The sequence below is a fragment of the Streptomyces sp. CBMA291 genome, from assembly GCF_014596525.1.
GTDB lineage: Bacteria > Actinomycetota > Actinomycetes > Streptomycetales > Streptomycetaceae > Streptomyces.
This window is the reverse complement of sequence record NZ_MSJP01000081.1, coordinates 1-57,049: the sequence shown is the minus strand read 5'-3', so window position 1 is coordinate 57,049 and position 57,049 is coordinate 1. Positions and strand designations below refer to the sequence as shown.

Sequence of the window (57,049 nt, the reverse complement as noted above, 5' to 3'; positions counted from 1 at the left end):
ACACACCGGACCGCGCCGCTTTCCCTGTGGAACCGCCTGTTCAGGCGATTCCGGCCTCCTTCATCTGGCGCAGTTCCTTCTTCAGCTCGCCCACCTCGTCACGGAGTCTGGCCGCCACCTCGAACTGGAGGTCCGCCGCCGCCGCGCGCATCCGCTCGGTCATCTCCTCGATGATGGAGGCCAGTTCCGTGGCGGGCCGGTCGCCGAGCTGAAGCGCCGAGTCCGAAGCGCCGCCCTTGCCCTTGCGCTTGACGCCGTGCGCGGCGAGCGCGGGGACGGGTGCCTTGGCGCCCTTGCCCTCCTTGACCTGGCGGTAGCCGGTGCCGAGCAGCTCCTCGGTGTCGACTTCCTCGCGCGCGATGGTGGCGACGATGTCGTTGATCTTCTTGCGGAGCGGTTGCGGGTCGATCCCCCGCTCCTTGTTGTACGCGACCTGCTTCTCGCGGCGCCGGTTGGTCTCGTCGATGGCCTGCTCCATCGCCGGGGTGATCCGGTCCGCGTACATGTGGACCTGGCCCGAGACGTTGCGCGCGGCACGGCCGATGGTCTGGATCAGGGAGGTCCCGGAGCGCAGGAAGCCCTGCTTGTCGGCGTCGAGGATGGCGACGAGGGAGACCTCCGGGAGGTCGAGGCCCTCGCGGAGGAGGTTGATGCCGACGAGCACGTCGTACTCTCCGGCGCGCAGCTCCCGCAGCAGTTCGATGCGGCGCAGGGTGTCGACGTCGCTGTGCAGATAGCGGACCTGGATGCCGAGCTCAAGGAAGTAGTCCGTGAGGTCCTCGGCCATCTTCTTGGTGAGGGTGGTGACGAGGACGCGCTCGTCCCGCTCGGTGCGCAGCCGGATCTCGTGGACCAGGTCGTCGATCTGGCCTTCGGTGGGCTTGACGACGACCTCGGGGTCGACGAGTCCGGTGGGGCGGATGATCTGTTCGACGAAGCCGTCGCCCCGGGAGAGTTCGTAGGCGCCGGGGGTGGCGGAGAGGTAGACGGTCTGGCCGATGCGCTCCTGGAACTCCTCCCACTTCAGCGGGCGGTTGTCGAGCGCGGACGGCAGCCGGAAGCCGTGGTCGACCAGGGTCCGCTTGCGGGAGGCGTCGCCCTCGTACATGGCACCGATCTGGGGCACGGTGACATGGGACTCGTCGATGACGAGGAGGAAGTCCTCGGGGAAGTAGTCGAGGAGGGTGTTGGGCGCGGAGCCGGGCTCGCGTCCGTCGAAGTGCATCGAGTAGTTCTCGATGCCGGAGCAGGAGCCGATCTGGCGCATCATCTCGATGTCGTACGTGGTCCGCATGCGCAGGCGCTGCGACTCCAGGTGCTTGCCCTGCTTGTCCAGCTCGGCGAGGCGGCCCTCCAGCTCGCGCTCGATGTCGTTGACCGCGCGCTCCATGCGCTCGGGACCCGCGACGTAGTGGCTGGCGGGGAAGATGTACAGCTCGCGGTCCTCGCTGATGACCTCGCCGGTGAGCGGGTGGAGGGTGGAGAGGGCCTCGATCTCGTCGCCGAACATCTCGATGCGGACGGCCAGCTCCTCGTAGACCGGGAAGATCTCGATGGTGTCGCCGCGGACGCGGAAGGTGCCCCGGGTGAACGCCAGGTCGTTGCGCGTGTACTGGATGTCGACGAAGCGGCGCAGGAGCTGGTCCCGGTCGATCTCCTCGCCGACCTTGAGCGGGACCATCCGGTCCACGTACTCCTGGGGGGTGCCGAGGCCGTAGATGCAGGAGACGGAGGCGACCACGACGACGTCCCTGCGGGTGAGCAGGGAGTTCGTCGCGGAGTGCCGGAGCCGCTCGACCTCCTCGTTGATGGAGGAGTCCTTCTCGATGTACGTGTCCGACTGGGGGACGTACGCCTCGGGCTGGTAGTAGTCGTAGTACGAGACGAAGTACTCCACCGCGTTGTTCGGCAGGAGCTCGCGGAACTCGTTCGCCAGCTGGGCGGCGAGCGTCTTGTTCGGCGCCATCACCAGGGTGGGGCGCTGGAGCTTCTCGATCATCCACGCGGTGGTCGCGGACTTTCCGGTGCCGGTGGCACCGAGGAGCACGACGTCCTTCTCGCCCGCGCGGACACGCCGCTCCAGGTCGGCGATGGCCGTGGGCTGGTCGCCGCTGGGCTGGTACTCGCTGACGACCTCGAAGGGCGCCACCGAACGTTCGATCTTGGAAACGGGCCGCATGCAACCACCGTACGACCCCGCACTGACAGCCGGGTGCTGATCACCAGTCCTGGGAGCGGTGGCCGCCCCGGGGAACGCTTCTGCGAAGGCCCCTGCCGCCGGGACGGGCCCACCGGCTCACGGGCGCGCCGTAGGAAGGGACGTGGCTGGGGGCGGGTACGCCCGGTCGGTGCACGGCCCTGGCTGCGGAGCGCTGCCACTGCGGGTCGCCCATGACCAGGAGCGGATCGAACATGACGACGACGGCGGCGAGGATGAGGAAGACCGCGGGACCGATCAGCATCGGCAGCAGCGAGGAGCCCAGGTCGTCGCCGTCGGGGGCGGGGGCGTGCAGTTCGACGCTGACGGCGGCCATGGCGGTGTAGTGCATACCACTGACGGCGACCCCCATGACCAGGCTGGCGCCGAGACTGGCCAGAAATCCATGTACGGAGACGGCCGCCCAGAGGGCCGTGGTGGCCGCCACCACGGCGATGACCACGGAGAGGGCGACGGTGAACGTGTCGTACTCGACGTGTCCGTGCAGTCGCATCCCGGCCATGCCGAGGTAGTGCATGGTGGCGATGCCGAGACCGGTGATGGTGCCGCCGGTGACGAGGCTGAGCACGGTGGCGCCCCGGTAGCCGACGATGAAGACGCCGATGCCGACCATCAGGACGGCCACGCCCAGGCTGGCGAAGGTGATGGGGCGGTTGTAGACGACGGGCGCCTGGCCGATGGAGAAGCCCATCATCGCGATGAAGTGCATGGTCCAGATGCCGGCGCCGATCGAGGTGGCGCCGAGGGTGAGCCAGCCCGCCTTGAAGCTGTCGCGGTGGCGGATCGACCGGGTGGTGCACCTCAGCCCGAGGGCGCCGCCGAGGCAGGCCATGAGAAAGGAGGCCACCGGCGTGACGAGCCCGTAGCTGAATCCGTCGACCGTGCCCTGCATGCGCGCGTGCCCTCCGGCCTGGTGCCACGTCGTCCGAAAACAGTCGGTACCGCTGGTGCTACGGGGCGAGATTATGGCGCGCCGGAGGTTCCACGACCATGTGACCGGGGATTTTTCGGTCGCGAGACCGGAGCGATACCTGTTCGTGATCTTGGCTGCGGTCGGCACCCGTCCGGACGGCCGGTCCACACACGGCCGGACCGTCGGGCTCGCCGGGCCGGACCGTCGGGCTCGCACGGCCGCACCGTCGGCCCGAGGGAGACCGGACTGTCAGTGGGGGGCCGTACGGTGGCGGCATGGAGATCGAGACGGCGACTGCGGACGGCGGGCGGCCGGTGCCGGTGGAGTGGACGGTCATGGCGAGCGACATCGGACCGCTCTTCCTCGCCGCCACCGGGCGGGGACTCGTGCGGGTCGAGTTCCATGCCGACGCGGAGCGGCGCGAGCGGATGCTCGCCCGGCTCGCGGGACAGCTCGGCGCGGAGCCGGTGGAGCGCGCCTCGGGGCTGCTTTCCGGTGCGATACGCCGGTTCGACCGGTACTTCGCGGGCGAGCCGGGCCCGATCGGCCTGCCCCTGGACTGGAGCCTGACCTCCGGCTTCCACCGGCAGGTACTGCGCGAGCTGGCCGAGAGCGTGCCCTACGGGACGGTCGTCGGGTACGGGGAGCTGGCGCGGCGGGTGGGGCAGCCGGGCGCGGCGCAGGCGGTGGGCGCGGCGATGGGCGCCAACCCGCTGCCGGTGGTCGTGCCGTGCCACCGGGTGGTGGAGAGCGACGGCGGTCTGGGCGGCTTCGGGGGCGGTCTGGAGACCAAGCGGCGCCTGCTGGCCCTGGAGGGCGTTCTTCCGGCGCCGCTGTTCTGAGGCCGGGCGGACCGGCCTGGCGGGGGCCGGACCTGCCGTGCAGGGGGCGGACCGGCCGTACGGGGCCCGGACCTGCCGTGTAGCGGGCGGACCCCGGCCGTGCGGGGCTCGGACCCAGCCGTGCAGCGGGCGGACCCCGGCTGTGCGGGGCTCGGAACGACCGTGCGCGGGGGCGCCGGGGCGCCTTCCGGCGCTACGGCCGAGGGCTGCTCGGCGGCCCCGGAAGCCGGGCCCGTCGTTTCCCATCCGAAGGCACCGGGTTCCCGCCCGCTCGCCCCGGCGAGGCACGTACATTCCCCTCACGTGGGACGGCTGGCACACTCACGTAAGTGACCAGTACCCCCGGCGCCCCTGACGCCACCCTCCCCGACCGTCCCCCCGTCCTCGTCGGCGCGGCCGAACTGCCGGCGCTGCGCCGACGCGTCCAGGCCGTGCTGATCACCACCCAGATACTCGGCGGGCTCGGCATAGCCATCGGCGTCGCGCTCGCCGCCGTGCTCGCCAGGGACGTCAGCGGCTCCGAGGCCCTGTCCGGCCTGGCGTCGACGGCGACGGTGGCCGGGCCCGCGCTGCTCGCGATGCCGCTCGCCTCCCTGATGGCCTCGCGGGGACGCCGGGCCGGACTCGTCCTCGCGTATCTGCTCGGGGCAGTGGGCGCCGGGGTCACCGTGCTCGGCGCCGTCGTCGACAGCTTCCCGCTGCTGCTCGCCGGGCTCGTCGGCTTCGGCGCCGGTTCCTCGGCGAACCTGGCCGCCCGGTTCGCCGCCGCCGACCTCGCCGAGCCGGACCGCAGGGCGCGGGCCATCTCCACCGTGGTGTGGGCGACCACGATCGGGGCGGTGCTCGGCCCCAACATCGCCGCGCCCGCCGGGCGGAGCGTCTCGGGCCTCGGCATCCCCGCCACGGCCGGCCCCTTCGTCTGGGCGGCCGGCGTCTTCGTGGTCTCGGCGGTCGTCGTGGCCGTCCTGCTGCGGCCGGACCCACTGCTCACCGCGCGGGCCCTCGCCGACACCGGGGCGCCGGGCGCGGCGGCGGAGGAACGCTCCCTGCGGGCCGGGATGCGGGCCGTGCGGGAGTCCCCCAGGGCCCGGCTCGCCCTGGTCACCGTCGCGGGCTCGCACACCGCCATGGTGTCGATCATGTCGATGACCCCGGTGGCGCTCACCCACCACGGTGCCGACATTCAGCTGATCGGACTGGTGATCAGCGGGCACATCGCCGGTATGTACGCCTTCTCGCCGCTGATGGGCTGGCTCTCCGACCGGCTGGGGCGGCTTTCCGTGATCGGTCTGGCGGTCGGCCTCATCGGCATGGCGGCGCTCCTCGCGGGCACGGCGGGCGCCAGTCACGGCAGGACCGCCCTGGGTCTCTTCGTCCTGGGGCTCGGCTGGTCGGCGGGGCTGGTGTCCGGCTCGGCGCTGCTCACGGACTCGGTGCCGGGGGCCGCGCGGGCGGCGGTGCAGGGGCTCTCCGACTTCGTCATGAACACCGCCGCCGGGGTCGGCGGCCTCGCGGCCGGTCTGATCGTCTCCCAGGTGGGGTACGGACCGCTGAACGCCATCGCCGCCTGTCTGCTGCTGCCGATGGCGGCGCTCGCGGTCCGCGGCTCGCTCCGCGAGGGCTGATCCGTTCAGGACTTGTCCGGCTCCGTCGCGATCGTCGGGGAGGAGGCCCCGTCGGCCAGCAGGCGCGGGGCTCCCGTGCCGTCGGCGGGCACGGACCAGACCCCTCCTCCGTAGCCGTACGCGAGGGTTCTCCCGTCCGTCCACAGGGCCTGGTCGTCGATGCCGTGCCGCTCGGCGACGGGGTGCTCGCGGCCGGTGGCGAGGTCGTACACGTAAAGCCGCCACGGCTCGCGTGGTCCGTCGGAGACCCGTTTCTTGAACGCGATCCGGGTGCCGTCCGGGGAGAGCGAGGGGCACTCGACGTTCTCGCGGAGGGCTCGGGCCGACCACGTCCCCAGGTTTCCCTCGACGAGATGGGTGCGGCCGCCCGTCGCGACGGTGGCGTAGAAACGATTGTCGTCCCGGGCGAAGGTGACGCCCCAGTAGTTGACGTCGGGGGCGTGGTAGCGGTGCCCGTCCAGGGTCAACGGGATCCCCTCGATGTTCTTCACCAGATAGCCGGTGCGCAGGTCGAGGATCGAGGTGCGGGTGGAGAAGGACGAGCGGGCGTAGGAATCGCCGGTGGCGAACATCGTCCAGGCCAGCAGGGACCCCGAGGCGGAGACCCGGGCCCGGCTGGGGATGCCCGGCAGGGCGATGCGGCGTACCTCGCGCAGCCTGCGGTCGAGCACGAGGACGTAGGAGCGGGCCGGTACGCCGGGGCGGCGCTGGAGGCACAGGGCGGTGCCCCCGGCCGCGTGGAAGCGGTCGCAGACCGGGCCGTCCGCCACTCGGCCGCCGGGCGCGGACGGGTCCACGCGCGCGACGCGCCCGGTCTCGGTGGACCGGACGTAGAGCGCCCCGGTGTGTCCGTCGAGGGTGAAGCCGGGGGCCGCGCTCTTGTCGGCCTGGCTCTCGCGGCCGGAGGCGGCCCGCAGGGTGTAGGCGGTGGCGCCGCCGCCGAGCAGCAGGAGCGCGAGGACGATGATCCACACGCGGGTACGGGAGGAGGCGCCGGTCAGGGCGGGCATGGGTCAGTCGGTCCTCTCGGAGGGCTCGGGGGCGGTGGGTCCCGAGGGGGTCGTGGTGCCCCGGGGGAGTAGTCGCGCGGAGCAGCCGACGGCGGCGGCGAGGGCGGCGAGAGCGGCGACGAGGGCGGTCTCCGGGCCGGTCGCGGTCCAGACGGCGCCGAACGCGACCGCCGCGCCGAGGCGGGCGAGGGCTTGGGCGGTCTGGACGAGGGCGAGGCCGGACGCCTGCCGCCCCTCGGTCAGGAAGGGGCCGATGAGGGCCATGAGGACGCCGTCGGTGGCGGCGTAGAACATCCCGAGCAGGGCGAGGACGCTCGGCAGGACCACCGGGCCGGGGAGCGGCGTCAGGAGCAGTCCGTAGGCGAGGAACAGGGCCCCGTGTCCGTACAGGAGGGGGCCGCGTCGGCCGAGGCGGTCGGCGAGCCTGCCGGCCGGGACGGCGAGCAGCAGGAAGACGGCGGCGGCGCCGAGCGGCAGGAAGGGGAACCAGGTGGCGTCGAAGTCGAGGCGGCGCTGGAGCAGCAGATAGACGAAGGAGTCGCCGATGGTGGCGGCTCCGAGGAGTCCTGCGCAGAGCACGATCCGCCGGTATCCGGGCGACCGCAGGGCGAGGAAGAGCCCGCCACGCGCGCGTGGCGCCGTCGAAGCGACCGGTCGGGTCCTGTCGGCGGGTGCGCGGGACGGTCGCGCGTGGTCGGCGAGCGCCCGGGGCGGTCGGGCCGTCGCGCGCTTCACGCGCGCGTGGCCGGGGACGAGCAGCAGCCAGAGCACGACGCCGAAGGTCCCGACGCAGAAGCTGACTGCGAAGACGGCGTCGTACGCGTCGGCCGTCGCCCAGAGCAGGGCGAAGGCGGCCAGGGGGCCGAGGAGGGCGCCGGTGGTGTCCATGGCGCGGTGGGTGCCGAAGGCGCGGCCCAGTTCCCCGGGAGGGCTGTGCAGGGTGATGAGGGCGTCGCGCGGGGCGGTGCGGACGCCTTTGCCGAGCCGGTCGGCGGCGATCGCTCCGGCGAGCCAGCCGGTGGAGCCGCCCGCGAGGAGGAGACCGAGCCGGGAGAGGGCGGAGAGGGCGTAGCCGGTTCCGCCGACCGTCTTGTGGCGTCCGCCCCTGTCGGCGGTGGCGCCGCCGAGGAGCCGTACGAGGGCGGTGGCGCCGTTCGAGAGGCCGTCGAGCAGGCCGAACTGGAGTGGGGAGAGGCCGAGTCCGAGGACCAGGTAGAGCGGCAGGACGGCGGTCACCATCTCCGAGGAGACGTCGGTGACCAGGCTGACCGTGCCGAGGACGAGGACGGTGCCGGGGACGCGCCGCCGAAGCCCCGAGGGGGCGGGCGGCGCGTCGGGGCGACCGGTGGTCGCGAGGTACATCAGTGGCAGGTGTAGGTCGGGGCGGAGTCCTTGATCTGGTCGTCGATGCCGACGTACTGCCAGGTGTAGCCGGTGTCGTCGAGGTCCAGTTTCAGGACGCCGTAGGTGCCGCTGATCCGCTTCTGGCTGTTGGGCTGGACGGTCTCGATGGCGTAGGGCGTGGCGCCGCCCATGCCGCCGACGATCTCGACCATGCCGTCGGCGGTGGCCTTCCCCGCGGGGTCCTGCGGGGCGAAGCGCTCGTAGTGGTGGTCGTGGCCGTTGAGCACGAGATCGGCCTTGGCCGCGTAGAGGATCTGCCAGACGGGCTTGGAGACGGGGTCGTTGCCGTGCTCGCCGGAGGAGTAGAGCGGGTGGTGGAAGTAGGCGGCGACGCAGCCCTTGGTGTTCCGCGCGAGGTCGTCCTTGAGCCACTGGATCTGCGCGGTGTCGTCGAAGGAGTTGGAGTCGAGGGCGACGAAGTGCCAGTTGCCCTGGTCGTAGCTGTAGTACGCCTTGCCTTGCGGGTAGGCGATCGCACCGAAGTACGCCTTGTAGCCGACGAGCGAGCCCGCCGGGTCGTAGGTCTCGTGGTTGCCGGGGATGGGCCGGGTCCTGTCCTTGAAGACGCCCCAGCTCTTGTCGTAGTAGGCGCGGAAATCGGAGAGCCGGGCGTCGTCGTACTGGTTGTCGCCCATCGTCAGATAGAAGGACGGCGCGATCCGCTGGGCGAGGGCCGCGGTCTTGGGGTGCGCGCAGGAACTGCTGGAGGCCGTGCACTGGGCGGCGATGTCACCTGCCGCGACGACCGTGAAGGCGCCGGTGGGCGGGGTGGTCGTGCCGGTGGTGCCGTAGACCTCCACCGCGTGGAGCGAGTAGCCGTACGAGGTGCCCCGGGCGGTTCCGTACACGCGCAGGTAGCGGCCCTGGCCGGTGAGTCCGGTCCAGTCGTCCGTGCCGCCGTTTCCCGCCGTCTCGGCGGCGAGACGGGTCCAGGTGGTGCCGTCGGCGGAGATCTCGACGCGGTACGCCTTGGCGTAGGCGGCCTCCCAGACGAGTCTGACGCGGGAGACGGTGGCCGAGGGGCCGAGGTCGACCCGGATCCACTGCGGGTCGACGCCTTCGACGCTGGCCCAGCGGGTGGTGGGGACCCCGTCGAAGGCCTTCTCCGGTCCGAGGGTGCCGTCCTCGGTGGAGGACGCGGTGGCCGGCCTGCCTTGGGAGATCAGCGAGTCGGCGGCGGCGCCCGCCCGCTCCGGAAGGACGAGGAGGAGCCCGCCCACGAGCAGCAGCGCGGCGGCGAGCACAAGGGTGAGGGTGAGGGGGGTCGTGGTGCGGCGAGGAGGGGTGGAGACGTTCAGGCGCATACCCGGGCTCCCTGGCCTGAGGGTGGCGAGAGCTGGACACCTTGACGGCGCACCACGGTCAGGGCCGTGCACGACGGCCCTGATCACCCGCGACCGGTGGGAGACGGCCGGGGCCGTCCGCGCCGTGCGGAACGGGCGCGGGCGACCGCCCGTGCGGAGGTGGGGGACGCGCCGCACGGCGGGGTGGTGCTCGGCGGCCGGGTCAGAGCTCTCACTGAGCGCGTCACGCCCGGAATTCGGGTCGCCGCGCCAAGCCGCCACGACGAGGCTATCGAATAGGAAGGTTTCCTACCAGACCCCGAACGAGCGATGAAACAGGGGGAGTTGGGCGGTTTGACGGAGCGGGGGCCGGGGCATCGCACGGCCCGGGAGGCGGGAGGGAGGGGGCGTTCCGGGCCCTCCTGCCCTGCCCGTGCTGCGGCCCCTTGCCCGGTCCCCGCTCCGGCCCCGCCCCGCCCCGCCCCGCCCCGGAATGCGTCCCGACCTCCACCCCGGCTCGCGCCCTGGCCTGCAAGCCGTCAGGGACTCGGAGACTTGGGAGATCTCAGAGCCTTCAGAGGCTGATGTGATACGCCTTGCGCAGGGTCTCGTGGACGGTCCACGTCGTCCGGTCGCCCTCGCGCAGCACACAGGCGTCACCCGGGCCGATCTCCAGGGTCTCGCCGCCCTCGACGGCGACGGTCGCCCGCCCGGAGACCACCACGAACAGTTCGTCGGCCTCGGTGTCGGTGACGACGCCGGGGGTGATCTGCCAGATGCCGCGCACCTGCCTGCCGTCGGCCGACTCCCACAGCACCTTGCCCGTCACCTCGGGGGCACCGGAGACGATCTGCGCGGGGTCGAGAGGCTCCGCCTCAAGCTCGGCGTCGGGGATGTGCACGGCGAAGGAAGGGTGCTCATGTGTCGTCATGGGCGGTGACTGTAGCGGGGGCCCGGAACCGCTCCGGGGCCGGGACCGGCTGGACGGAGTGATTCCGTTTCGCCTCCCACCAGGAGCGATACGCGAACGCGCCGGACACGACGAAATCCGCACCACCCCCGGGGCATTGCGCCCGGCGGGCCGGTCCGACCCCGGGGCGACGGGTCCGGGCGTCGCGGGACGGATTTCGCAGACCTACGTCGGGGCGGTCCGGATGGTTCCCGAGTGGCCAGGGGTCGCCAGGGAGGTTTGCGGGGTCGGTGGCCGCGCCAGAAATGGGACATGTCCACACAGGTGTCCGAAGAAGTGCGGGAAGCCCTTCACGAGGGGCGGCCCGTCGTCGCGCTGGAATCGACGATCATCGCCCATGGTCTGCCGCGCCCGCGCAATCTGGCCGTGGCCCTGGAGCTTGAGGAGTTGGTGCGGGCCGGGGGCGCCGTCCCCGCCACGATCGCCGTCGTCGACGGCACGGCCAGAATCGGACTGGACCGGGCCGCGCTGACCCGGATCGCCGAGGACCCGGCGGTGCGCAAGCTGGGCCATCGCGATCTCGCCCCGGCACTGGCCACGGGCGCGACCGGTGCCACGACCGTCTCGGCGACCGCGTGGCTCGCGGACGCCGCCGGCATACGGATGTTCGCGACCGGCGGTCTCGGCGGGGTGCACCGGGAGTGGACACGGACCCAGGACGAATCCGCCGATCTACGACTGCTCGCCCGGGTCGGGATCACCGTGGTGTGCGCCGGGGTGAAGTCGATCCTCGACGTGCCCGCGACGCTCCAGCGCCTGGAGACCCTGGGGGTGACGGTCGTCGGCTACGGCACCACGCACTTCCCCGGCTTCTACCTGGCGTCCTCGGGCGAGCCCGTCGACTGGACCCTGCGGAGCGCCGGGGAGGTGGCGGAGGTGATACGGGCACGGGACCGGCTGGCCGGACCTGCGGCGGCGCTGATCGTGGCCAACCCGGTCCCGGTAGAGGAACAGCTGGACCCCGCCCTGCACGACCGGGTGCTGGCCGGGGGCCTGACGGCGGCCCGGGAGAAGGGGATCACGGGCCAGTCGGTGACGCCTTTCCTGCTCGAATACCTGACGGTCCACACGGAAGGGGCGTCCCTGGAGGCCAACTTGGCGGCGGTACGGGGCAATGTCCGGCTCGCGGCGGACATCGCGGGGGCGTACGGGACGGAAGGGGCGAGAGGGCGGAGCGGGGCGGGCGCGGCAGACGGTTCGGGTCGGCGGTGAGCCGGGTGGCGGGTGCTCTGCTCGTCGTCGGGGACGTCGTCACCGATGTCGTCGCCCTGCACCGGAGGCCGCTCTCCCCCGCCACGGACACGGCGGCGGTGATCCGGACCCTGCCGGGCGGCGCCGGGGCCAACGTGGCGTGCTGGGCCGCGCGTCGCGGAGGCGGTGACGTACGGCTCCTGGCCCGGGTGGGCGCGGACCCGGACAGTAACGGCTGGCACGACCGGGCGTTGCGGCGCTCGGGCGTGCGCCCGCTGCTCGTCTCCGACCCGGAGGCGGCGACGGCCACCGTGATCGCGCTGGTGGACGCCTCGGCGGAGCGCACGTTCCTGACCGACAGCGGCGCCGCGCTGCGCCTCTCCCCCGGCGACTGGTCCGCCCGGCTCCTCGACGGTGTGGCCCGGCTGCACCTCTCCGGCTATCTGTACTTCTCCGCGCCGAGCCGCGCGACGGCCCGCCGGGCGCTGCGGGACGCCCTGGCGGCGGGCGTACCGGTGAGTGTGGACCCGGCTTCGGCGGGGTTCCTGGCCGAGGCGGGGCCCGATCGCTTCCTGGCGGCGGTGGACGGTGCCGAGGTCCTGCTCCCCAACGCGGACGAGGCCCGGCTGCTCACGGGCCGTGCCGAACCGGAGCGGGCGGCGGAGGAACTGAGCCGCCGTTTCCCCTGGGCGGTGGTCACGCTCGGGGCGACAGGCGCGCTGGTCGCCCGGGGCGGGGCGATCACCGCGCGTGTGGCGGCGCCCGGGGTGCGGCCGGTGGATTCGACGGGCGCGGGGGACGCCTTCACGGGGGCGTTCCTGGCGGCCAGGCTCATGGGCGCGGACCCGGCGGAGGCCGCCGAGGCCGGGTGCCGCGCGGGCGCGGAGGCGGTCACCGTGGTGGGCGGCAGACCTCCCCACCGAAGCGGGAAGGAGTACGCCGAGGACTGAGGAGGAACCGCCCTCGCCGTGTGGGGCCGCCCCACCCCACGGGATGAGCGCGTCCCCATGGGATGAGCGCGTCCCAGGGAGACGGGCCCACCCCCGCAGGCCGTGCCCCGGCACCGTCCACGCCGGCGCCCGGCCGACCCCGCCGCCGGGCCCCTCTGCCTCTCCTACCCGCCGAGCCCCGTCCACGCCGGGTGGCGTGGGTCGTCGGTGCGGACGACGGCGTCGGCGGCCGACGCGGGGTCGACCTCCGTCTCGTAGCGGGCGAAGGCGGGCAGGGTCCAGGCCTCCTCGGTGCGCCGGGCGAGGGCGGCGGGAGAGAGGCGCAGATGCACGCTGAGATCGAAGGGGAACCAGTGACCGAGCAGGAAGGGCCCGTGCAGGACGAGCACCCCGCCCGGGGGCAGCGTCACATACGGGCTGCGGGTCGCCCGGTCCCGGACCGGGTCCCACAGGTCGGGCAGCACCCGCCCGGAGCCGCCGGGTTCGAGCGGCCCGAAGACCTCGCGCCACAGCGCCCCGATGTCCGTCCATCCCTCGTAGTACGCGTCGGGGTCCCGCTTCCCGTGCTCGTACCGCAGGGAGGCGGGGCGCAGGAAACCCGTGGTCCCGACGACCTGGACGGAGCGCCCGCGTGCCCGCAGTTCCTCGGCGAGGAGTTCGGCCAGGGTCCCGCCGGGCGCGGCGGGCGGGCCGTCGACGCCCACGGTGAGCCGGGCGGCGTCCGGGGCCGACGCGGGGGCCGCGGCCGAGGCGTCCAGGTGCACGGCGAGCGCCCCTGCCAGTCGTTCCCAGGTGATCGCCTCGTACCGCGTCCCGCTCACTCCGCGTCCCGCCTTCCGCTGTCTCCGCCGCTCCGGCCGTCCCCTTCATCCTGCCCGGCCCGTGCGTCCCGGCTTGACCTTGTCACCGGCGTCACAGTTCGACCATCGGTTCCATGGACACCAAGAACGGAAACACCGCCTCGGCCTCCAGGGTCGTGGTCGTCACCGGGGCGGGCACCGGCATCGGCCGGGCGACCGCCCGCGCCTTCGCCCGGCAGGGGGCGGCCGTGGTCGCCGTCGGCCGGAGGGAAGCGCCGCTGCGGGAGACCGCCGAGGGCGCCCCCGGCATCCACCCGCTGGTCGCCGACATCACGACGGAAGGCGCGGCGGAGGAGATCGTCCGGGCCGCCGTGCGCGGACACGGGCGTCTCGACGTACTCGTCAACAACGCCGGAATCGCGACCGGCGGCCCGCTCGGCACCCTCGACCGGTCGGTGATCGGCCCGCTTCTGGAGACCAATATCGTCGCCCCGCTCCTGCTCACCCAGGCCGCCGTGCCCGCGCTCCGCGAGTCCCGGGGCACGGTGGTGAACGTGTCGACGACGATCGGACAGCGCGGCTGGCCGTCCAACTCCCTCTATCCGGCGACCAAGAGCGCCCTGGAGACCCTGACCCGCAGTTGGGCGCGGGAGCTGGCACCCGAAGGGGTCCGGGTGGTGGCGGTCGCGCCCGGGGCGATCGACACCCCGATCGGGGAGCACATGGGCCTCTCCCCCGAGCAGCGGGCGGAGGTCCGCGCGTGGCAGCTCGCGCACACCCCGCTGGGCCGGATCGGACGGCCCGAGGAGGTGGCCTGGGCCATCACCGGGCTCGCCGCTCCGGAGGCCGGTTTCCTGACCGGCACGGTCCTGCCCGTGGACGGGGGTGCGTTGGTCACCTGATAGGACTGGGTTGGGAGGTGGGCTCTTGCGTATCGGTGAACTGTCCCGGCGGACGGGGGCGTCGCCGCGCGCGCTGCGCCACTACGAGTCGAGCGGCCTGATCGCCTCGTCCCGCACGGCCAACGGGTACCGGGTGTACGGGGAAGGCGCGGTGGCGCGCGTGGCGAACATCCGGTACCTGCTCGACGCGGGCCTCACCCTGGAGGACGTGTCGGCATTCCGGGAGTGTCTCGACGGGGACGTCTCCTCGGCACCGCCGTCCGCGCGGGGCCTGGAGATCGCCCGCGAACGGCTCGCCGTCCTGGACGCCCGGATCGCCGCGCAGACCGAGGCCCGCGACCGCCTGTCCCGCGCCCTTTCCACCCACCCGGACCCGGCCTGACCTGCGGGAACCGAACAGACCGCGCATCCGGCCGCCCCGACCAGGCGACCCGGCCGCGTTCCGGTCGCCCCGACCAGGCGGCCCGACCGCGTTCCGGCGCCCTCCTGCCGCGAGGCTCACCGGCCACTACACCCCCGCAGTCCCCAGCACCCCGTCCAGCACCGCCCGTCCCGACGCGATCGCCTCGGCGAGGGTGAGTTCACCGGACGCGAGGGCCCGGCAGGTCACCGTGTCCGTCCGCAGCCGCGCGTCGGGCGAGGGCGCCGCGCCGTCGCCGTACGCCACGCCGCCGTCAGCTCCGACGCGTACGTGGAACTCGCCCTCGTCCAGGGTCACCTGGACCACCCCCGCGCCGAGCCCGGAGAGCGCGCCGAGGAGCGGGATCGCGTACCAGTGCGCGCGGACCGCGTCGGTGGGCCGGGGTTCGTCCAGGTCCGGCGCCCCCCAGGCGGCGAGGGCGCGCAGCACCGGCAGCAGTTCACGGCCGCGCGCGGTGAGTTCGTACACGAACGCCGGGGTGGGCGGGGGCAGTCGACGGCGGGTGACGAGGTCGGCGCCCTCCATGTCCTTGAGCCGGCCGGCCAGCATGTCCGTGCTGACGCCCGGGAGGTCGGCGTGGAGGTCGGTGTAGCGGCGCGGACCGGCGAGGAGTTCACGGACGACGAGCAGGGTCCAGCGGTCGCCGACGAGGTCGAGGGCGTGCGCTGCGGCGCAGTGCTGGTCGTAACTGCGGCGGCGTGGCTGACGTGGCATGCGACGCAGTCTAGACATGTTGTTGGACTTTCCAAGCTCGAACTTGGTAAAACCAAGCAACACCAAGAAACGCCGATCAACGCCGATCGACACCGAGCAACACCGATTCCGGGGACCAGGGGAGGTCGGACATGGAGTTCCGGCAGTCGAGCAAGCTGAGCGAGGTCTGTTACGAGATCCGCGGCCCGGTCATCGAGCACGCCAACGCCCTTGAGGAGGCGGGCCACAGCGTCCTGCGCCTCAACACGGGCAATCCCGCGCTCTTCGGCTTCGAGGCACCCGAGGAGATCGTCCAGGACATGATCCGGATGCTCCCCAAGGCCCATGGCTACACGGACTCGCGGGGCATCCTCTCCGCCCGCCGCGCCGTGGCCCAGCGCTACCAGGCCATGGGCCTGCCGGAGGTCGACGTCGACGACGTGTTCCTCGGCAACGGCGTGTCGGAGCTGGTCTCCATGGCCGTCCAGGCACTCCTCGAAGACGGCGACGAGGTCCTGATCCCGGCCCCCGACTTCCCGCTGTGGACGGCGGTCACCACCCTCGCGGGCGGCAAGGCCGTGCACTACCTGTGCGACGAGTCGGCCGACTGGTACCCGGACCTCGACGACATGGCGTCGAAGATCACCGACCGGACGCGTGCCGTCGTCATCATCAACCCCAACAACCCCACCGGCGCGGTCTATCCGAAGGAGATCGTCGAAGGCATCCTCGATCTCGCCCGCCGCCACGGTCTGATGGTCTTCGCCGACGAGATCTACGATCAGATCGTCTACGACGAGGCCGTGCACTACCCGGCCGCCTCCCTCGCCCCCGACCTGGTCGTCCTCACCTTCGGCGGCCTCTCGAAGACCTACCGGGTGGCGGGTTTCCGCTCGGGTTGGCTGGTCGTCACCGGGCCCAGGCAGCACGCCCGGAGCTATCTGGAGGGGCTCACCATGCTCGCCTCCATGCGGCTCTGCCCCAACGCCCCCGCCCAGTACGCCATCCAGGCAGCCCTCGGCGGCCGTCAGTCCATCCAGGAGCTGACCGCTCCCGGCGGACGGCTGTACGAACAGCGGGAACGGGCCTGGGAGAAGCTCAACGAGATCCCCGGCGTCTCCTGCGTGAAGCCGAAGGGCGCGCTCTACGCGTTCCCGCGCCTCGACCCCGCCGTGCACAGGATCCACGACGACGAGAAGTTCGTCCTCGACCTGCTGCTGCGCGAGAAGATCCAGGTCGTCCAGGGCACCGGCTTCAACTGGCCGCGCCCGGACCACTTCCGCATCCTGACCCTGCCGTACGCCGACGACCTCGACGCCGCGATCAGCCGGATCGGACGCTTCCTCAGCAGCTACCGGCAGTGACGTCCAGCCCTCGCTGCTGTCATGATCTGAGGGTCCGCGGGTCTACGGATCCACGGGTGTACGCGTGTACGGGTCTGCGGTCCGCAGGGGAACGGGAGGGCGGCCGGTCATGGGTGTGGCGTCGATCGCGAGGGCGGGAGCCCTGTGGGGTGTCGCCTTCACCCCTTGGTTCCAGGGCCGGGCCGCCGAACGCACGGCGGCCCTCGCCCGCGCCGAACAGCTCCCCCAGGAGCGGATCTCGGGCTACAACCCCTTCGCGGGCGCGGTCGTGGACTCCCGTCGCTCCGCCCTGGCGCAGCGGGTACCGGCCCCGTTCGTCCCCACCGCCGCTCCCGGCGCGCGCTGACAAGGGAGGTGCCCGTGGATCTCGTCGCTCCGGTCGTCGTCGAACCGCTCAAGCGCCGCCGCTGCTCGGAGTGCGGGCAGGGACCGCTGGAGCGGATGATCGTCGAGTTCAACGCGCCGGTCTGTCTCGACTGCGCCGACCTCGGGCATCTGGTCTTCCTGCGGCGGGGCGACACCGCCCTCACCCGCCGCGCGCGGGAGGGCAGCGAACTGTGGGCGGTGGTCGTACGGCACAACCGGCGCCGCACCCGGTACGAACGGCAGGGCCTGCTCGTCGAGGAGGCGGCGCTCGCCGAGGCGGAGCGCTCCTGCCTCGCGGACGCGGAGGCACGTGCCCGGCGCCGGGCCAGGGACGCGGTGCGCCGTGCCGCGCTCGACGCCGAGGTCACCGAGACCCTCCGGGCGGAGATCCTGCGGCTCTTCCCGTCCTGCCCGGCGGACCGGGCCACGGAGATCGCGGTGCACGCCTCGACGAAGGGCAGTGGGCGGGTGGGCCGCACCGCCGCGGGCCGATCGCTCGACCGGGGCGCGGTCACGGCCGCGGTGCGCGCCTCCGTACGTCATGTGGACACCCCGTACGACACCCTGCTGATGCGAGGAGTGCCCCGGCATCAGGCCCGGACGAGGGTCGCCTCCACCATCGACGCGGTGCTCGGCACCTGGCGTCACGGCGGGGTGGGCGCCCCCGGGCGGGGACCCGGCTGACGGCTCGGGCGTCAGCCGTGTCCCCGCCCGGGGCGCGTGGCCCGGGGCCTCAGGCCCCGGTTCCGGCGCGGCGCGCGCGACGGTAGAGCAGGGCTCCGCCCAGCAGCAGCGCGGCGCTTCCGGGCACGGCGTACCCGAGGGAGCCCGAGCCGGTGCTGGCGAGCACCGCGGTGCCGGAGTCGCCCTGCGGCGCGGGCACCGGAGCGGCCGGCTCGGTCTCCGCGGCCGGAGCCGGGACGTGCGGGGCGGGCGGCTGCTTGTGCGGCGGCTCGACCGGGGTCTCGCCCGGCGGCTCGGTCGGCAGCGTGGGCTCGCCCGAGACGTTGACCGAGGTGTTGCCGAAGGTCGGGTTGCCGATGCCGACCGCGTTGACCGAGTTCCCGCTGATGTTCGCGGGGAGGTCGACGGGCAGCTGGAGCCCGTTCCCCGAGAGGACGCCGGGGGAACCGGCGGCGATGCTCTCGGCCGTGGCGCCACCGCCGTTGGAGGAGCCACCACCCGTGTGACCGCCGTGCTCGTGGCCGCCGTGACGGCCGCCCGGCTTTCCGCCGTCGCGCGGGGTGGCCGGCTCGTCCTTGTGGGCCCGGCCGACGCCTTCCGAGCCGTAGCCGCCCTCGGACTCGTGCGGTGCGGAGACGTTGGCGCAGGTGTTGCCGAAGGCCGGGTTCAGCAGCCCGACGACATCGACCGTGTTCCCGCAGACGTTGACCGGCACATGGACCGGCAGCTGAACCGCGTTGCCGGATCCGACGCCCGGCGAACCGACCGCCGCGCCTTGCGCGCCGGAGTCGGCGTGCGCGACGCCCGCCGAGAGCGCGAGCGCCCCACCCGTGACCAACAGTGTGGCCAGACCACCTCGGCGAATCTGCCTCATGGCTTCCTGCCTTCCGGAGTTGTGCACGGGCAAGCGCCCGTACCGGAATCAACGCGGCAAACGCATGTGCCGGATCCGTCCCTTCGAGGGTTTCACTCCATCGAGTGGGAGGCCGTTCGAGTGGCCCGTCAGTGTCCCAGCAGGTCGGTGAGGGCTCCGACCGGATCGGGATCGGGGGCGCCGCGGGGCCACCAGTCCTCCCGGTCGGCGTCCGACTCGTAGCCGTACCAGAGTCCGTCCCGGCCCAGCCTGAGCTGGAGGGAGCGGGTGGAGAGCCGGTTGCGCCAAGGGCGGAAGGCCGGGAAGTCGGCGGCGAGCAGCGCTGGTCTGGCCCGGTCGAACGGGCCCGCCGGAGGGTCCCAGGGCTCCTCCAGGACGGCGAGGCCCTCGGCGCCGCCCTGCCGCCAGGCGGCGACGGCTCGGGCGAGGTCCGTCGGGGTGCGGTCGAGCGCGTGTGCCAACTCCCGGTAGAGCGCGCGGGTGGAGGCGGTGAGCCCGGAGCCGGGGTGCGCGGCGGCCAGCCGGACGGCGTCCTGCCAGGGGGTGAGGGCGGCGACCGGGTCCTGTCCGGTGGCCAGGAACGCGTGGGCGCGGGCAGCCGCCTCGGAGGCGAGGAGGTCCAGGGCGAGCGGGTCGGGGGCGGCGGGGTCGGGCGGGAACACGGCGGGGCGGCCTGGCCGGTCGGGGAGCGGCAGCGGAGGGGGCAACGGCAGCGCGGGCCCGGTGGCGGCGAGCACGGTGCGGGCGAGGACGGTGGGCATCGGGGGCGCGGTGGTGGTCTCGGCGGCGGATCTGGCCGCGTTGCGCCGGGTCAGTTCGGCGAGGATTTCCTGCTCGCCCCTGCCCCGCATCAGGAAGAGGACGAAGGGGTCCGCGTCGAGGAGCCGGGCTGCCTGGTAGCAGAGGGCGGCGGCGTGCTTGCAGGGGAAGCCGTCGTCCGGGCAGGAGCAGTCGGGGACGAGGTCGCCGGGGGCGGGCAGCAGTCCGGTGACCGCTTCCAGGGCGTGCGGCACGTCCTTGTCGAGCAGGGCGGCGATGTGGTCGGGGCGGGCGGTGGCCTCGTCGAGGAACCGCTCCCAGCCGTCGTCGCCGAGGGTCCGCATCCTGATCTCGGTGCGGTACGGGCGGGGCCTGCTGCCGTGGACGTAGGCGACGACCCGGCCGGGGGTGACGGTGATCGCGTCGACATGGCCCCGGCCCGCGTACGCCCTGCCCCGGGCGAGGCGGGCGGGGTCGAGGGCGGTGTCCTCCAGGGCGTCCACCCACGCGTTGCCCCACCAGGTGGCGGCGAACCGGCCGTCGGGGGCTTCGCGGGGGGCGACCTGCGGGAAGGAGCGGCGGCGGTCGTCGTGGCGGGGCAGGGCTCCGCGCGCGCTGTTCACGAGGACCTCCTCAGGGACACCAGGTCGGCCAGCTCCCGGTCGGTCAGTTCGGTGAGGGCCGCCTCGCCCGAGCCGAGGACGGCGTCGGCGAGTGCCCGCTTGGAGCGGAGCATGTCGGCGATCCGGTCCTCGACGGTGCCCTCGGCGACGAGCCGGTGCACCTGCACCGGCTGGGTCTGGCCGATGCGGTAGGCGCGGTCCGTGGCCTGTTCCTCCACGGCGGGGTTCCACCAGCGGTCGTAGTGGACGACATGCCCCGCCCTGGTGAGGTTGAGGCCGGTGCCGGCCGCCTTCAGGGAGAGCAGGAAGACGGGCACCTCGCCGTCCTGGAAGCGGTCGACCATCCTCTCCCGCTCGGGCACCGGGGTGCCGCCGTGCAGGAGTTGGGCGGTGATGCCACGCGCGGCCAGGTGGTCGGCGAGCAGCCGTGCCATCGACACGTACTGGGTGAAGACGAGTACCGAGCCGTCCTCCGCGAGGATCGTGTCGAGGAGTTCGTCGAGCAGGGCGAGCTTGCCCGAGCGGCCCGCGAGGCGGGCGGTTCCGGTGCCGCGCGGGGCCTCCTCCCTGAGGTACTGCGCCGGGTGGTTGCAGATCTGCTTGAGGGAGGTCAGCAGCTTCATGACGAGGCCGCGCCGGGCCATGCCCTCGGCTTCCTCGATCCGCCCCATGGTCTCCCGGACGACCGCCTCGTAGAGGGAGGCCTGCTCGCGGGTGAGGGAGACGGGGTGGTCGGACTCCGTCTTGGGCGGCAGTTCGGGGACGATGCCGGGGTCGGACTTGCGGCGGCGCAGCAGGAAGGGCCGGACGAGGCGGGCGAGCCGCTCGACGGCCTCGGCGTGCTCGATCTCCTCGTGGTTCTCCACGGCGCGGGCGTGCCGTGAGCGGAAGGCCTTGAGCGGGCCGAGGAGACCGGGAGTGGTCCAGTCGAGGAGCGCCCAGAGTTCGGAGAGGTTGTTCTCGACGGGGGTGCCGGTGAGGGCGATCCTGGCGGGTGCGGGGATCTCGCGCAGGGCTCGCGCGGTCGCGGAGAACGGGTTCTTGACATGCTGTGCCTCGTCGGCGACGACCATCCCCCATTCCCGCGCGGCGAGTTCGGCCGCGCTGGTGCGCAGGGTGCCGTAGGTGGTGAGGACGATGCCGCCGTCCATGTCCCCGAGGTCGCGATCGGCGCCGTGGAAGCGGCGTACGGGCACGCCGGGGGCGAACCTGCCCACCTCCCGCTGCCAGTTGCCCAGCAGGGAGGCCGGGCAGACGACGAGAGTGGGGGCGCGGCGGTCACGGCGCAGATGGAGGGCGATGAGGGTGACGGTCTTGCCGAGTCCCATGTCGTCGGCGAGGCAGCCGCCGAGGCCGAGTGAGGTCATCAGATCGAGCCAGGCGAGGCCGCGCAGCTGGTAGTCGCGGAGGGTGGCGGTGAGGCCGGGCGGGGCCTGCACCTCCTCGGGTCCCGCGAGGAGCCGGTCCCTGAGCCGTGCGAGGGCGCCGACGGGCACGGCGGGCACGGTCTCGCCGTCCACTTCGGCGCTTCCGGTAAGGGCGGCGGCGAGGGCGTCGACCGGTTCGAGCAGGCCCAGTTCCCGCTTGCGCGCCTTGCGGACGAGATCGGGGTCGACGACGACCCACTGGTCGCGGAGGCGTACGACGGGCCGGTGTGCCTCGGCGAGCAGGTCCATCTCACGCTCGGTGAGCGGATCGCCGTCGAGGGCGAGCTGCCAGTCGAACCTGAGCAGTTCCTCGCTGTCGAGGAAGGAGGTGCCGTCGGTCGCCGAGCCGGGTGCCGTGCGGGCGGGGCGGACGACGGCGGAGGCGCTGAGCGAGCGGGCCAGCTCCCGGGGCCAGTGGACGGCGACCCCGGCGTCGGCGAGGCGGGCGGCGGCGGGCCCGAGCAGTTCGTACAGCTCGTCCTCGGTGACGGCCAGGACGTCGGGCACGTCCTTTTCGAGGAGTCTGGCGAGCGGGGGCCAGACCCGGGCGGCCCGGCGCAGGGCGAGGACGGCGTCGATGCGGGCGCGGGGGCCGAAGTGCTCGCCGCCGCCGGCCCACAGGGTCTCGGCATCGATGACGAGGGTCGGGTCGGCGAGGCTGTGGATCTGGAGGAGCGCGGCCGCCGCGTGCCGCTCGCCGGGGGGCACGCCCGGTTCGCCGCCGTCGCCCGCGGCGGACACGTGCGCGTCGGCGTCGAAGAGTTCGGAAGCCGACAGGTCGAGTCGGAGCGAGACGCGGACGCCCGCGTCCATCCCGGCAGCGGCTTCGGCGGCCCAGGCCCGTGCGCGGGGCAGGTGCTGGGGCGCGCGGGCGGCGAACGGCGCCCCGACGGCGTGGGCGGCGGCCGGGGTGCGGGGCAGGGTGTCGGCGACCGCGTCGAGGAAGGCCCGCACCAGGGCCTCCGGGTCGGGCAGCCGCAGCGGTCCCTTCCCGGGGAGGGGCACGGCGTGTCCCTCGTACGGCAGGGCGGCGGCGACGGCCCTCAGATGGGCGATGTCGTCGGCGTCCAGGGGCCCGGCCCGCCAGGCGTCCAGGTCCTCGGCGGTCAGTCCGGGCAGCAGTCGGCCCCGGGCGGTCAGGTGCAGGGCGTGCAGCGCGGCGGCTCCCCAGCCCGCGGCGGCGGGGTGGGCGGCCGGATGGTGGCGGGCCGCCACCAGGTGGGGCAGTGCGGCCTCGACGGAGAGGGTGAGCGCGGGCACCGTACGGCTCCGGGCCCCGCTGCCGTGTCGTCGGGCGACGGTCAGCTCGACGCGCTCCGCGCCGCTGTCCGCAGGGTCGGGCAGGGGGCCGCCTTCGGGGGTCCAGAAGGCGACGCGGCCCTCGCGGGGCAGGGCGGCGGGCAGGAAGACGGCGGCGGGGCCGATCCAGGTGTCCGTCATGGCTCCGCTCCTTCCTCCGGTCAGGTACGACGGGCCTGCGGAAATCCTCCGGGCGGATTTCCGACTGGACCTACGACCTTACGGGTGGGGTCTGACAACGGCCCCGGGACCCGTTCGCCCGTGCGGCCCACCCCGGGTGACAGGGGGGTCGGGAGGGGTGAGGGTGACGGAGAGCGCAACGATCACGACAGAAGAGGTTCCGCCATGTCCGTTCGCCGGCGTCTCACGACCGCCACCGGGGCCGTGCTGCTCACCTTCGCCGTCGCAGGTTGTTCGGGCCTGGGCCGCACCGCCGTGGGCACGCTCCAGTACGAGACGCCCCGGGATGTGAAGTTGCAGGTCACGAGCCCTTTGGTGAGGGGCTGTCATCGGCTGGCGCCGAGCGGGGTGTGGCGGATCGAGAACAACACCCTGGTCGACATCGTGATCTACCCGACGCGGGACTGCCGGGGCGAGCAGTCCATCTACATCCCGACCAACAGCTCCGACCAGATCGCGCCGGGCGCGCTGCCGTGGCGCAGCTACCGGATCATCCACTGAGCCGACCTGGCCACCGAGCCCCGGGCCGGTCCGCACGCCCCTGCCGCCGGGTCCCCGCGCCGCCCGGACCCGGTCCCGGCCGCCGGTTTCCCTTCCCCTCGCCCCAGGTCCATCCTGGAAGGTGCCCCGGGGGAACCGACGGGAGACGGTGGCCGCCATGCGGACCGGAAACGAACCGGCGAACGCGCGCAGCGCCCTGCGTCTGCGGTTCTGGCTGAGCGTCTGGGGGCTGCTCTGGGCGGTCTTCGGCACCTGGGTGTTCGCACTGCTCGGCAGCCCCGGCTGGGCCGCGGCCTGCGGAGTGCTGTTCCTGGTGATCCTGGTCGATCTGACGATGGTGCTGCACCACATCCATCAGGGAGCGCACTGGCAGCCGGGCCGGAACGTTCCTCCGTACGAGCCAGATCACGGCCGCTCGGATCGCTGAGCGGCGACGCCCCTTTCCCAGGCGGCGCACTCCACGTATGTGGCGCCCTCTCCGGTGCGCGGCGTCCTCTCCGGTAGGCGGCGCCCTTCTCGTCCGCGGCGCCCCTCCCCCGTACGCCTCGGACGGCCCGTCGCGCCCCGTACGCTCCGGTGGTCCCCCGCTCGGTCCCCGCTCCCGCGGCTACCGTTCCGTGTCGAAACCAGCCGCCTGGAGGTACTCCGGCTTCGGGTCGAGCGCCGCCGCGAGGCGGAAGTGGCGGGTGGCCCGTTCGGTCAGACCGGAGCGCTCGAAGGTGCGGGCGAGGGCGAAGTGCGCGAACGCGTTGTCCGGCTCGCGCTCCAGGACCAGCTCGAACTCCAGTTGCGCGGGGCGCAGCTGGGCGGCGGCGAAGAACGCGCGGGCACGCAGGAGCCGTGCGGCCGTGTTCTCGGGATGGGCGGCGATCACCGAGTCCAGCAGCTTCACGGCACCCCGGGGGTCCCGTGCGGCCAGCAGGTGCTCCGCCGCGCGGAAGTCGATGACGTGGGTTTCCGGGTTTCTGTCGGCCACCATGGCATCCTTCCCCTCGATTCGGTGATTGAACACCGGACCCGGCCCGCGCATTCCGCGCCCGGGGCCGCACTGCGGCGGTTCCTCTCCGCGTCCGGCACCGCCGTGAGGTCCCTACGCGCCTTCCCGAGCCCGGCGGGCCAGCTCCTCCCAGACCTTTCGGACCTGCGGGGCGAGCGCGTCGAGCGGACCGTCGTTGTCGATCACCACGTCCGCCGCCGCCAGCCGCCGCGCGCGCGTGGCCTGGGCCGCCATCCTGGCGCGGGCCTCGGACTCGGCCATGCCCCGCAGCCTTACGAGCCGATCCAGCTGGGTCTCCGGGGTCGCGTCCACGACCACGACCAGGTCGTAGAGCGGGGCCAGGCCGTTCTCGACGAGCAGCGGCACGTCGTGGACGACGACGTCCCCGGCCCGCGCGTGGGCTTCGAGTTCGGCCGACCGGGCCCCGACCAGGGGGTGGACGATGGCGTTCAGCGTGGCCAGCCGCTCGGCGTCGGAGAACACGAGGGAGCCGAGTCTTGGCCGGTCGAGCGTGCCCTCCTCGGTGAGTACGTCCTCCCCGAAGGCCTCGACGACGGCGGCGAGCCCCGGGGTCCCGGGCTCGACGACCTCGCGGGCGATCCGGTCCGCGTCGATCAGTACGGCTCCGTACGAGACGAGCAGCCGTGACACTTCGCTCTTGCCGGCGCCGATCCCGCCGGTCAGGCCCACCTTCAGCATGAGCGGCAGCTTAGGGCCTGCCCTCGGCCGCTCAGGCGTCGCCCTCCCGCTCGGCGAGGAACCGTTCGAACTCGCGGCCCAGCTCGTCCGCCGACGGCAGGTCCACCGGCTCGGCGACCAGATTGCCCCGGGTCTCGGCGCCGGCCATCGCGTCGTACTGGTGCTCAAGACCCTGCACGAGCGCGACCAGCTCCTCGTCGCCCTCGCCGATCTGGCGGTCGATCTCGGTCTGGGTACGACGGGCCTCGGTCCGCAGCGAGTGGGCGACGCCCGGCAGGACCAGTCCGGTGGCGGCGGTGACGGCTTCGAGAGCGGTCAGGGCCGCGTCCGGGTACGGCGAGCGGGCCACGTAGTGCGGCACGTGCGCGGCGACGCCCAGCGTGTCGTGACCGGCCTCGGTCAGCCGGTACTCGACGAGAGCCTCGGCGCTGCCGGGTACCTGTGCCTCGTCGAAGGGGCTGCGGTGGCCGGGCACGAGGTCGGTGCGGCTGCCGTGCGGGGTCAGCCCGACGGGCCGGGTGTGCGGCACGCCCATGGGGATGCCGTGGAAGTTCACCGCGAGGCGCACGCCGAGCCGCTCGACGATCTGCCCGACGGCGGCGGCGAACCGCTCCCACTCCACGTCCGGCTCGGGGCCGGACAGGACGAGGAAGGGGGCGCCGGTGGCGTCCTGGACGAGACGGACCTCGATGGACGGCGTCTCGTACGCGCTCCAGCGGTCACGCCGGAAGGTGAGCAGGGGGCGGCGGGCCCGGTAGTCCACGAGCCGATCGTGGTCGAAGCGGGCCACCAGCTGGTGGGGCAGGGTGTCGAGCAGCTGCTCGACGATCTGCTCACCGGTCTCGCCCGCGTCGATGTAACCGTCGAAGTGGTACAGCATGACCAGCCCGGCCGACTCCTGCGCCAAGGCCAGGTCGACGACCGCCAGGCCCTTCGCGTCCCATGCGTACAAATCCTGGGGATCAAGCACGACTACCGCTCCTCCTCGTGTCTCTGTGGGAACGCTTCGTAGGGCGCGACCATTCCCGCGTCGCGCGATCTTCCGGAGGAGCCGTGCGAACCCCGACAGGAAGAAGCGCGCGAATGTTCGATGCTTGCCTCGATGGGAGGAACCGTTCGAACTCCGGCCGCCGGTCCGGTCCTTGACACCCTGGATACCGCTCCCTACCGTCTCGGGACGGCTTCGCGCCCGGCAACCCCGTCCCTCGTGCACCTACCGGAACACCTCCCGCCCCGCACGAAAGGCACCCCCTCATGCGCACCCGAAGGCTGCTCCTCCCCCTGCTTCCGGCCCTCCTCGCCGTGCCCCTGGTCACCGCCGCGCCCGCGTCCGCCACACCTGTCGAGGTGGCGACCGCCGCGCAGCTGAAGTCCGCGCTCGCCGCCGCGCGCCCCGGGGACACCATCCATCTCGCGGACGGCACGTACACGGGCAATTTCAAGGCCACGGTCCCGGGCACCGCCTCGTCCCGGATCACCCTGACCGGCTCCTCCCGCGCGGTACTGACCGCCGGTGGCGGTTACGGACTGCATCTGAACGGAGCCTCGTACTGGACCGTCCAGGGTGTCACGGTCACCGGCGGCCAGAAGGGGATCGTGACCGACACGGCGGAGAGCGTGGTGATCGACGGAGTGACCGTGCACGGTCTGGACATGGAGGGCGTCCACTTCCGCAACTCCAGCAGGAACGGGATCCTCCGGAACTCGCGGATCTACGACACGGGGAACGACGGACGGGGCATGGGCGAGGGCGTGTACGTCGGCACGGCCAACACCCTCGCCGACCGCAGCGACAACGCCCGGATCCTGGACAACGTCATCGGGCCGGACGTCGGCGGCGAGAGCGTCGACATCAAGGAGGGGACCACCGGGGCGTGGATCGTCGGCAACACCTTCGACGGACGCGGTCTCACCGGCGCCAACTACGACGATTCCTGGGTCGATGTAAAGGGCAACGACGTGCTCGTCCAGGACAACACCGGGGTGAACACGACGAACAACGGCTACGAGACCCACACCCAGCTGAGCGGTTGGGGCTGCGGGACCGTCTTCCGGGACAACCGCTCGGATCTGCGGGGCGCGACGGGCGCGCAGCGGCTCGCCGTCAACGTCACGAACCGGAGCGCTTCGTGCTCCACCACGGTGTACGCCTCGAACACGGTGACCGGCGGGAACGGCCTGACGAACATCCGTGTCACGCCCTGACCCACAGCCGTACGGGCATACAGGCATACAGGCATACAGATGTAGGTGCGTAGAGGCGTAGAGGCCATCTGCTCGTATCCGGTGGGAAAAACAGACCGAGGCCCGCTCCCCCGAAGGGAAGCGGGCCTCGATTCGCTAGCGGCTAGCGCTCAGCGGAGAGCCTGTTCAGCTCTGGCCGCCGGCCAGCTTCTCGCGCAGGGCGGCGAGCGCCTCGTCCGACGCCAGGGCGCCGGAGTTGTCGTCCGACTCCGAGGAGTACGAACCACCCGAGATGCCCGCACCGGCGTTGCCGGCGGCCGGGGCGGCAGCGCCCTCGGCAGCGGCGGCCTCGTCGGCCTCGCGGGACTTGATGACCTGAGCCTGGTGCTGCTCGAAGCGAGTCTGCGCCTCGGCGTACTGGGTCTCCCAGGCCTCGCGCTGGGTCTCGAAGCCCTCGAGCCAGTCGTTGGTCTCGGGGTCGAAGCCCTCGGGGTAGATGTAGTTGCCCTGGTCGTCGTAGGACGCGGCCATGCCGTACAGGGTCGGGTCGAACTCGACCGAGGCCGGGTCGGCACCGAAGGACTCGTTGGCCTGCTTCAGCGAGAGGCTGATGCGACGACGCTCGAGGTCGATGTCGATGACCTTGACGAAGATCTCGTCGTTGACCTGGACGACCTGCTCCGGGATCTCCACGTGGCGCTCGGCCAGCTCGGAGATGTGGACCAGACCCTCGATGCCCTCGTCCACGCGGACGAACGCACCGAACGGAACCAGCTTGGTGACCTTACCCGGGACGACCTGACCGATCTGGTGGGTCCGGGCGAACTGCTGCCACGGGTCCTCCTGCGTCGCCTTCAGCGACAGGGAGACACGCTCGCGGTCCATGTCCACGTCGAGAACCTCGACGGTGACTTCCTGGCCGACCTCGACAACCTCGGACGGGTGGTCGATGTGCTTCCAGGACAGCTCGGAGACGTGCACGAGACCGTCGACGCCACCCAGGTCCACGAAGGCACCGAAGTTGACGATCGAGGACACGACGCCGGAGCGGACCTGACCCTTCTGGAGGGTCGTGAGGAAGGTCTGGCGAACCTCGGACTGGGTCTGCTCCAGCCAGGCACGGCGGGACAGGACCACGTTGTTGCGGTTCTTGTCCAGCTCGATGATCTTCGCCTCGAGCTCCTTGCCCACGTAGGGCTGGAGGTCGCGGACGCGGCGCATCTCGACCAGGGAGGCCGGGAGGAAGCCGCGGAGGCCGATGTCGAGGATGAGACCACCCTTGACGACCTCGATGACGGTACCGGTGACGATGCCGTCTTCTTCCTTGATCTTCTCGATGGTGCCCCAGGCGCGCTCGTACTGGGCGCGCTTCTTCGAGAGGATCAGGCGGCCTTCCTTGTCCTCCTTCTGGAGAACCAGGGCCTCGATCTCGTCGCCGACCTTGACGACCTCGTTCGGGTCGACGTCGTGCTTGATCGAGAGCTCGCGGCTCGGGATGACACCTTCGGTCTTGTAACCGATGTCGAGCAGGACCTCGTCCCGGTCGACCTTCACGATGACGCCGTCGACGATGTCGCCGTCGTTGAAGTACTTGATCGTCTCGTCGATCGCGGCGAGGAAGGCTTCCTCGTTACCGATGTCGTTGACCGCAACCTGCGGGGTGGTGGCGGTGGTCTCGGTGCTGCTCGTCATGTGGGAAAGGGCTCCGGTTACGGACAGAAAGTCGTAGGTACTGCTACGCCGAGAGCCCGTATCGCACCAAGAAGCCGGACAGCCAATGAAGCACGCATCCCGCGAACGGGCGGTACCTCGAAAACCGAGGGGACATACAAAAGGTACGAGCGCGGCCTGCTCCGTCTGAGGCGCGCAGGCCCGCAGCGCAACCTTTAGCATACGGGGATGGCCGGACAGGGTCAATGCGCGAAGCGCGCACCCGGGGCAGATCGCCTCGACTCCGGCACCAACTTGTGTCCTTCCACGCCTCATCGGCGGGATCCGCGCGCATCGGCATTGAGCGCAAACTACATCGGCGGGCGAGATGAACCAAGAGTACGAGCACGATGTCCGCCCCGAAGCGGCCGAGGAGGACGCCGAGGCGACCCGGCGTGACGCGGGGGAAGCGGAGAGCAGCCGGGCGAGCCGCGGCTGGTGGGACAGGAACGCCGACGAGTACCAGAGCGATCACGGGGCGTTCCTCGGGGACGACCGTTTCGTCTGGGGTCCCGAGGGGCTCGACGAGGCGGATGCCGGGCTGCTCGGGCCCGCGTCCGGCCTGAAGGGGCTCGACGTCCTGGAGATCGGCGCGGGCGCCGCCCAGTGCTCGCGGTGGCTGGCGGCGCGGGGGGCCCGTCCGGTGGCCCTCGACCTCTCGCACCGGCAGCTCCAGCACGCGCTGCGGATCGGCGACGAGGTGCCGCTGGTGGAGGCCGACGCGGGGGCGCTGCCGTTCCGGGACGGCTCCTTCGACCTGGCGTGCTCGGCCTACGGGGCGGTGCCGTTCGTGGCCGATCCGGTGCGGGTCTTCCGCGAGGTCCGGCGGGTGCTGCGACCGGGCGGGCGATGGGTTTTCTCGGTGACGCACCCGATCCGCTGGGCGTTCCCCGACGAGCCCGGTCCCGAGGGCCTGTCGGTCGCCGCCTCCTACTTCGACCGCACCCCTTATGTCGAGCAGGACGAGCAGGGGCGAGCGGTGTACGTGGAGCACCACCGGACGCTCGGCGACCGGGTCCGGGACGTGGTGGCCGGCGGCTTCCGGCTGGTGGACCTGGTCGAGCCGGAGTGGCCCGCGTGGAACACGCAGGAGTGGGGCGGCTGGTCCCCGCTGCGGGGCAATCTCATCCCGGGCACCGCGATCTTCGTGTGCGAGCGGGCGGAGGAGAACGCCTGACGCACTTGGTGTGACGAGCGGCTTCTCGTACTTAAAGGTGGGTCCTGTGGATAACGGGACCCACCTTTTTCGCGTCCGTACGAGACTGAGTGCGTGATCCGAAACGACGCACTCGACCTTCTCCCCGTCCGCCATGCCGTCCCCGAGCTGCTGGAAGCGCTCGACCGGCGCGGTGCGGCCGTGCTGTCCGCGCCTCCCGGCACGGGCAAGACGACCCTGGTGCCGCTCGCTCTCGCGGGGCTCATAGGAGAGGGACCGAAGCGGCGGGTCCTGGTGGCCGAGCCGCGCCGGATGGCGGTGCGGGCGGCGGCCCGGCGGATGGCGTGGCTGCTCGGCGAGGAGGTCGGCGGCGCGGTGGGCTTCTCCGTGCGCGGAGAGCGCCGGGCCGGACCGGCGACCCGGGTCGAGGTGGTGACCACGGGCATCCTGCTCCAGCGGCTCCAGCGCGACCCCGAGCTGGCGGGCGTGGACGTGGTCCTGCTCGACGAGTGCCATGAGCGGCACCTCGACGCGGACACGGCGATGGCCTTCCTGGTGGATGTGCGGGCCGCTCTGCGGCCGGAGCTGAAGCTGATCGCCGCGTCGGCGACCAGCGACGCGACCGCGTGGGCGGAGCTGCTGACGGTCCTGGACGGCACGGGGCCCGCGCCGGTGGTGTGGAGCGAGGGCAAGGCGTACGGCTGCGCGGTCCGCTTCGCGGCGCCTCCCCCGGGCATCCGGCCCGCGCACGGCACCTGGGTGGACCCGGCGCTGCTGCGGCACGTGGCGGCGACGGTCCGGCTGGCCCTTGACCGGCACGAGGGGGACGTCCTCTGCTTCCTTCCCGGTACGGGGGAGATCGCGCGGACGGCCGGTCTGCTCGCCGATGTCGACGCGGAGGTCCTCCAGCTGCACGGGCGGGCTCCGGCCGCCGTGCAGGACGCGGTGCTGCGGGGCACGGAGCCCGGCGGGCGGCGCAGGGTGGTGCTCGCCACCTCGGTGGCGGAGTCCAGCCTGACCGTGCCGGGGGTGCGGGTGGTCGTGGACTCGGGTCTCGCGCGCGAGCCGCGCATGGACCACGCCAGAGGTCTTGGCTCGCTCGCGACGGTGACGGTCTCCGAGGCGACGGCGACCCAGCGGCTCGGCCGGGCGGGTCGCGAGGCCTTCGGCACCGTGTACCGCTGTTGGTCGGAGGCGAGCGACGGGGGAAGGCCGCGCTTCCCGTCCCCCGAGATCAAGGTCGCCGATCTGGCGGACTTCGCCCTGCGCGTGGCCTGCTGGGGCGATCCGACGGCGGCAGGGCTCGCCCTGCTCGACCCGCCGCCCGCCGGGCCGATGACGGCGGCCCGTTCGGTCCTCGAATCGGTCGGCGCCGTGGACGCGGCGGGCCGGGCGACGGAGCGAGGGGTACGGCTGTCCCGGCTCGGGCTCCACCCCCGGCTGGGGCGCGCTCTTCTGGACGGTGCGCCGCAGGTCGGGGCGCGGCGGGCGGCGGAGGTGGTGGCGCTGCTCGGCGAGGAGCCGCCGCGCGAGTACGGGGACGACCTGGTGGAGGCCTGGCGCACGGCTCGCCGGGGCACCGACGGGTACGGCGCCCGCTGGAGGACGGAGGTCCGCCGCCTGGAGCGCTCGGCGGGCGAGACGGGGGCTGCGGACCCGGGGGTGGCCGGTGGTTCCGGTCGTGGACGGGACGTCGAGGCGGCTGGGGAGGCCGGTGGGTCCGGGCGCGGGCGGACGACCGACGGGGCCGGTGGGTCCGGGCGCGGGCGGACGACCGACGGGGCAGGCGGTTCGGGTCGCGGGCAGGGGGGCGGTGCGGTCGGTGACGACGTGGCGGCCGGGCTGGTGACCGCGTTGGCCTTTCCCGAGCGGCTGGCGCGGGCCCGGGAGCAGGGCGGCTATCTGATGGTGTCGGGGAGCGGGGCACGGCTGGCCGAGGGCTCCCGGTTGCGGTCCGGGCCGTGGCTGGCCGTGGCGGTGGCGGACCGTACGGCGCGGGACGCCACGGCCCGGGTGCGTCTCGCGGCCGTGGTGGACGAGGACGTGGCGCGGCGGGCGGCGGGGCATCTGCGGTCGACCGGCGAGGAGGTCCGCTGGGAGGACGGGGACGTGGTCGCGCGCTCGGTGGACCGGCTGGGCGCGGTCGAGCTGACGGTACGGCCGCTCGGGGCTCGGGCCGAGCCGGAGCTGGTGCGGGCGGCGCTGCTCGACGGGCTGCGCCGGGAGGGGCTGGGGTTGCTGCGGTGGAGCCGGGAGGCCGGGGAGCTGCGTGAGCGGCTCGCCTTTCTGCACCGGGAGCTGGGCGAGCCCTGGCCGGACGTGGCGGAGGACGGGGCGCTCCTGGACCGGGCCGAGGAGTGGCTTGAGCCCGAGCTGTCCCGGGCCGGTCGCCGGGCCGACCTGGGGCGGATCGACGCGGGCCAGGCGCTGCGGAGACTGCTGCCGTGGGCGTCGGGCGAGGCGGGCCGGCTGGACGAGCTGGCGCCGGAGCGGATCGAGGTGCCGAGCGGATCGAGGATCCGGGTCGAGTACGGCGGTGGGCGGCCGGTGCTCTCCGTGAAGCTCCAAGAGATGTTCGGGCTGGCGCGGACCCCCAGGGTGGCGGGGGTCCCGGTCCTCGTGCACCTGCTCTCCCCCGCCGGGCGGCCGGCGGCGGTGACCGCCGATCTGGCGTCGTTCTGGCGGGACGGCTACCGGGCGGTGCGGGCGGAGCTGCGGGGGCGGTATCCGAAGCACCCGTGGCCGGAGGACCCGGCGGGGGCTCAGCCGACCCGGCATACGAGCGCGCGGCTCAGACGGGAGGGGTGACCGGAGCCAGGGCGGGGGCCGGGGCAGGGGCGGGTCCGTCCGCCGGGCGGCGGGACCGGGCCTCCAGCCAGAAGGAGAGGGAGAGGAGGAGCAGGGCGAGGAGGGCGAGGCTCCAGGGGAGGTAGGAGACGAGCATCAGCACCAGCAGGCGGTTGGAGGCGACGGTCTCGCCGATGCTGTCGAGGTAGTCCTCGCGGATCTTCACATGGCCTTCGAAGACCGTGAGGGTGTCCCGGCCCATCAGCGCCTTGGCGTTGCGGAGTTCCTCCTTGTGGATCTCCTCGCCGTTGACGGGGGCTCCGGTGAGGGGCTCGATCCAGAACATGCGCTTGGTCGTGTACCAGCGGGTGAGGCCCGAGTCGGCGATGATCTGCGGGGTGATGCCCTTGATCGGCATGGTCTTGGGCATGGGGACCTTGGTCCAGGGGACGGTCTGCTCGAAGTAGTAGACCTCCATGCCCCGGAAGGTGCGGGTGCCCGCGTAGTGGATGGGGGCCGAGGTGCGGGTCTGGGCGTCGAAGTACCGGTAGTCCCGTTTCTCGGTGAGGAAGGGGAACTTGAACTCGATGCCCTCGCGCCGGACGGGGTCGCCGTCGACGGATTCGCCGGTGGCGTGGACGGGTTCCTGGGTGTGGGCGTCGAAGATGTACCGCTCGGGTACCTGGGAGACCATCTTCCCGTCGGGGCCGGTGATGTAGGCGAGGGCGTCCCAGACGACGACGTCCTTTCCGGCGTCGCGTTCGACGCGGTGGGACTCCGCCACGTTGCCCTTGAGGGTCTGGAGGATCGTGATCTTGTCGACCTTCCGCGCCTGGAGGGTGGAGTAGTCGAGGAGGGTCGCGGGCTTCGCCTCCAGGACGGTCTCCTGGTACTGGTTCGGCGGGATCTTCGCCAGCCGGGGGAAGGCGTACCAGCGCAGGGTGGGGGCCAGCGCGGCACAGCAGACGGCGAGCGAGAGCAGGACGAGGGCGGCCGGGCGGCGCATGGCGGCCCCCTTACTTCTTGGGGCCGGGGTCGGCGGTCAGCAGGGGCTTGGGCGAGGTGGGGCCGTCGGGCGGCAGATCGACCGTGGAGAGGACGAGGACGATGAGGAGGACTGGGGCGAGTCCGATGGCGGCGGCGACGAGGGCACGCATGGTCGGCCTCCCGGGCGTGATCTGATGAGTCGTCAGGGAGGGGGCACCGTAGCAACGCGCCCGTGAGATGAGAACACGTCGTACCGCTGGGCCGTCTCCGGTGGCACGCGACGGCGGCACGGGAGTTGTCCGGAGGAGTCCGGCCGGTGCCAAGGCGGTCTCCGGCCGGCGTTCGGAGGAGTTCGGTGGCACTCGACGGTCTCCGGTCGGCGTTCGGCGGTGGCCGCCTGCGCCCGGCGGTGTTCGGCCGCACTCGGCGGCGGTGGCCTGAGGTGTCCTGCGGAGTCCGGCCGGGGGAGGTCCGGCGGCGCTCCGGGCGACGGCGCTCGACGACGATCCGGGTGGGAAAAGCGAAGCGCCGCCCCCTCGCCCGGGTGGGGCGGAGGAGCGGCGCGATGGACGCGGGTCGGTCAGGCCGACGGAGAGGGGGAAGCCGACGCGGAGGGGGAGGCGGAGGGTGTGGCCTCGGACGAGCCGCCGCCGGAGGGCGTCGGGTCCGGGGTGGGCGGCGCCGTGACCGTCAGCTTGACCTCGGTGCCGACACCGCCGGACGTGGTCAGCCGCAGCACGTACTCACCGGGCTTGTCGCCCGCGAAGAGTTCGGGGAGGGTGATCAGGCCGTTCTCGTCGGTGGTGACAGTCAGCGTCCGCAGCGGGGCGCCCGCTCCGTCCTTGAAGTACGGGGCGTCGGCACCGCTCCCGGTGGCGGCGATCTCGGCGGTGACGACGACACCGGGGGTGGCCTTGCCCTCGCCGGTGGCCTTCACCTGCACCCGCTGTTCGAAGGCGCTGCCGGAGGCGGCCGTCAGGAGGTCGCCGCCGACGCGGACGAGGGTGTCCGCGGAGCGCGCGGTGACGGTCGCGGAGAACTCGGCGGCGTCCAGGGTGCGGCCCACGACGGTGGCCTTGATCGTGAACGGCCCGGTCTTCTCGCCCGCCCGCAGCACGGGGGCGGCGGCGATGCCCGCCGGACCCGTGGTGACGGTGGCGGTGGTGGCGCCGCCGGTGAAGCGGGCGTCGGTGCCGTCGGCGATCTCGAAGCGGACGGAGACACCCGCGACCGGGCCGCCGGACGCGTCGAGCGCGGCGACGGCAGGGGACTTGGCGAAGGCACTGCCCGCGGACGCGGTGAGTTCGCCGGTCGCCACCTTCGAGAGCTTCGCGACCTTGGCGGTGGGCGGCATGGTCGGCTTCGTCGGCGGGGTCACCGGCGGCTTGACCGGAGGCTTCGGCGTGGTCGGCGGCGGGGTGGCCCCCGAGGAACCGCCGGGCTTCGGCGCGGGGGGTGTCGTGGGGGGCGTCGTGACCGGGGGCACCGGGAAGGTGGTGGCGGGGTGGTCGCCCTTGCCCCGGTTGTCGCTGCGGTCGACCGGCAACACGCCCGTGCCGTCCGGGACCTGGTGGGTGCCGCGCCGGTAGTACTCGAACCAGGAGAGGACCGTGTGCAGGTACTCGGTCGATTGGTTGTAGCTGAGGATCGCCTTGTCGAGATCGCTCTTGAGGGCGAGGTCGCGGTCGTTGGCGCAGAGGTAGAGTCCGGCCGCCTGCGCCGCGTCGTAGATGTTGTTCGGGTCCTTCTTCCCGTCGCCGTTGGCGTCCTGGCCCCAGGTGGCCCAGGTGGACGGGATGAACTGCATCGGGCCGACGGCGCGGTCGTGGACGGGGTCGCCGTCGTAGGCGCCGCCGTCGGTGTCGGAGATGTTGGCGAACCCGTTGCCGTTGAGCGCCGGTCCGAGGATCGGCTGGAAGGTGGTGCCGTTGGCGTCGACCTTGCCGCCGCCCGCCTGTCCCGACTCCACCTTGCCTATGCCCGCGAGCAGTTGCCAGGGCAGGTGGCAGGCCGGATCGGTCGCGCGTATCGCCTGCTCGGCGCGCTGATAGGCGGCGAGTACGGTCGCGGGTATGCCGGCCTCGGCGGGGCCGGTGATGACCGGCGGCGTGACGGCGGACGCCCCGGCCTTCGGGGAGTTCAGTGGCGGCAGGTCCAGGAAGTACGGCGAATCGCCGGTGGCCGAGCCCTCGTCGGCCGCGGGCAGGGTGTCCCCGGCGCCGACGGCGCGGTCGCCGCCCGCGTTGTCGGTGGGCGGGGCGACGGTCTCCGGAGCCTGTGAGGCGGCGAGCGCGGCGACCGCCGCGGCCACCACCGCACCGCTGGTGGCTCCCCTGCGCAGCCTGCGGCCCAAATGCGCTGACATGTCCGTGGTCCCTTCCCCCTCTATTTCGGCCACGCGCTCCCCGCGGGTGGCTCCTGGCGACCCTATGTCAACTCCGGCCCACCGGGCACCGGCCCATGACCCTGTTTCACGGTTTCGTCACCTCCCGGCCGCCTCCCGGGGCAGCCGGGGCGGGAACCGGGAGAACGGCCCCTGCCCTCTGGGACGATGGCCGTCCGCGTACGGTGGCCGTCACCACCGGACCCTGGGGGAGCCTCCGTTGCCGTTCACGCTCAGCCATGCCGCCGCCGTGCTGCCCGCACTGCGACGGGACGGGACCGCGCACGGCCCTCTGGTCGCCTGCGCGCTCGTCGCGGGTTCGTTCGCGCCCGACATGGCCTACTTCGCCGCGACGGCCTTCCCCGGGGCGATGGCCTTCGGCGATGTCACGCACTCCCCCGTCGGCATCGTCACGGCCGATGTGCTGATCACTGCGGTGCTCGTCGGACTCTGGCTGACGGTACGGGAGCCGCTGGCCGCGCTGCTGCCCGCCCGGTGGCGCGGGCGGGTGTACGGCCTCGTGCGGGGCCGCCCGTGGCGCGAGCGGCGGCCCGCCTCGCTCGCGGGCTGGTTCGGGCTCTCCGCCGTCCTCGGCTCGACCACCCATGTGGGGTGGGACTCCTTCACCCACGTCGACCGCTGGGGCACCCGCGCGATCCCCTTCCTCGGCGAGGCCGTGGCCGGGCTCCCCGTCTATCTGTACGCGCAGTACGGGAGTTCGGCGCTGGCCCTGGGGCTGCTCGGCTGGTGTCTCGCGCGGGCGGCGCGCACACCGGGGCCGGGCGTGGGGCTTCCGCCCGGGGTGCCGGTCCCGGGCCGCCGGGGGCGGTTCCTCGCCCTCGGGCTGATCGGCGGCTGCGCCCTCGCCGGGGTCGCCCACCGGGTGCTGCGCTGGGCCGCGTACTGGGGATGGGACCGGATCGAGACGCCCCGCGACATCATTCCGACGGCCTGCTTCGGGGCGGGCGCGGGGCTCGCCGTCGGACTCGTGCTGTACGGGACGGGGGCGCGGCTGCTCGCCGGGCGCCGACGCCCGTCCGGGCCCGGCTCCGGCTCCGGCTCCGGCTCCAGCCCCGGGCCCGGCTCCGTAGAGCAGCAAGGCACGGGACCACAGGAGCCCCCCGCTGCCCCGGCCGCCAACGCCTCCGCTCCGGCGGCGACAGCACGTATCCCCCTGCCGGACCGCTCCCACCAGGGAACCCCCTGACCTCACCTGGCTCACTTGGCCCACCCGGCCCCTCAGACCCGACGGCCCCGGCCCGACAGCCCCACCGCCCAATCGCGGGCCCGGCCGCCCCACGTGCTCACCCCGTCCCGTCCCGTACCGACACCAAGGGCCGGGCCCCCGACCGGTCGAGGTCGGGGGTCCGGCCCTTGGCGGCGGGAAGGTCAGTGCGCGGCGGAGTCCCAGTCGTGGCCCACGCCGACGGAGACGTCGAGGGGGGCGCGCAGGTCGAAGGCGGCCGACATCTGCTCGCGGACCAGGGCCTCGACCCGCTCGCGCTCGCCCGGCGCGATCTCCAGGACGATTTCGTCGTGGACCTGGAGGAGCATCCGGGAGGCCAGGCCCGCCTCGGTCAGCGCCTGGTCGACCTTGAGCATGGCGACCTTGACGATGTCGGCGGCCGTGCCCTGGATCGGGGCGTTGAGCGCCATCCGCTCGGCGGCCTCGCGGCGCTGGCGGTTGTCGCTGTTGAGGTCGGGCAGATAGCGGCGGCGGCCGAGCATCGTCTCCGTGTACCCGGTGGCGCGGGCCTCGTCGACGACCCGGTGCAGATAGTCCCTGACTCCGCCGAAGCGCTCGAAGTAGGTGTCCATCAGGCCGCGGGCCTCGCCCGGGTCGATGTTCAGCTGCTGGGAGAGCCCGAAGGCCGAGAGGCCGTAGGCGAGGCCGTACGACATGGCCTTGATCTTGCGGCGCATCTCGGGGTCGACGGCGGACCGCTCGACGCCGAAGACCTGGGAGGCGACGGTGGTGTGCAGGTCCTCGCCGGAGGTGAAGGCCTCGATGAGGCCCTCGTCCTCGGAGAGGTGGGCCATGACGCGCAGCTCGATCTGGCTGTAGTCGGCGGTCATGAGGGACTCGAAGCCCTCGCCGACGACGAAGCCGTGCCGGATGGCGCGGCCCTCGTCCGTCCGCACCGGCACGTTCTGAAGGTTGGGGTCCGTGGAGGAGAGACGGCCGGTGGCGGCGGTGGTCTGGCTGAAGGTGGTGTGGATGCGCCCGTCGGCCGCGACGGTCTTGATCAGGCCCTCGACGGTGGAGCGCAGCCGGGCCTGCTCGCGGTGGCGGAGCATGATCACGGGCAGGTCGTGCTCGGTCTGCTCGGCGAGCCAGGCCAGCGCGTCGGCGTCGGTGGTGTAGCCGGTCTTGGTCTTCTTGGTCTTCGGCAGGTTCAGCTCGCCGAAGAAGACCTCCTGGAGCTGCTTGGGCGAGCCCAGGTTGAACTCGTGGCCGACGGAGGAGTGGGCCTCCTTCACGGCCTGCTGCACGGCCCCGGCGAACTGCTGCTCCAAGGCCTCCAGGTGCTCGCGGTCGGCGGCGATGCCGTGCCGCTCCAGGCGGGCGAGGAGGGCGGAGGTGGGCAGCTCGACGTCGTGCAGCAGTTCGCGGGCGCCGACCTCGCCGAGCCGCTCGTCGAAGGCCCCGGCGAGGTCGAGGATGGCCCGCGCCTGGGTCATGAGGGCCTCGGCCTCCGCGGTCTCGTCGGCGCCGAAGGCGAGTTGCCCGTCGGCCGCGGCGGCGGGGGCCAGCTCGCGGGCGAGGTATTCGACGGAGAGCGCGTCGAGGGCGAAGGAGCGCCGGCCGGGCTTGACCAGGTACGCGGCGAGGGCGGTGTCCATGGTGACGCCCGCGACGCGCCAGCCGTGCTCGGGGAAGACCCGCATGGCGCCCTTGGCGTTGTGCAGGACCTTGGGGCGGTCGGGGTCGGAGATCCAGGCGGCCCAGGCCCGCTCGTCGGCCTCGTCGAGCGCGCTGGGCTCGAACCAGGCGGCGGGGCCTTCGGCGGTGGCGAGGGCGATCTCGCTGACGTTCCCCGCGCCGAGCGCCCAGCTGTCGACGGTGGCGACGCCGAGGGGGGCGGTGCCGTGCTCGGCGAGCCAGGGGGCCAGCTCGCCTGCGCCGAGGACGGTGCCGTCGATCGCGACGCCCTCGGCGGGCGCCGGAGGGGCGTCCTCGGCGGCGCCCGGGTCGACGGCGAGGAGCCGCTCGCGCAGCGAGGGGTTGCGGATCTCCAGGGTGTCGAGGACGAGGGCGACGGCCTTGCGGTCGTACGGCTCGCGGGCCAGCTCGGCGACGCCCTTGGGCAGCTCGACGTCCCGGACCATCTCGGTGAGGACGCGGTTGAGCTTGACCGCCTCCAGGTGGTCGCGGAAGTTCTGTCCGGCCTTGCCCTTGACCTCCTCGGCGCGCTCGACCAGCTCGGCGAAGGAGCCGAACTGGTTGATCCACTTGGCGGCGGTCTTCTCGCCGACGCCGGGGATGCCGGGGAGGTTGTCCGACGGGTCGCCGCGCAGGGCCGCGAAGTCGGGGTACTGCGAGGGCGTGAGGCCGTACTTCTCCTGGACCTTCTCCGGGGTGAAGCGGGTCAGCTCGGAGACGCCCTTGGTGGGGTAGAGCACGGTGGTGTGGTCGGTGACCAGCTGGAAGGAGTCCCGGTCGCCGGTGACGATGAGGACGTCGAAGCCCTCGGCCTCGGCCTGGGTGGCGAGGGTGGCGATGATGTCGTCCGCCTCGAAGCCTTCGACGGCGAAGCGCGGGGCGTGCATGGCGTCGAGCAGCTCGCCGATCAGCTCGACCTGCCCCTTGAACTCGTCGGGGGTCTTGGAGCGGTTCGCCTTGTACTCGGGGAACTCCTCGGACCGCCAGGTCTTGCGGGACACGTCGAAGGCGACCGCGAAGTGCGTGGGCGCCTCGTCACGGAGCGTGTTCGCCAGCATCGAGGCGAATCCGTAGATCGCGTTCGTCGGCTGTCCGGTCGCGGTGGTGAAGTTCTCCGCGGGCAGCGCGAAGAACGCCCGGTACGCGAGCGAGTGCCCGTCCATGAGCATCAGGCGGGGGCGGGTGTCTGCGGGGTTCTTCGATGCTGTCTCTGCCACATGACGATCCTGCCACGGACCACCGACAATCCCGTCCACGCCGCCGGGGTGCCCCGTTGTCGGTGGTGCGTGACAGGATCGATGTGTACGCCGCAGGACACTGCCCCGAGGGAGAGCGTGATGGTCAGGAAGCCGCCGACCGGTGACCCGGTCCAGGACGCACCGCAGGTCACGCCGCCGCAGCACGCCGCCGCCGGACTGCCCGCGATCGGGCACACCCTGCGGATGGCGACGGAGCAGATGGGCGCGGCGCGCACCGCGCGGACACTGCTCAGGGTCAACCAGAAGGACGGCTTCGACTGCCCCGGCTGCGCCTGGCCGGAGGGGGACAAGCGGCATGTGGCGGAGTTCTGCGAGAACGGGGCGAAGGCGGTCGCCGAGGAGGCGACGCTGCGCCGGGTGACCCCGGAGTTCTTCGCGGCGCATCCGGTGGCGGAGCTCGCGGAGCGCAGCGGGTACTGGCTGGGGCAGCAGGGCCGGATCACCGAGCCGGTGTACCTGCCGGAGGGCGGCGAGCGGTACGAGCCGGTGACCTGGGAGCGCGCCTTCGAGATTCTCGCGGAGGAGCTGCGGGCGCTCGACTCTCCGGACGAGGCGCTCTTCTACACCTCGGGGCGGACGAGCAACGAGGCGGCGTTCCTGCTTCAGCTCTTCGCCCGCGAGTTCGGCACCAACAACCTGCCGGACTGTTCCAACATGTGCCACGAGTCCTCGGGCTCGGCCCTGACGGAGACGATCGGCGTCGGCAAGGGCAGTGTCTCCCTGGAGGATCTGCACCAGGCCGATCTGATCGTCATCGCGGGGCAGAACCCGGGGACGAACCACCCCCGGATGCTCTCGGCCCTTGAGAAGGCGAAGGCGGCGGGGGCGCGGATCATCTCGGTGAATCCGCTGCCGGAGGCGGGTCTGGAGCGGTTCAAGAATCCGCAGACCCCGCAGGGCATGCTCAAGGGCGCCCCGCTCACGGATCTGTTCCTCCAGATCCGGATCGGCGGCGACCAGGCGCTGTTCCGGCTGCTCAACAAGCTGGTCCTGGAGACGCCTGGGGCGGTCGACGAGGAGTTCGTCCGTACGCACACGCAGGGGTTCGAGGAGTTCGCCGCCGCCGCGTCGGGGGCGGAGTGGGAGGAGACGCTCGCCGCGACGGGTCTTGAGCGGGCGGAGATCGAGCGGGCCCTGGAGATGGTGCTCGCCTCGGAGCGGACGGTGGTCTGCTGGGCGATGGGGCTGACGCAGCACAAGCACGCGGTGCCGACCATCCGCGAGCTGGTCAACTTCCTTCTGCTGCGGGGGAACATAGGCCGTCCTGGCGCCGGGGTGTGTCCGGTGCGCGGCCATTCGAACGTGCAGGGCGACCGCACGATGGGGATCTTCGAGCGTCCCCCGGCCGCCTTCCTCGACGCCCTGGACAAGGAGTTCGGGATCGTCTCGCCGCGTCACCACGGTTTCGACGTGGTGCGGTCGATCCAGGCGCTGCGCGACGGCCGGGCGAAGGTGTTCTTCGCGATGGGCGGCAACTTCGTGGCGGCGACGCCCGACACGGAGGTGACGGAGGCGGCGATGCGCCGGGCTCGGCTGACCGTGCACGTGTCGACGAAGCTGAACCGTTCGCACGCGGTCACGGGCGGGCGCGCGCTGATCCTGCCGACGCTCGGCCGTACGGACAAGGACGTGCAGCGGGGCGGCAGGCAGTTCGTGACGGTCGAGGACTCGATGAGCAAGGTGCACGCCTCGCGCGGCAATCTGCCGCCCGCGAGTCCCCATCTGCTGTCGGAGCCGGCGATCGTGGCCCGTCTCGCCCGCGCCGTCCTCGGTGCCGGATCGGCCACACCCTGGGAGGAGTTCGAGGCGGACTACGGCACGATCAGGGACCGGATCGGGCGGGTGGTGCCCGGTTTCGAGGACTTCAACGCGCGTCTGGCGGCGGACTCCGGCGGTTTCACGCTGCCGCACGGTCCCCGGGACGAGCGCCGGTTCCCGACGGCGTCCGGCAAGGCCCATTTCACGGCGGCTCCGGTGGAGTTCCCCCGGGTGCCCGAGGGGCGGCTGCTGCTCCAGACGCTGCGCTCGCACGACCAGTACAACACCACGGTCTACGGCCTGGACGACCGTTACCGGGGCATCCGGAACGGGCGCCGGGTGGTCCTGGTCCATCCGGCGGACGCGGCGGCGCTCGGCTTCGCGGACGGGGCGTACGCGGATCTGGTGAGCGAGTGGACGGACGGCAGCGAGCGGCGGGCGCCCGGCTTCCGGGTGGTGCACTATCCGACCTCCCGCGGATGCGCGGCCGCCTACTACCCGGAGACGAACGTGCTGGTGCCGCTGGAGTCGACGGCCGATGTCAGCAACACCCCCGCGAGCAAGTCCGTGATCGTCCGTCTGGAACAATCGCCGTCCGCCTAAGCGTTTGCTCAGGCGCGTGAGATCCAGACGAGGATGAACGGAGCCTGGCCATGGGCGAGCAGCAGGACGTGAAGTTCCCGCCGGAGGTCGTCGAGGAGTACGCGGCGCTCGGTGTCGACCTCCCGGCGCTCTTCTCCGCGGGACACCTGGGAGAGCGGATGGGCGTCCGGATCCTGGAGGCCTCGGCCGAGCGGGTCGTGGGCACCATGCCGGTGGAGGGCAACACCCAGCCTTACGGCCTGCTGCACGGGGGTGCGTCGGCGGTGCTCGCCGAGACGCTGGGCTCGGTCGGCTCGATGCTGCACGGCGGGCCCTCCCGGGTCGCGGTGGGCGTGGATCTGAACTGCACCCATCACCGGGGCGTGCGCGACGGCCTGGTGACCGGCGTGGCGACCCCGGTGCACCGCGGGCGGTCGACGGCGACGTACGAGGTCGTGATCACCGACGAGGAGGGGCGGCGCGTCTGCTCGGCGCGGCTGACCTGTCTGCTGCGTGAGGTGACCGGCAAGGAGGCGACGCCGATGCCCGGCGCGGGCGGGTCCGCGGGGGCGGGCGCGGAGGTCTGAGCGGCGCCTGACCAGCGGCGGGGCCCCTGAGGGGCAAGGAGGGGGCGGCACCTGCGGGTGCCGCCCCCTCCGGCGTTCCCGCCCCGGTTTTCGTCACTCTGCGTCACTTCGGCCGGGGGTCGGGCAGGGAGAACCGGAGGGGCCGGTTCGTCCGCTCAGCTTTCCGCCGCTGTCCGATATCCGGATAGTCCGCTGAGCGGACCGTCAGTACCAAGAATCGCTCAAGCCCCTTAGCGGAACTGGGAGTTCTCGCGAGGCGAACGACGCCCAACGATCCCCTATGTCCCGGTTTTCCCCGTCGCCACGCACGCGGTTTCCCTGTCGGCATAACAAGACAGTCACATCATGTGCCCGCCGCTCCCCGACCCTCCCCACCTGCGCTTAGAGTCACCGCCAGTCACCGCGCCGCCGGGCGCGTTCTACTGCACGGCCCTGTACCAACCCCAGTACGGCCCGGCGTATCACCACGGCGCCCCTTGCTCCGCAGCTTCACGGCACCGCCTCGCTCGAGGGGGCCGCGCCAGGGAAAGGACCCTTCGTGCGAAACCGTTCGTTGCTCATACTCACCACCGCGGTCACCGCGGGAGCGCTCACGCTCACCGCCTGTGGTTCGCGTGACGACAAGGGCGGCGCCGCCGAGAACGGCGACGGTGGCGGCGTCACCGTGACCATCGGTCTCGACGCCCCCCTGACCGGTGAGCTGTCCGCCCTCGGCCTCGGCATCAAGAACTCGGCCGACCTCGCGGTCAAGACGGCCAACAAGAAGGCCTACGTCAAGGGCGTGACCTTCAAGCTGGAGGTCCTGGACGACCAGGCGCAGCCCTCCTCCGGCCAGCAGAACGCGACCAAGCTCGTCGCCGACAAGACCGTCCTCGGCGTGGTCGGCCCGCTGAACTCCGGTGTCGCCGAGTCGATGCAGAAGGTCTTCGACGACGCGAAGCTGACACAGGTCTCCCCGGCCAACACCAACCCGTCGCTTTCGCAGGGCCCCAACTGGGCCGCCGGTGACAAGAAGCGCGGCTACAAGTCGTACTTCCGTACCTCCACCACCGACGCCATCCAGGGCCCGTTCGCGGCCCAGTACGTCTTCAAGGACGCCAAGAAGACCAAGGCGTTCATCATCGACGACAAGAAGACCTACGGCGCCGGTCTCGCGGGCACCTTCAAGGGCGAGTGGGAGAAGCTCGGCGGCAAGGTCGTCGGCACCCAGCACATCGACCCGGACACCAAGGACTTCTCCGCGGTCGCCACCCAGGTCAAGAGCTCCGGCGCGGACGTCGTCTACTACGGTGGCGAGTACCCCGCCGCCGGTCCGCTGGCGAAGCAGATCAAGGAGGCGGGCGCGAAGGTCACCGTCGTCGGCGGTGACGCGCTCTTCAGCCCCGAGTACGTGAAGCTGGCGGGTGCCCCCGCGGCCGAGGGCGACATCGCCACCTCCGTCGGCGCCCCGATCGACAGCCTCGACTCCGCCAAGGAGTTCCTGGCCAACTACAAGGCCGCGAACTACAAGGAGGCCTTCGAGGCCTACGGCGGCTACTCCTACGACTCCACCTGGTCGATCATCGAGGCCGTCAAGAAGGTCGTGGACGGCAACGAGGGCAAGCTGCCCGACGGTGCCCGCGCCAAGGTCGTCGAGGCCATGCAGGGCGTCTCGTTCCAGGGCGTGACCGGCGCCGTCTCCTTCGACGAGTTCGGTGACACCACCAACAAGCAGCTGACCGTCTACCAGGTCAAGGGCGGCGCCTTCAAGCCCGTCAAGTCCGGCACCTTCGGCGGCTGATCCGCCCCACCCGACTCACCTGCAAGCTCACCGCGCGGGGGGCCGCCCACTCGGCGCCCCGCGCGGTGTCATACCCGTCGAAAGTCTCGGAGGACAATGCGGTGAACGAACTGCCGCAGCAGCTGGTCAACGGCCTGCTACTGGGATCCATGTACGGGCTGATCGCCGTCGGCTACACGATGGTCTACGGCATCGTCCAGCTCATCAACTTCGCCCATGGCGAGATCTTCATGACCGGCGGCTTCGGCGCCCTGACGGTCTGGCTCCTGCTGCCAGGCGGCACCACCATGTGGGTGGCGCTACCCCTCATGATCATCGGTGCCGTGATCGTCTCGACGACCATAGCCGTCGGAGCGGAACGTTTCGCCTACCGTCCGCTCCGCGGCGGTCCACGGCTCGCGCCGCTCATCACGGCCATCGGCCTCTCGCTCGCCCTCCAGTACGCCGTCTGGGTCGCCTACCCGGAGGCGAAGTCCGCCCGCACCTTCCCGCAGATCCCCGGCGGCCCGATCGAACTCGGCTCCGTCACCATCCAGACCGGCGACGTCTTCCTGCTCGTCGCCGCCCCGATCTGCATGGCCTTCCTCGCCTTCTTCGTGATGCGCACCCGCACCGGACGCGGTATGCAGGCCACGGCGCAGGACCCGGACACCGCGAAGCTCATGGGCGTCAACACCGACCGGATCATCGTGATCGCGTTCGCCCTCGGCGCCGTGTTCGCCGCCGTCGGCGCCGTCGCGTACGGCCTCAAGTACGGCGTCGTCGACTACAAGATGGGCTTCCTCCTCGGGCTCAAGGCGTTCACCGCCGCCGTCCTCGGCGGCATCGGCAACATCTACGGCGCCATGATCGGCGGCCTCGTCCTCGGCATCGCCGAGACCATGGCGACCGCCTACATCGACCGGATCCCCGGTATGGAGCAGCTCGGCGGCCAGTCCTGGGCCAACGTCTGGGCCTTCGTACTCCTCATCGTCGTCCTCCTCGCCAGGCCACAGGGCCTGCTCGGCGAGCGCGTCGCGGACAGGGCGTGAGCACCATGACCAGCATCCCCGAGAACCCCCAGGCACCTTCGGGCGCGGAGTCCGCGAAGGCCGTCGACCGCGGTCTCCTCGGCTTCATGCCCGAGCGGACCGCCCGTCTCCTCACCCTCGTCGGCACCCTGCTGACCGTGGTGAGCTGCTTCCTCTCCTGGACGTGGACCGCCCGCTTCCCCGGCGACCTCACCGTGGTCGGCTATCCGGGCGGGCTCCAGCTCCAGGTCCTGGCGACCAGCCTGCTCACCACCCTGTTCCTCCTCTCCTCGTACGGCGTCAAGGGCCTTGGCTGGCTGACCCCGGCCGGCGCGGACGGCGCGATCAAATTCGGCGTGCTGGCCACCTTCGGCACCGCCTGGTTCACCGTCGCCGCGATCAGCATCGAACTCGGCGGCCCGGTCAACCTGGAGCCCGGCGGCTTCCTGCTCGCGGTGGCCACCCTGCTCAGCCTGCTCAGCGCCCTGAACCTGCCCTTCACCCGTCCGGACGTCCTTCCGGTCGACCCCGAGGACACCGGCTGGGACCAGTTCAAGCAGCGGACGAGCAACAACTGGGCCACCTTCAAGGCCTCCTTCTCCGCCCCGCACCCGGCCCGGCCGCTTCCGGCGCTGCCGTCCGCCGTCGAGATCCTGATCATCGCGGGCGTCCTGGCCGTGGCGCTCGGCGTCTTCACGTACGGCATCGGCACCGAGTACGACGAACTGTTCCTCGGCTTCCTGATCACGGCCGGTCTCGGCTTCGCGGCGGTCAGCTCCTCCGGTCTCCTCCAGCAGGCGACCCGGCTCACCGGCAAGCACCAGAACCTGTCCATCGCGGGCGCGTTCATCGCGGCGGCGCTCTTCCCGTTCACCCAGACCGACGACCAGTACGCGACGCTCGGCGTGTACATCCTGATCTTCGCCACGGTCGCCCTCGGTCTGAACATCGTCGTCGGTCTCGCCGGTCTGCTCGACCTCGGATACGTCGCCTTCCTCGGCGTCGGCGCCTACGCGGCGGCCCTCGTCTCCGGCGCCCCGACCTCCCCGTTCGGCGTGCATCTGCCCTTCTGGGCCGCGATGCTGGTCGGCGCGGCGGCCTCGCTGGTCTTCGGCGTCCTGATCGGCGCCCCGACCCTGCGGCTGCGCGGCGACTACCTGGCCATCGTGACCCTCGGCTTCGGTGAGATCTTCCGCATCGCCGTGATGAACACCGACGGCACCTCGGGACCGGACATCACCAACGGTTCCAACGGCATCGCGTCCATCCCGAACCTGGACATGTTCGGGTTCGACTTCGGCCAGCCGCACTCCATCGCCGGATTCACCATCGGCCGCTTCGCCAACTACTTCTTCCTGATGCTGCTGATCATGGCGGTCGTCGTGCTCGTCTTCCGGCGCAGTGGCGACTCCCGCATCGGGCGTGCCTGGGTCGCCATCCGCGAGGACGAGACGGCCGCGCTCGCGATGGGCATCAACGGCTTCCGGGTGAAGCTGATCGCCTTCGCGCTCGGTGCCGGTCTCGCCGGTCTCGCCGGTACGGTGCAGGCCCACGTCACCTACACGGTGACCCCGGAGCAGTACCTCTTCGCCGGTCCCATCCCGCCCAACTCCGCCTTCCTGCTCGCGGCCGTGGTCCTCGGCGGCATGGGCACCATGAGCGGTCCGCTGATCGGCGCGGCGCTGCTGTTCCTCATCCCGAACAAGCTCCAGTTCATGGGCGAGTACCAGCTCCTCGCCTTCGGCATCGCCCTCGTGCTGATCATGCGCTTCCGGCCGGAGGGCATCGTGGCCGACCGCCGTCGCCAGCTCGAATTCCACGAACACGACGAGATCCCGGCCGCGACGCCCGCCAAGGCAGGTGCCTGAACCATGACGACCACCACCAAGACGGCCGGGGCCACCCCCGCGCCCGCCGCCGGAGAGACCGTGCTCGACGCGCGCGGGGTCACCATGCGCTTCGGCGGTCTGACCGCCGTACGCGATGTGGACCTCACCGTGAACAGCGGCGAGATCGTCGGTCTCATCGGCCCCAACGGCGCCGGGAAGACCACCTTCTTCAACTGCCTGACGGGTCTGTACGTGCCCACCGAGGGCGAGGTCCGCTACAAGGGCCGGGTCCTGCCGCCGAAGTCCTTCAAGGTCACCGCGGCCGGCATCGCCCGTACCTTCCAGAACATCCGTCTCTTCAACAACATGACGGTCCTGGAGAACGTCCTCGTCGGGCGGCACACCCGGACCAAGGAGGGCCTCTGGTCGGCCCTGCTCCGGGGGCCCGGCTTCAAGCGGGCCGAGGCCGCGTCCGAGCGGCGGGCCATGGAACTCCTGGAGTTCATCGGCCTCCAGGACAAGGCCCGGCACCTCGCCAAGAACCTGCCCTACGGCGAGCAGCGCAAGCTGGAGATCGCCCGCGCCCTCGCGAGCGACCCGGGTCTGATCCTGCTCGACGAGCCGACGGCGGGCATGAACCCGCAGGAGACCCGGGCGGCGGAGGAACTCATCTTCGCCATCCGGGACATGGGCATCGCCGTGCTCGTCATCGAGCACGACATGCGGTTCATCTTCAACCTGTGCGACCGGGTCGCCGTGCTCGTCCAGGGGCAGAAGCTGATCGAGGGCGACAGCCAGACCGTCCAGAGCGACGAGCGGGTCATCGCCGCGTACCTCGGCGAGCCCGTCGAGGCGGACGCACCACGGCCGAAGGCCCCCGCGCCCGACGCCCCGGAGGCCGGGACCGCCGACGAGGACACCCCGCAGGACCCCGGTCCGGGCAAGGAGAACGACGCATGACCGCACTGCTCGAAGTCGAGGACCTGCGCGTCGCGTACGGGAAGATCGAGGCCGTCAAGGGCATCTCCTTCTCCGTCGACGCCGGTGAGGTCGTCACCCTCATCGGCACCAACGGCGCCGGGAAGACCACCACCCTGCGGACCCTCTCCGGGCTCCTCAAGCCGGTCGGCGGACAGATCAGGTTCGAGGGCAAGTCCCTCCGCAAGATCCCCGCGCACAAGATCGTCTCGCTGGGCCTGGCCCACTCCCCCGAGGGCCGGCACATCTTCCCCCGGATGACGATCGAGGAGAACCTGCTCCTCGGCGCCTTCCTGCGGAAGGACAGCGCGGGCATCGCCCGGGACGTCCAGCGCTCCTACGACCTCTTCCCGATCCTGGGCGAGCGGCGCAAGCAGGCGGCGGGCACCCTCTCCGGCGGTGAGCAGCAGATGCTCGCCATGGGCAGGGCGTTGATGTCCCAGCCGAAGCTGCTCATGCTCGACGAGCCCTCCATGGGCCTTTCGCCGATCATGATGCAGAAGATCATGGCGACGATCGCGGAGCTGAAGGAGCAGGGCACCACGATCCTGCTCGTCGAGCAGAACGCGCAGGCCGCGCTCGCGCTCGCGGACCACGGGCACGTCATGGAGATCGGCAGGATCGTGCTGTCGGGCACGGGCCGGGACCTGCTCACCGACGAGTCCGTCCGCAAGGCCTACCTCGGCGAGGACTGAGCCCGGGTACGGAGGGCGAGGCCCGCGCCCGGGTACGGGGGGCGGGGGCCGAGCCCCGGTACGGAAAGGCGGGACGGAACGCGCGGAGGCCCGCCCCACGGTGTCGTGGGGCGGGCCTCCGTCGTAGGCGGGCCGAAGGGGCCGGGCCCTACTGGCCCTTGGCCGCCTTCTTCTCCTCGGCGTCCTCGATGACGGCCTCGGCGACCTGCTGCATCGACATGCGGCGGTCCATCGAGGTCTTCTGGATCCAGCGGAAGGCGGCCGGCTCGGTCAGCCCGTACTGGGTCTGGAGGACCGACTTGGCGCGGTCCACCAGTTTGCGGGTCTCCAGCCGCTGGGAGAGGTCGGCGACCTCCTTCTCCAGGGCGCGCAGTTCGGCGAAGCGGGAGACGGCCATCTCGATGGCCGGCACGACGTCGCTCTTGCTGAACGGCTTCACCAGGTACGCCATGGCACCGGCGTCACGGGCCCGCTCGACCAGCTCGCGCTGTGAGAAGGCGGTGAGCATGAGGACCGGGGCGATGGATTCGCCCGCGATCTTCTCGGCGGCCGAGATGCCGTCGAGGACGGGCATCTTCACGTCGAGGATGACGAGGTCGGGGCGGTGCTCACGGGCGAGTTCGACGGCGGTTTCGCCGTCCCCGGCCTCACCGACGACGGTGTAGCCCTCTTCCTCCAGCATCTCTTTCAGATCGAGGCGGATGAGCGCCTCGTCCTCGGCGATGACGACACGGGTCGTCAGCGGCGGGACGTGGGGCGCCTCTGCGTCGTCGGCGGGCTGGGGCGACTCGGGGGCGGTCACGCGGGCTCCTCGTTCGATGGCCTCGTTCCGAGGCGGATACAGCTCCCCATGAGCCTACCCACCTCCTGTAAAGTAGGGACACGGCGGGTGATCACCGACCTTCGTTTCGAAGGATGCCCCGGTAGCCCAGCGGAAGAGGCAGTGGTCTCAAACACCATACAGCGTGGGTTCGAATCCCACCCGGGGCACTTTACCTTGGATTCCAAGGTCTGAGACGAGTGGTCCGTTCTGCTGGTCCCGCCACCCGACCGCCGTCCCCGGCTAGTTCAGGGCCTCTCCGATGTGATGGACCCGGACGAGATTCGTCGAGCCCGCGACACCCGGCGGGGAGCCCGCCGTGATGACCACGATGTCCCCCTTGCGGCAGCGCCCGATCCGCAGCAGCTCCTCGTCCACCTGGGCCACCATCGCGTCCGTCGAGTCGACCTGAGGGCCGAGGAAGGTCTCCACGCCCCACGTCAGATTGAGCTGCGAGCGGGTCGCCGGGTCCGGGGTGAAGGCGAGCAGCGGGATCGGCGAGCGGTAGCGGGAGAGACGCCGGACGGTGTCGCCGGACTGCGTGAAGGCCACCAGGAACTTCGCGCCCAGGAAGTCGCCCATCTCGGCGGCGGCTCGGGCCACCGCGCCGCCCTGGGTGCGGGGCTTGCTCCGCTCGGTCAGCGGTGGCAGCCCCTTGGCGAGGACGTCCTCCTCCGCCGCCTCGACGATCCGGCTCATGGTGCGCACGGTCTCGACGGGGAAGCGGCCGACGCTGGTCTCGCCGGAGAGCATCACGGCGTCGGTGCCGTCGATGACGGCGTTGGCGACGTCGGACGCCTCGGCGCGGGTGGGCCGGGAGTTGTCGATCATCGAGTCCAGCATCTGGGTGGCGACGATGACCGGCTTGGCGTTCCGCTTGGCGAGCTTGACCGCGCGCTTCTGGACGATCGGCACCTGCTCCAGGGGCATTTCCACGCCCAGATCGCCTCGGGCGACCATGATGCCGTCGAAGGCGGCGACGATCTCCTCGATGTTCTCGACCGCCTGCGGCTTCTCGATCTTGGCGATGACGGGCAGCCTGCGCCCCTCCTCGTCCATGATCCGGTGCACGTCCTCGATGTCCCGGGCGCTGCGGACGAAGGAGAGGGCGATGACGTCGGCGCCGATCCGCAGCGCCCAGCGCAGGTCCTCGATGTCCTTCTCGGAGAGGGCGGGGACGGAGACCGCGACGCCCGGCAGGTTGAGCCCCTTGTGGTCGGAGACCATGCCGCCCTCGATGACCAGGGTGTTCACCCGGGGTCCCTCGACGGAGACGACCTCCAGGGTGACGCGCCCGTCGTCGACGAGGATGCGCTCGCCGGGGCTCACGTCGGTGGCGAGACCGGCGTAGGTGGTCCCGCAGCAGTGCCGGTCGCCCTCCATCGGCTCGACGCTGATGGCGAACTCGTCGCCGCGTTCAAGGAGTACGGGCCCCTCGCGGAAACGGCCGAGCCGGATCTTCGGGCCTTGAAGGTCGGCGAGGACTCCGATGTTGCGGCCCGTCTCGCCGGAAGCCTTGCGGACGCGCTGATAGCGCCCCTCGTGCTCGGCGTACGACCCGTGGCTGAGGTTGAAGCGGGCCACGTCCATACCGGCCTCGATCAATGCCTTGATCTGGTCGTACGTCTCGGTGGCGGGCCCCAGGGTACAAACGATTTTCGCTCGGCGCATGGTGACGACCCTAGGGCTTACCCATCAGTAGCGAGTTGGCGGGACATGACTACTCAACAACCTTTCAGTGAAAGGCTGTTGACAAGTCTTGAATCTGTGCGGCGGGGTGCTCCGATGAGCGATTTTTCACCTGGGAGACCTGGTGCCGGGCACCTCCCGTGGTCCAGAATCTACGCGCGTCGTGCGGCCGGACCAGGCCGGAACCGACGCCGTCGAACCAAGGAGAGATCACATGCCGTTGAACCGCCGGACGTTCCTGGGGAGTTCCGTCGCCGCCGGGGCCGGAGCCGCCCTGGCCACCGGAGCCGCCACCCCCGCCGAGGCCCACGGCCCCGGCCCAGGCCCCCGGCCGGCCAAGCGGTACTCCTTCACCGTGATGGGCACCACCGACCTGCACGGCAACGTCTTCAACTGGGACTACTTCACGGACCAGGAGTTCGACGACAAGGCCCACAACGACGTCGGCCTCGCCAAGATCTCCACCCTCGTCGACCGGGTCCGCGCCGCGAGGGGCCGCCGCAACACCCTCCTCATCGACGCGGGCGACACCATCCAGGGCACCCAGCTGTCGTACTACTACGCCCGGGTCGACCCGATCACCGCCCGCCGCGGCCCCGTCCACCCGATGGCCCAGGCCATGAACGCCATCGGCTACGACGCCGCCGCCCTCGGCAACCACGAGTTCAACTACGGCATCCCGCTGCTCCGCGCCTTCGAGGAGCAGTGCGACTTCCCGCTGCTCGGCGCCAACGCCCTCGACGCGAAGAGCCTGCGCCCGGCCTTCGCCCCGTACAGCATGCACCGGCTGCGCACCCCGCACGGCAAGGACGTCCGGGTCGCGGTCCTCGGGCTCACCAACCCCGGCATCGCCATCTGGGACAAGGCGAACGTCGAGGGGCGGATGGTCTTCCCCGGTCTGGAGGAGCAGGCCGCGAAGTGGGTGCCCAAGCTGCGCTCCATGGGCGCCGACGTGGTCGTCGTCTCCGCGCACTCCGGCACCGGCGGCACCTCCTCCTGGGGCGACCAGCTCCCCTACGTGGAGAACGCGGCGGCCCTCGTCGCCGAGCAGGTCCCCGGCATCGACGCGATCCTCGTCGGCCACGCGCACAACGAGATCCCCGAGTACCGGGTCGTCAACAAGGCCACCGGCAAGGAGGTCGTCCTCTCCGAGCCGCTGAAGTGGGGCCAGCGCCTCACCCTCTTCGACTTCGACCTGATGTGGGAGAAGGGCCGCTGGACCGTCGAGAAGACCACGGCCCAGGTCCTGAACTCCAACACCGTGCCCGAGGACCCGAGGATCACCGGGCTCCTCTCCGACGAGCACCGCGAGGTCGTCGCCTACGTCAACCAGACGATCGGCACCTCCACCGCCCTCATGACCACGGCCGAGGCCCCGTGGCGGGACGAGCCGATCATCGACCTGATCAACGTCGTGCAGACCGAGACCGTGCGGGCGGCCCTCGCGGGCACCGCCCACGCCGCCCTCCCGGTCCTCTCCCAGGCCTCCTGCTTCTCCCGCACCGCCCGCTTCCCCGCCGGTCCCGTCACCCTCAAGGACGCCGCCGGGCTCTACCCCTTCGAGAACACCCTGGAGGCCCGGCTGATGACGGGCGCCCAGCTCAGGGAGTACCTGGAGTACTCGGCGAAGTACTACGTCCGGACCCCGGCGGGCGCGCCCGTCGACACCGCGAACCTCACCAACGCCGACAACACCCCGGACTACAACTACGACGCCGTCTCCGGGCTCACGTACGACATCGACATCGCCCAGCCGGTGGGGAAGCGGATCGTCGGCCTGTCCTTCGAGGGCAGGCCGATCGATCCGGCCGCGCGGTTCGTGCTCGCGGTCAACAACTACCGGGCCAACGGCGGCGGTGCCTTCCCGCACGTCGCCAGGGCCGAGCAGCTGTGGGCCGACTCCGACGAGATCCGCAACACCATCATCCAGTGGGTGCGGGCCAAGGGCACGGTCGACCCCACGCGGTTCGCCTCGGTGGACTGGCGGCTGACCCGGGACGGCGTCCCGGTCTTCTGAGCCGCGCCCCTCACCGCACGAGAGGCGTCAGCTTCCGGTCCTGGGCCGGGACGCCCGGCGCCTCTCGCTCCTCCAGACCGAACCGGGTGAAGGCCGTCCTGCGCGGCAGCGGATACGGCTCCTTGCCGGTGACCGCGTTCAGGATGGTCGCGCTGCGCCAGGCGGCGAGACCGAGATCGGGGGCGCCGACGCCATGGGTGTGCCGCTCGGCGTTCTGCACGAAGACGGAGCCGGTCACCGCCGGGTCGAGGACCAGCCGGTAGCGCTCGTCGATCGCCGCGCGCCCCTGGGAGTCGCGCCGCAGATACGGGTCGAGCCCGGCCAGCATCCCGTCGAGCGGGCGCTCCCGGTAGCCGGTCGCGAGGACCACGGCGTCGGTGGTGAGCCGGGAGCGGGTGCCCTGCTGGAGGTGCTCCAGATGCAGCTCGACCCGGGTGGTGGCGACCCGGCCCGCCGTACGGACCCCGACCCCGGGGGTGAGGACGGCGTCCGGCCAGCCGCCGTGCAGGGTGCGCCGGTACAGCTCCTCGTGGATGGCGGCGATCGTGTCCGCGTCGATGCCCTTGTGCAACTGCCACTGGCGGGGCACGAGTTCGCCGCGCACCGACTCGGGCAGGGAGTGGAAGTAGCGGGTGTAGTCGGGGGTGAAGTGTTCGAGGCCCAGCTTGGAGTACTCCATCGGGGCGAAGGCCTCGGTGCGGGCCAGCCAGTGGATCCGCTCGGCCCCCTCGGGGCGGGACCTGAGCAGGTCGAGGAAGACCTCGGCGCCGGACTGGCCGGAGCCGATGACGGTGACGTGCCCGGCGGCCAGCAGGGTCTCGCGGTGCGCGAGGTAGTCCGCCGCGTGCAGGACGGGGACGCCGGGGGCCTCGGCGAGCGGCCGCAGGGACTCGGGGACGTAGGGCTCGGTGCCGACGCCGAGGACCACGTGCCGGGTGTGCGCGCGGCCCAGCGCCTCCGCCTCGCCGTCCGGGTCGAGCTGGGTGAAGTCGACCTCGAACAGGCCCCGTCCGGGGTTCCAGCGGACCGAGTCGACCTGGTGGCCGAAGCGGAGCCCGGGGAGCCGTTCGCTGACCCAGCGGCAGTAGGCGTCGTACTCGGCGCGCCGGATGTGGAACCGCTCGGCGAAGTAGAACGGGAAGAGGCGCTCGCGGCCCTTCAGGTAGTTGAGGAAGCTCCAGGGGCTGGCCGGGTCGGCCAGGGTCACCAGATCGGCGAGGAAGGGCACCTGGAGGGTGGCGCCCTCGATGAGGAGGCCCGGGTGCCAGTGGAAGGCCTGCCGCTGCTCGTAGAAGGCGGTGGCGAGTCCGCCGGGGACGCCGTCCGCGAGGGCGGCGAGGGAGAGGTTGAAGGGGCCGATGCCGACGCCCACCAGATCGTGGGGCCGGTCGAGGTCGTCCTTGGGGGTGCTGCCGGTCATCGGGGGGTGCTGCCTTCCACGAGGGTGATGAGCTGGGCCAGATCGGCGGGGGTGGCGTACGGGTTGAGCAGGGTGGCCTTGAGCCAGAGCCGCCCGCCGGCCTCCGCCCGGCCCAGGACGGCGCGGCCGTCGGCGAGCAGGGCCCGGCGGATCGCGGTGACGTCGGCGTCGGGGGCGTCGCGCGGGCGGAAGAGGACGGTGGTGAGGACCGGCCGGGCCCGCAGCTCAAGGACCGGGCTCTTCTCCACCAGATCGGCCAGGTCCCGGGCCAGGTCGGCGCAGGCGTCGACGAGCGCGCCGAGCCCGTCCCTGCCCAGCGCCCGCAGGGTCACGGCGGTCTTGAGGACGTCGGGGCGGCGGGTGGTGCGCAGGGAGCGGCCGAGGAGGTCGGGCAGTCCCGCCTCGGTGTCGTCGCCCGCGTTGAGGTAGGCGGCGGTGTGGCCGAGGGCGGCGAGGTCGGCCGTGTCGGCGACGGCGAGGAGTCCGGCGGCGGCCGGCTGCCAGCCGAGTTTGTGCAGGTCGACGGTGACGGTGCGGGCCCGGTCCAGTCCGTCGAGGAGCGGGCGGAGGCTACGGCTGAAGAGGGCGGGGCCGCCGTAGGCCGCGTCGACGTGGAAGGTGGCGGCGTGGGTCTCGCAGACGTCGGCGAGGGCCGGGAGGGGGTCGATGACGCCCTCGTCGGTGGTCCCGGCGGTGGCGGCGACGAAGACGGGGCCGGGGTCCGCCGGGGCGGCGAGGGCCTCGGCGAGGGCGGCCGGGTCGAGGGTGCCGCGCGGGGTGGGGAGCACCAGGGGCGCGGGGAGGCCGAGGAGCCAGGCCGCGCGGGTGAGGGAGTGGTGGGCGTTGGCCCCGACGACGGTGCGGAGGGCGGGACCGTGGCGCTCCCTGGCGAGGAGCAGGGCCAGCAGGTTGGACTCGGTGCCGCCGGTCGTGGTGAGCGCGTCGGGGCGGGCGGCGGCCGGGAAGACCTCGGCGGCGAGGGCGGCCGTGACCCGGGCCTCCAGGGCAGAGGCGGCGGGTGCCTGGTCCCAGGAGTCCAGGGACGGGTTGAGGGCCGAGGCCGCCAGGTCGGCGGCGGCGGCGAGGGCGAGGGGCGGGGTGTGCAGATGGGCGGCGCAGAGCGGGTGCGCGGGGTCGGCGGCTCCGGCGGCGAGGGCCCGTACGAGGGTGCCGAGGGCCTCGCGGGGTCCGGTCCCGCTCTCGGGAAGCGCGTCCCCGAGCCCGTCCGCCCGCCGGGCCACCGCCCCGGGCCCGCCGGCCGGGAGGGGCCCGCCGCGCTCCCGGGCCCCGGCGCCCAGGGCGTCGAGAACGGTGTCCAGAAGGGGCCGGAGGGCATCGGCACCGGCGATGCCTCCGGCGAGGGGTGGAGCTGCGGCACACATGGACGGCAGGCTGCCGGTGCCGGTGGCCGTTTGTCCGGGAAACCGAGGGTTGTTACCCGAACGGGGGATGGGGGGCTTGTGTGGGGGGCGGGGGGCGGTCCGGGGGCGGGCGCGGCCGGGGCGGGGCCGGGGCCGGCCCGGGGAACGGCCGGGGCCG

The 57,049-nt window shown here is 72.3% G+C and carries 46 protein-coding genes and 1 tRNA gene; 24 read left to right on the top strand and 23 right to left on the bottom strand.

From position 1 onward, the window contains the following. Window positions 1-40: 40 nt before the first annotated feature. Both uvrB and BU197_RS19625 read right to left on the bottom strand, forming a co-directional pair. The gene (uvrB, locus tag BU197_RS19630; RefSeq protein WP_188269586.1) at window positions 41-2,179 is read right to left on the bottom strand and encodes an excinuclease ABC subunit UvrB; all 2,139 of its coding nucleotides are present in this window, start codon (window positions 2,177-2,179) and stop codon (window positions 41-43) included. Window positions 2,180-2,219: 40 nt separating this feature from the next. Then, window positions 2,220-3,110, bottom strand: a complete 891-nt coding sequence (locus BU197_RS19625; protein WP_188269585.1) for an MHYT domain-containing protein — start codon at window positions 3,108-3,110, stop codon at window positions 2,220-2,222. 296 nt (window positions 3,111-3,406) lie between these two features. Between BU197_RS19625 and BU197_RS19620 the strand changes: the two genes are divergently transcribed. After that, a complete protein-coding gene (locus BU197_RS19620; RefSeq protein WP_188269584.1) occupies window positions 3,407-3,973 on the top strand; it encodes a methylated-DNA--[protein]-cysteine S-methyltransferase in 567 nt (188 codons plus the stop codon). Between the two features lie 329 nt (window positions 3,974-4,302). Further along, window positions 4,303-5,598 carry an MFS transporter gene (locus BU197_RS19615; protein WP_188269583.1) on the top strand — a complete coding sequence of 432 codons (1,296 nt, stop codon included), beginning with the start codon at window positions 4,303-4,305 and terminating at the stop codon, window positions 5,596-5,598. 5 nt (window positions 5,599-5,603) lie between these two features. On the opposite strand, the gene BU197_RS19610 is transcribed toward BU197_RS19615, so the two are convergent. The 4 genes from BU197_RS19610 to BU197_RS19595 all read right to left on the bottom strand — a co-directional run bounded on the left by BU197_RS19610 (window position 5,604) and on the right by BU197_RS19595 (window position 10,226). Continuing rightward, a complete protein-coding gene (locus BU197_RS19610; RefSeq protein ID WP_188269582.1) occupies window positions 5,604-6,608 on the bottom strand; it encodes a PD40 domain-containing protein in 1,005 nt (334 codons plus the stop codon). A gap of 3 nt (window positions 6,609-6,611) precedes the next feature. Continuing rightward, window positions 6,612-7,970: an MFS transporter gene (locus BU197_RS19605; RefSeq protein WP_188269581.1), complete on the bottom strand. Its 1,359-nt coding sequence runs from the start codon at window positions 7,968-7,970 to the stop codon at window positions 6,612-6,614. Continuing rightward, on the bottom strand, window positions 7,970-9,316 hold the full coding sequence (locus BU197_RS19600; RefSeq protein ID WP_188269580.1) for a discoidin domain-containing protein: 1,347 nt from the start codon (window positions 9,314-9,316) through the stop codon (window positions 7,970-7,972). The genes BU197_RS19605 and BU197_RS19600 overlap by 1 nt, the downstream gene beginning before the upstream one ends. A 553-nt stretch (window positions 9,317-9,869) precedes the next feature. Beyond that, a complete protein-coding gene (locus BU197_RS19595) occupies window positions 9,870-10,226 on the bottom strand; it encodes a cupin domain-containing protein (protein WP_188269579.1) in 357 nt (118 codons plus the stop codon). Window positions 10,227-10,517: 291 nt separating this feature from the next. Between BU197_RS19595 and BU197_RS19590 the strand changes: the two genes are divergently transcribed. Beyond that, window positions 10,518-11,477, top strand: coding sequence for a pseudouridine-5'-phosphate glycosidase (locus tag BU197_RS19590; RefSeq protein ID WP_223182728.1), 960 nt, complete (start codon window positions 10,518-10,520; stop codon window positions 11,475-11,477). After that, window positions 11,474-12,406, top strand: a complete 933-nt coding sequence (locus tag BU197_RS19585; protein WP_188269577.1) for a carbohydrate kinase family protein — start codon at window positions 11,474-11,476, stop codon at window positions 12,404-12,406. Before BU197_RS19590 ends, BU197_RS19585 begins: the two co-directional genes overlap by 4 nt. Window positions 12,407-12,570: 164 nt before the next feature. Here the strand turns inward: BU197_RS19585 and BU197_RS19580 are convergent, their stop codons facing one another. Beyond that, a complete protein-coding gene (locus tag BU197_RS19580) occupies window positions 12,571-13,227 on the bottom strand; it encodes a uridine kinase (RefSeq protein ID WP_188269576.1) in 657 nt (218 codons plus the stop codon). A gap of 113 nt (window positions 13,228-13,340) precedes the next feature. Here BU197_RS19580 and BU197_RS19575 point away from each other — a divergent pair, with 113 nt between their 5' ends. Next, window positions 13,341-14,108, top strand: a complete 768-nt coding sequence (locus tag BU197_RS19575) for an SDR family NAD(P)-dependent oxidoreductase (protein ID WP_188269575.1) — start codon at window positions 13,341-13,343, stop codon at window positions 14,106-14,108. Between the two features lie 25 nt (window positions 14,109-14,133). After that, complete coding sequence (locus tag BU197_RS19570) at window positions 14,134-14,490, top strand: MerR family transcriptional regulator (protein ID WP_188269574.1); 357 nt, start codon at window positions 14,134-14,136, stop codon at window positions 14,488-14,490. 126 nt (window positions 14,491-14,616) lie between these two features. Here the strand turns inward: BU197_RS19570 and BU197_RS19565 are convergent, their stop codons facing one another. Next, complete coding sequence (locus BU197_RS19565) at window positions 14,617-15,243, bottom strand: winged helix-turn-helix transcriptional regulator (RefSeq protein ID WP_188269573.1); 627 nt, start codon at window positions 15,241-15,243, stop codon at window positions 14,617-14,619. 131 nt (window positions 15,244-15,374) lie between these two features. Here BU197_RS19565 and BU197_RS19560 point away from each other — a divergent pair, with 131 nt between their 5' ends. The 3 genes from BU197_RS19560 to BU197_RS19550 all read left to right on the top strand — a co-directional run bounded on the left by BU197_RS19560 (window position 15,375) and on the right by BU197_RS19550 (window position 17,636). Next, window positions 15,375-16,586, top strand: coding sequence for a pyridoxal phosphate-dependent aminotransferase (locus tag BU197_RS19560; protein WP_188269572.1), 1,212 nt, complete (start codon window positions 15,375-15,377; stop codon window positions 16,584-16,586). Between the two features lie 109 nt (window positions 16,587-16,695). After that, complete coding sequence (locus BU197_RS19555) at window positions 16,696-16,932, top strand: hypothetical protein (RefSeq protein ID WP_188269571.1); 237 nt, start codon at window positions 16,696-16,698, stop codon at window positions 16,930-16,932. Window positions 16,933-16,946: 14 nt separating this feature from the next. Beyond that, window positions 16,947-17,636, top strand: a complete 690-nt coding sequence (locus tag BU197_RS19550) for a DUF2293 domain-containing protein (RefSeq protein WP_188269570.1) — start codon at window positions 16,947-16,949, stop codon at window positions 17,634-17,636. 49 nt (window positions 17,637-17,685) lie between these two features. On the opposite strand, the gene BU197_RS19545 is transcribed toward BU197_RS19550, so the two are convergent. The 3 genes from BU197_RS19545 to BU197_RS19535 all read right to left on the bottom strand — a co-directional run bounded on the left by BU197_RS19545 (window position 17,686) and on the right by BU197_RS19535 (window position 22,759). Then, entirely contained in the window at window positions 17,686-18,510 is an 825-nt protein-coding gene (locus BU197_RS19545; protein ID WP_188269569.1) for a chaplin, read from the bottom strand. Between the two features lie 128 nt (window positions 18,511-18,638). Beyond that, window positions 18,639-19,892 carry an SWIM zinc finger family protein gene (locus tag BU197_RS19540; RefSeq protein ID WP_188269568.1) on the bottom strand — a complete coding sequence of 418 codons (1,254 nt, stop codon included), beginning with the start codon at window positions 19,890-19,892 and terminating at the stop codon, window positions 18,639-18,641. Next, window positions 19,889-22,759, bottom strand: a complete 2,871-nt coding sequence (locus BU197_RS19535) for a DEAD/DEAH box helicase (RefSeq protein ID WP_188269567.1) — start codon at window positions 22,757-22,759, stop codon at window positions 19,889-19,891. The genes BU197_RS19540 and BU197_RS19535 overlap by 4 nt, the downstream gene beginning before the upstream one ends. Before the next feature lie 204 nt (window positions 22,760-22,963). Between BU197_RS19535 and BU197_RS19530 the strand changes: the two genes are divergently transcribed. Both BU197_RS19530 and BU197_RS19525 read left to right on the top strand, forming a co-directional pair. Continuing rightward, on the top strand, window positions 22,964-23,299 hold the full coding sequence (locus BU197_RS19530; protein WP_188269566.1) for a hypothetical protein: 336 nt from the start codon (window positions 22,964-22,966) through the stop codon (window positions 23,297-23,299). A 157-nt stretch (window positions 23,300-23,456) separates the two neighbouring features. After that, window positions 23,457-23,726, top strand: coding sequence for a DUF6343 family protein (locus BU197_RS19525; RefSeq protein ID WP_188269565.1), 270 nt, complete (start codon window positions 23,457-23,459; stop codon window positions 23,724-23,726). A 180-nt stretch (window positions 23,727-23,906) separates the two neighbouring features. Here the strand turns inward: BU197_RS19525 and BU197_RS19520 are convergent, their stop codons facing one another. From BU197_RS19520 to BU197_RS19510, 3 genes are all read right to left on the bottom strand, one after another. Continuing rightward, entirely contained in the window at window positions 23,907-24,275 is a 369-nt protein-coding gene (locus tag BU197_RS19520) for a tetratricopeptide repeat protein (protein ID WP_188269588.1), read from the bottom strand. Window positions 24,276-24,389: 114 nt separating this feature from the next. Next, window positions 24,390-24,995 (bottom strand): dephospho-CoA kinase, encoded by a 606-nt coding sequence (coaE, locus tag BU197_RS19515; RefSeq protein ID WP_188269564.1) that lies wholly within the window; start codon window positions 24,993-24,995, stop codon window positions 24,390-24,392. A gap of 31 nt (window positions 24,996-25,026) precedes the next feature. Next, complete coding sequence (locus tag BU197_RS19510) at window positions 25,027-25,965, bottom strand: proteasome assembly chaperone family protein (RefSeq protein ID WP_188269563.1); 939 nt, start codon at window positions 25,963-25,965, stop codon at window positions 25,027-25,029. 284 nt (window positions 25,966-26,249) lie between these two features. Between BU197_RS19510 and BU197_RS19505 the strand changes: the two genes are divergently transcribed. Beyond that, window positions 26,250-27,200, top strand: a complete 951-nt coding sequence (locus BU197_RS19505; RefSeq protein WP_188269562.1) for a right-handed parallel beta-helix repeat-containing protein — start codon at window positions 26,250-26,252, stop codon at window positions 27,198-27,200. Window positions 27,201-27,365: 165 nt separating this feature from the next. On the opposite strand, the gene rpsA is transcribed toward BU197_RS19505, so the two are convergent. Next, a complete protein-coding gene (gene rpsA / locus BU197_RS19500; RefSeq protein WP_188269561.1) occupies window positions 27,366-28,871 on the bottom strand; it encodes a 30S ribosomal protein S1 in 1,506 nt (501 codons plus the stop codon). Between the two features lie 346 nt (window positions 28,872-29,217). On the opposite strand from rpsA, the gene BU197_RS19495 reads away from it, so the two are divergent. Both BU197_RS19495 and BU197_RS19490 read left to right on the top strand, forming a co-directional pair. Then, entirely contained in the window at window positions 29,218-30,066 is an 849-nt protein-coding gene (locus BU197_RS19495) for a class I SAM-dependent methyltransferase (protein ID WP_188269560.1), read from the top strand. Window positions 30,067-30,159: 93 nt separating this feature from the next. Next, on the top strand, window positions 30,160-32,853 hold the full coding sequence (locus BU197_RS19490; protein WP_188269559.1) for an ATP-dependent RNA helicase: 2,694 nt from the start codon (window positions 30,160-30,162) through the stop codon (window positions 32,851-32,853). Here BU197_RS19490 and BU197_RS19485 read toward each other — a convergent pair. The 3 genes from BU197_RS19485 to BU197_RS19475 all read right to left on the bottom strand — a co-directional run bounded on the left by BU197_RS19485 (window position 32,837) and on the right by BU197_RS19475 (window position 36,184). Then, on the bottom strand, window positions 32,837-33,838 hold the full coding sequence (locus BU197_RS19485) for a DUF3068 domain-containing protein (RefSeq protein WP_188269558.1): 1,002 nt from the start codon (window positions 33,836-33,838) through the stop codon (window positions 32,837-32,839). The genes BU197_RS19490 and BU197_RS19485 overlap by 17 nt on opposite strands. Before the next feature lie 10 nt (window positions 33,839-33,848). After that, the gene (locus tag BU197_RS19480; RefSeq protein ID WP_188269557.1) at window positions 33,849-33,989 is read right to left on the bottom strand and encodes an SPW_0924 family protein; all 141 of its coding nucleotides are present in this window, start codon (window positions 33,987-33,989) and stop codon (window positions 33,849-33,851) included. A gap of 410 nt (window positions 33,990-34,399) precedes the next feature. After that, a complete protein-coding gene (locus BU197_RS19475) occupies window positions 34,400-36,184 on the bottom strand; it encodes a lytic transglycosylase domain-containing protein (RefSeq protein ID WP_188269556.1) in 1,785 nt (594 codons plus the stop codon). Window positions 36,185-36,422: 238 nt separating this feature from the next. Here BU197_RS19475 and BU197_RS19470 point away from each other — a divergent pair, with 238 nt between their 5' ends. Then, window positions 36,423-37,409: a DUF4184 family protein gene (locus BU197_RS19470; protein WP_188269555.1), complete on the top strand. Its 987-nt coding sequence runs from the start codon at window positions 36,423-36,425 to the stop codon at window positions 37,407-37,409. Between the two features lie 182 nt (window positions 37,410-37,591). On the opposite strand, the gene polA is transcribed toward BU197_RS19470, so the two are convergent. Then, window positions 37,592-40,303, bottom strand: coding sequence for a DNA polymerase I (gene polA / locus BU197_RS19465; RefSeq protein ID WP_188269554.1), 2,712 nt, complete (start codon window positions 40,301-40,303; stop codon window positions 37,592-37,594). A gap of 120 nt (window positions 40,304-40,423) precedes the next feature. On the opposite strand from polA, the gene BU197_RS19460 reads away from it, so the two are divergent. From BU197_RS19460 to BU197_RS19430, 7 genes are all read left to right on the top strand, one after another. Next, window positions 40,424-42,706 (top strand): FdhF/YdeP family oxidoreductase, encoded by a 2,283-nt coding sequence (locus BU197_RS19460; protein WP_188269553.1) that lies wholly within the window; start codon window positions 40,424-40,426, stop codon window positions 42,704-42,706. A 50-nt stretch (window positions 42,707-42,756) separates the two neighbouring features. Next, window positions 42,757-43,272: a PaaI family thioesterase gene (locus BU197_RS19455; protein WP_188269552.1), complete on the top strand. Its 516-nt coding sequence runs from the start codon at window positions 42,757-42,759 to the stop codon at window positions 43,270-43,272. Window positions 43,273-43,810: 538 nt separating this feature from the next. Further along, window positions 43,811-45,052, top strand: coding sequence for a branched-chain amino acid ABC transporter substrate-binding protein (locus BU197_RS19450; protein ID WP_188269551.1), 1,242 nt, complete (start codon window positions 43,811-43,813; stop codon window positions 45,050-45,052). Between the two features lie 101 nt (window positions 45,053-45,153). Next, on the top strand, window positions 45,154-46,083 hold the full coding sequence (locus BU197_RS19445) for a branched-chain amino acid ABC transporter permease (protein ID WP_188269550.1): 930 nt from the start codon (window positions 45,154-45,156) through the stop codon (window positions 46,081-46,083). Next, on the top strand, window positions 46,080-47,930 hold the full coding sequence (locus BU197_RS19440) for a branched-chain amino acid ABC transporter permease (protein ID WP_411158507.1): 1,851 nt from the start codon (window positions 46,080-46,082) through the stop codon (window positions 47,928-47,930). The genes BU197_RS19445 and BU197_RS19440 overlap by 4 nt, the downstream gene beginning before the upstream one ends. 3 nt (window positions 47,931-47,933) lie before the next feature. After that, the gene (locus BU197_RS19435; protein ID WP_188269548.1) at window positions 47,934-48,851 is read left to right on the top strand and encodes an ABC transporter ATP-binding protein; all 918 of its coding nucleotides are present in this window, start codon (window positions 47,934-47,936) and stop codon (window positions 48,849-48,851) included. Beyond that, complete coding sequence (locus tag BU197_RS19430; protein WP_188269547.1) at window positions 48,848-49,564, top strand: ABC transporter ATP-binding protein; 717 nt, start codon at window positions 48,848-48,850, stop codon at window positions 49,562-49,564. Before BU197_RS19435 ends, BU197_RS19430 begins: the two co-directional genes overlap by 4 nt. Window positions 49,565-49,712: 148 nt before the next feature. On the opposite strand, the gene BU197_RS19425 is transcribed toward BU197_RS19430, so the two are convergent. After that, window positions 49,713-50,366, bottom strand: coding sequence for an ANTAR domain-containing response regulator (locus BU197_RS19425; protein ID WP_188269546.1), 654 nt, complete (start codon window positions 50,364-50,366; stop codon window positions 49,713-49,715). Window positions 50,367-50,481: 115 nt separating this feature from the next. On the opposite strand from BU197_RS19425, the gene BU197_RS19420 reads away from it, so the two are divergent. Beyond that, window positions 50,482-50,554 (top strand) — tRNA-Leu (locus tag BU197_RS19420). A 73-nt stretch (window positions 50,555-50,627) separates the two neighbouring features. On the opposite strand, the gene pyk is transcribed toward BU197_RS19420, so the two are convergent. Then, window positions 50,628-52,055 carry a pyruvate kinase gene (gene pyk, locus BU197_RS19415; RefSeq protein ID WP_188269545.1) on the bottom strand — a complete coding sequence of 476 codons (1,428 nt, stop codon included), beginning with the start codon at window positions 52,053-52,055 and terminating at the stop codon, window positions 50,628-50,630. 232 nt (window positions 52,056-52,287) lie between these two features. Between pyk and BU197_RS19410 the strand changes: the two genes are divergently transcribed. After that, window positions 52,288-54,090: a bifunctional metallophosphatase/5'-nucleotidase gene (locus tag BU197_RS19410; RefSeq protein ID WP_188269544.1), complete on the top strand. Its 1,803-nt coding sequence runs from the start codon at window positions 52,288-52,290 to the stop codon at window positions 54,088-54,090. Window positions 54,091-54,100: 10 nt separating this feature from the next. Here the strand turns inward: BU197_RS19410 and BU197_RS19405 are convergent, their stop codons facing one another. Beyond that, on the bottom strand, window positions 54,101-55,510 hold the full coding sequence (locus tag BU197_RS19405; protein WP_188269543.1) for a lysine N(6)-hydroxylase/L-ornithine N(5)-oxygenase family protein: 1,410 nt from the start codon (window positions 55,508-55,510) through the stop codon (window positions 54,101-54,103). Further along, on the bottom strand, window positions 55,507-56,892 hold the full coding sequence (locus BU197_RS19400; RefSeq protein ID WP_188269542.1) for a pyridoxal phosphate-dependent decarboxylase family protein: 1,386 nt from the start codon (window positions 56,890-56,892) through the stop codon (window positions 55,507-55,509). The genes BU197_RS19405 and BU197_RS19400 overlap by 4 nt, the downstream gene beginning before the upstream one ends. Window positions 56,893-57,049: the final 157 nt, after the last annotated feature.

Excerpts from the sequence above, each read along its gene's own strand:
- uvrB (WP_188269586.1), bottom strand. The coding sequence starts at position 2,179 with ATGCGGCCCGTTTCCAAGATCGAACGTTCGGTGGCGCCCTTCGAGGTC.
- BU197_RS19625 (WP_188269585.1), bottom strand. The coding sequence starts at position 3,110 with ATGCAGGGCACGGTCGACGGATTCAGCTACGGGCTCGTCACGCCGGTG.
- BU197_RS19620 (WP_188269584.1), top strand. The coding sequence starts at position 3,407 with ATGGAGATCGAGACGGCGACTGCGGACGGCGGGCGGCCGGTGCCGGTG.
- BU197_RS19610 (WP_188269582.1), bottom strand. The coding sequence starts at position 6,608 with ATGCCCGCCCTGACCGGCGCCTCCTCCCGTACCCGCGTGTGGATCATC.
- BU197_RS19605 (WP_188269581.1), bottom strand. The coding sequence starts at position 7,970 with ATGTACCTCGCGACCACCGGTCGCCCCGACGCGCCGCCCGCCCCCTCG.
- BU197_RS19600 (WP_188269580.1), bottom strand. The coding sequence starts at position 9,316 with ATGCGCCTGAACGTCTCCACCCCTCCTCGCCGCACCACGACCCCCCTC.
- BU197_RS19595 (WP_188269579.1), bottom strand. The coding sequence starts at position 10,226 with ATGACGACACATGAGCACCCTTCCTTCGCCGTGCACATCCCCGACGCC.
- BU197_RS19590 (WP_223182728.1), top strand. The coding sequence starts at position 10,518 with ATGTCCACACAGGTGTCCGAAGAAGTGCGGGAAGCCCTTCACGAGGGG.
- BU197_RS19575 (WP_188269575.1), top strand. The coding sequence starts at position 13,341 with ATGGACACCAAGAACGGAAACACCGCCTCGGCCTCCAGGGTCGTGGTC.
- BU197_RS19565 (WP_188269573.1), bottom strand. The coding sequence starts at position 15,243 with ATGCCACGTCAGCCACGCCGCCGCAGTTACGACCAGCACTGCGCCGCA.
- BU197_RS19560 (WP_188269572.1), top strand. The coding sequence starts at position 15,375 with ATGGAGTTCCGGCAGTCGAGCAAGCTGAGCGAGGTCTGTTACGAGATC.
- BU197_RS19555 (WP_188269571.1), top strand. The coding sequence starts at position 16,696 with ATGGGTGTGGCGTCGATCGCGAGGGCGGGAGCCCTGTGGGGTGTCGCC.
- BU197_RS19545 (WP_188269569.1), bottom strand. The coding sequence starts at position 18,510 with ATGAGGCAGATTCGCCGAGGTGGTCTGGCCACACTGTTGGTCACGGGT.
- BU197_RS19535 (WP_188269567.1), bottom strand. The coding sequence starts at position 22,759 with ATGACGGACACCTGGATCGGCCCCGCCGCCGTCTTCCTGCCCGCCGCC.
- BU197_RS19530 (WP_188269566.1), top strand. The coding sequence starts at position 22,964 with ATGTCCGTTCGCCGGCGTCTCACGACCGCCACCGGGGCCGTGCTGCTC.
- BU197_RS19525 (WP_188269565.1), top strand. The coding sequence starts at position 23,457 with ATGCGGACCGGAAACGAACCGGCGAACGCGCGCAGCGCCCTGCGTCTG.
- coaE (WP_188269564.1), bottom strand. The coding sequence starts at position 24,995 with ATGCTGAAGGTGGGCCTGACCGGCGGGATCGGCGCCGGCAAGAGCGAA.
- BU197_RS19505 (WP_188269562.1), top strand. The coding sequence starts at position 26,250 with ATGCGCACCCGAAGGCTGCTCCTCCCCCTGCTTCCGGCCCTCCTCGCC.
- rpsA (WP_188269561.1), bottom strand. The coding sequence starts at position 28,871 with ATGACGAGCAGCACCGAGACCACCGCCACCACCCCGCAGGTTGCGGTC.
- BU197_RS19495 (WP_188269560.1), top strand. The coding sequence starts at position 29,218 with ATGAACCAAGAGTACGAGCACGATGTCCGCCCCGAAGCGGCCGAGGAG.
- BU197_RS19485 (WP_188269558.1), bottom strand. The coding sequence starts at position 33,838 with ATGCGCCGCCCGGCCGCCCTCGTCCTGCTCTCGCTCGCCGTCTGCTGT.
- BU197_RS19480 (WP_188269557.1), bottom strand. The coding sequence starts at position 33,989 with ATGCGTGCCCTCGTCGCCGCCGCCATCGGACTCGCCCCAGTCCTCCTC.
- BU197_RS19475 (WP_188269556.1), bottom strand. The coding sequence starts at position 36,184 with ATGTCAGCGCATTTGGGCCGCAGGCTGCGCAGGGGAGCCACCAGCGGT.
- BU197_RS19460 (WP_188269553.1), top strand. The coding sequence starts at position 40,424 with ATGGTCAGGAAGCCGCCGACCGGTGACCCGGTCCAGGACGCACCGCAG.
- BU197_RS19455 (WP_188269552.1), top strand. The coding sequence starts at position 42,757 with ATGGGCGAGCAGCAGGACGTGAAGTTCCCGCCGGAGGTCGTCGAGGAG.
- BU197_RS19435 (WP_188269548.1), top strand. The coding sequence starts at position 47,934 with ATGACGACCACCACCAAGACGGCCGGGGCCACCCCCGCGCCCGCCGCC.
- BU197_RS19430 (WP_188269547.1), top strand. The coding sequence starts at position 48,848 with ATGACCGCACTGCTCGAAGTCGAGGACCTGCGCGTCGCGTACGGGAAG.
- pyk (WP_188269545.1), bottom strand. The coding sequence starts at position 52,055 with ATGCGCCGAGCGAAAATCGTTTGTACCCTGGGGCCCGCCACCGAGACG.
- BU197_RS19410 (WP_188269544.1), top strand. The coding sequence starts at position 52,288 with ATGCCGTTGAACCGCCGGACGTTCCTGGGGAGTTCCGTCGCCGCCGGG.
- BU197_RS19405 (WP_188269543.1), bottom strand. The coding sequence starts at position 55,510 with ATGACCGGCAGCACCCCCAAGGACGACCTCGACCGGCCCCACGATCTG.
- BU197_RS19400 (WP_188269542.1), bottom strand. The coding sequence starts at position 56,892 with ATGTGTGCCGCAGCTCCACCCCTCGCCGGAGGCATCGCCGGTGCCGAT.